Genomic DNA, 57,450 nt, shown 5'->3' with positions numbered 1-57,450 from the left:
TGATGCCGGGTACGTGGAAATCCGGATTCCCGAGGGAACCATCAAGCCGCATTTTTATCGAACAGGCGTGTCGCACGCTTGATCTTCGACGCAAGAACGCGGAAGCAACAGGACGGATATATACGCATGAACAGGGTGGACAGGCGCAGCGACTGCAGTGACCGGCGAATCGAAGACATTGGCCCGCCCAGTGGATGGAAGGACCGGCGCCGGCATGTCGAACGGCGCATCCCGGAAACGCTCGAGATCGAAGTCACCGAAGCCGAATGGGTCCTGTTTTTCGAAAGCCGCACGACGGCGGAAGCGCCGCCTGAAACGACGGCACAACAGGAAGTCGCCGCCGACATTTTCGACCGGGCACGCAGCTGACGGCCCGACCCGGCGTACGGGCAGACGATCCTGCCGCCCGCAAGGCAGTGACAAAAAAGGCCGGGGGTTCCCCGGCCTTTCCCGTTCACACCTGAACGCTCACTCGTCCTCGTCGCGCAGCTGGAACTTGCTCGCCATCTGCTGCTGGACGTTCGGCGGCACCGCCGCGTAGCGTGCGAACTCGATGGTATAGCTGCCCTGCCCGCCGGTAAGCGATTTCAGCCGCGACTGGTAATCGTTGAGTTCGGCCAGCGGCACCTCGCCGCTGATCGCCGCCATGCCGTGGCCGCGTCCGTCGGTGCCGGTGATATGCCCGCGACGGCTGGAAAGATCGCCGGTCAGGTCGCCGATCGCCGCTTCCGGCACGAGGATCTCGATATTGACGATGGGCTCCAGCACGATCGGCCGGGCGCCGCGGATCGCCTCGATCACCGCCTTGCGGCCGGCGGTGACGAAAGCCACTTCCTTGCCGTCGACCGGATGGGTCTTGCCGTCGAAAACCGTCACTTTCAGGTCGTCGACCGCATAACCCGCGACGACGCCGCCCTCCAGTGCCTGGCGCACGCCCTTCTCGACCGCCGGCATGAAGACGCCGGGAATCACGCCGCCCTTGACGGCATCGACGAACTCGAAGCCCTCGCCGCGGCCCTTCGGCTCGATGCGCAGATGCACCTCGCCGAACTGGCCGGCGCCGCCGCTCTGCTTCTTGTGGCGATGCATCGCTTCGGCCGAACCGGTGATCGTCTCGCGATAGGGAATGCGCGGCGGCTTGGTGTCGACTTCCAGCTTGTACTGGCCGGCCATCTTTTCCAGCTTGGCCTTGAGATGGATCTCGCCGAGGCCGCGGATCACCGTTTCGTTGCTGGTCGGATGACGCTCGACGATGAAGGTCGGATCCTCCATCGCCAGCTTGCCGAGGATGTCGAACAGCCGCTGCTCGTCACCCTTCTTCTTCGTCTCGACGGCCAGCCCGGCCATCGGCCTGGGAAATTCGAGCGGCAGCAGGTGGATGTGGTCCTCGTCGTGCGAATCGTGCAGCACGCTGTCGAACTCGATTTCATCGACCTTGGCGACGGCACCGATGTCGCCGGGCAGCAGTTCGTCGACCTCGATGCTGTCCTTGCCCTGCAACTGATACAGGTGCGCCACCTTGAACGGCCGCTTGCCGTCGCCGACGAAGAGCTGCATGTCCTTCCGGACCGTGCCCTGATGCACCCGGAAGATGCCGATCTTGCCCATGTAGGGATCGGCGACGACCTTGAAGACATGCGCCAGGACGTGCCGGCCGGCATCCGGCTCGGCGTGGAAGGCTTCCGTCCGGCCACCCGGCTCGCCGCGATGGAAGGGCGGCGGGTTGCCCTCCGCCGGATTCGGCGCCAGCGAGGCGAGGACATGCAGCAGTTCCCGGATCCCGGCCCCGGTCTTCGCCGAGGTGAACAGGATGGGGATCAGGTGGCCTTCGCGCAGCGCTTTCTCGAACGGCGCATGCAGGTCGGCGATGGTCGGGTCGGCGCCGTCTTCCAGATACCGGGCGAGCAGGTTCTCGTCCTCCTCGACGATCTGGTCGATCAGCGCGCGATGGGCGGCGGCGACCGACGCGAAATCGGCATCGCCGGCGTCGTGCTCAAGCACCTCGACGACATCGGCCGCGCCGTGCGCCGGCAGGTCGAGCAGCATGCACTGCTTGCCGAAGCGCTCGCGGATGTCGGCAACGAGGCCGGGCAGGTCGAGGTTGTCGGCGTCGATCTTGTTGATGACGATCATCCGGCACAGCTTGCGCTCGGCAGCGTGGCGCATCATGCGCTCGGTCATCAGCTCGACACCGGTCTGGGCGTTGATGACGACCAGCGCCGTGTCGACCCCGGCCAGGGCAGCGATCGACTGGCCGGCGAAGTCCGGGTAGCCCGGTGTGTCGATCAGGTGGACATGAGTGTCTTCATAGCCGAAATTGACGATCGCCGAATTCAGGGAGTGCCCGGCTTCCTTTTCCTGGGCATCGCTGTCGCAGACGGTGCTGCCCTTCTCGACGCTACCCCTGGCATTGATGGCACCGGTGGCATGGAGCAGCGCCTCGGCCAGCGTCGTCTTGCCGGCGGCGCCGTGGCCTACCAGCGCGACGGAACGGATAGCCTCGGTGGTGTACTTGGACATCTTGTTCTCCCTGAGCTTGTAAGAAACTGATAGCGGATCATTTTACGCCGGCGGCGAGACGGTCGACGAAATGCGGTCCGGCCCCGTAGAGCAGGGCAACTGCGGCGGCGACCAGCAATATGCCGAAGATCAGCTGCCGGCCGGGCTGGGCAAAATCCTTCCAGTGCCGTGCGGCGAACCAGAGCGGTCCGACGACCGGCAACAGCAAGGTCGGTAGCCAGTTGCGCCAGCCGAAGGCGAACGCCGCCGGCAGGGTTCCGACGTAGCCGACCAGCAGCAGCGATGCACCGACGGCGACGAGGAGCGCGACCGAGAAAAGGAAGGCGACGAACCAGAAATCCATTACTTCTTCGGTTTCTGCGGCCGCACCCAGCCGGTCAGCGTCACCTGCTTGGCGCGCGACACGGTCAGGGCGTCGGGCGGCGCATCCTTGGTCAGCGTCGTGCCGGCCCCCAGCGTCGCCCCCCTGCCGACCGTCACCGGCGCCACCAGCTGGCTGTCCGAACCGATGAAGACGTCGTCCTCGATGACCGTCCGATGCTTGAAGGCGCCGTCGTAGTTGCAGACGATGGTACCGGCGCCGATATTCACGCGCTGGCCGACCTCGGCATCGCCGATGTAGGCCAGGTGGTTGGCCTTGGACTGGGCGGCGATCCTGCTCTTCTTGACCTCGACGAAATTGCCGATGTGCACTTCGGGACCGAGCTCGGCGCCACGCCGCAGGCGGGCAAAGGGACCGACCACGCCGTCGGGACCGATCAGCGCATCCTCGAAATGGCAGAAGGCGGCGATCTGGGCGCCGGCGCCGACCTTGACGTTCTTGAGCACGCAGTAGGGGCCGATTTCGACGGCGTCGGCCAGCTCGACCCGGCCCTCGAAGACGCAACCGACGTCGATGAAGACATCGCGCCCATAGGTAAGCTCGCCGCGCACGTCGATGCGTGCCGGGTCGGCCAGCCGCACGCCGCCGACCAGCATGGCCTCGGCGATGTTGCGCTGATAGACGCGCTCGAGCCTGGCCAGCTGCACCTTGCTGTTGACGCCGAGCACTTCCCATTCGTCATCAGCCTGCGCGGTGCGCACCGGCAGGCCTTCGGCGACGGCCAGCGCGACGATGTCGGTCAGGTAGTACTCGCCCTGGGCGTTGTCGTTGGACAGGCGCCCCAGCCAATCGGCCAGCCGGGCGCTCGGGATGGCCATGATGCCGGTATTGACCTCGCGGATCGTCTTTTCCTGCGGCGTGGCATCCTTTTCCTCGACGATGCGCTGCACGTTGCCCGCCGCGTCGCGCACGATGCGGCCATAGCCGGTCGGGTTGGGCAAATCGACGGTCAGGATGGACAGGCCGTCATGTCCAGCCTGCAGCAGTCGCTTCAGGCTGGACGCACGGGTCAGCGGCACGTCGCCGTAGAGCACCAGCGTCTGCCCTTCGCGGGAGATCAACGGCAGTGCCTGGGCGACCGCGTGGCCGGTGCCCAGTTGCGGTTCCTGCAGGGCCCAGGAAATATCGCCCGCGTCGAGGGTCGACCGCACCATCTCGCCTCCGTGGCCGAAAACGACGACCAGTTTTTCCGGCTGCAGCGAACGGGCGGTGTCGATGACGTGCCGGGCCAGCGGCTTGCCGGCGAGCGGGTGGAGCACCTTGGGCAGATTGGAATGCATGCGCTTGCCCTGGCCGGCGGCGAGGATGACGACGTTCATGGTGTGATCTGCGGTTTCAGTTAGGCAACCCGCATTTTCCCACGATCGCCGCACGCTGTCGAAGTCGGCACCGGGAATTCGGAATCAGTCCGGCCGGCGTTTTTCGGTCTTGCACTCGGCGAGCAGGGCGACTTCGCCGTCGGCCGCCTGCTGCTCGAGGCGCACCGTGAAGCCCCACAGGTAGGCGAGATGGCGCAGTGCCGCGTTGGATTGCTCCGCCAGGGGCCGTCGGCGATGGACGAAATGGCGCAGCGTCAGCGAGCGGTCGCCGCGCAGATCGACGTTCCAGACCTGGAGATTGGGGTCGCTGCTGCCCAGGTTGTACTGCTCGGCCAGGATCATGCGCAATGTGCGGTAGCCCTGCTCGTTGTGGATGGCATCGACCTGCAGCTTGGCCCTGCTGTCGTCGTCGAGTACGGCGAACAGGCGGAACTCGCGCATCAGGCGCGGCGACAGAAATTGCGCGATGAAACTCTCGTCCTTGAAGTTGCGCATCGCGAAGTCGAAGGTTTCCCGCCAGTTGGAACCGGCGATATCGGGAAACCACTGGCGGTCCTCGTCGGTCGGTGTTTCGCAGATACGCCGGATGTCGCGCCACATGGCGAAACCCAGGGCATAGGGGTTGATCCCGGAATACCACTTGCTGCTGTAGGGCGGCTGGTACACCACGTTGGTATGCGATTGCAGGAATTCGAACATGAAGCCTTCGTTGACCCGCCCTTCGTCGTACAGCGTGTTGAGCAGCGTGTAGTGCCAGAAGCAGGCCCAGCCCTCGTTCATCACTTGGGTCTGGCGCTGCGGATAGAAATACTGGCCGATCTTGCGGACGATGCGCACGATCTCGCGTTGCCAGGGTTCGAGTAGCGGCGCATTCTTTTCGATGAAATAGAGCAGGTTCTCCTCGGGCTCCTCGGGAAAGCGTCGTTCTTCCACATCGGCGACCGCTGTCTCGTGACGTGGCAGGGTGCGCCACAGATCGTTGACCTGGGCCTGCAGGTAGGCCTCGCGCTCGCGCTGGCGCATCTTCTCCTTTTCCAGCGACAGCGGTGGCGAACGCTTGTAGCGGTCGACGCCGAGATTGGACAGTGCATGGCAGGCGTCGAGCAGTTGCTCGACCGTCTCGAGACCGTGGCGCTCCTCGCATTCGGCGATGTAGTTCCGGGCGAAGACCAGGTAATCGATGATCGCGTCGGCGCTGGTCCACTGCTTGAACAGGTGGTTGCCCTTGAAGAAGGAGTTGTGGCCGTAGGCGGCGTGGGCGATGACCAGCGCCTGCATGGTCAGCGTGTTCTCCTCCATGAGATAGGCGATGCAGGGATCGGAATTGATGACGATCTCGTAGGCCAGCCCCATGTGGCCCCGCTTGTAGCGGTTTTCGGTTTCCAGGAAGTGCTTGCCGAAGGACCAGTGGTGGTAATAGACCGGCATGCCGATGGCGGCGTAGGCGTCCATCATCTGCTCGGCAGTGATGATCTCGAGCTGGTGGCGATAGGTATCGAGGCCGTAGTTCCTGGCGATGCGGCCGATTTCACTGTCGTACTGGGCGATCGCCTCGATGGTCCAGTCCGAACCCTCGGCGATCAGACGCGAGCGTTTTTTGGTCATGCCAGCCGCTTCCTGAAAAGTTCGCGGAACACCGGGTAGATGTCGCTGGCTGCCGCGATGCGCTGCAGGGCGAACAGGCCGGCGTGGGTGACAGCCAGCCGCTCGTATTCCTGCCAGAGATTCTGCGGTTCGCCGTCGGTGATCTCGATGTAGGCGAAATACTGCACCAGCGGCAGGATGGAATCGGCCAGCAGTTCGCGGCAGCGCGGCGAGTCGTCGTTCCAGTTGTCGCCGTCGGAGGCCTGCGCCCCGTAGATGTTCCATGTGCTGCTGGCGTAGCGCTCGCCGATGATCTGCCGCATCAGCTTCAGGGCGCTGGAAACGATGGTGCCGCCGGTTTCGCGCGAGTGGAAGAAGTTGTCCTCGTCGACCTCCTCGGCCGTCGTGTGGTGGCGGATGAAGACCACTTCGATGTGCTCGTAATTGCGATTCAGGAACAGGTAGAGAAGCATGAAGAAGCGCTTGGCCATCTGCTTCTTCGCCTCGTCCATCGATCCGGAAACGTCCATCAGGCAGAACATCACGGCCTGCGTCGACGGTTCGGGAATGCGGATGCGATTGCTGTAGCGCAGGTCGAAGGGGTCGATGAACGGGACCGCTTCGCGACGCGCCTTGAGGCAGGCGATTTCACGCTGCAGGCGCTCGACCTCGGCCGCGTCCGGCGGCACCTCGTCCAGCGCTTCTTCGAGTTCGGCCTGCAGGCCGCGCAGCCGCGTCGCATACGGCCCGGCCACCGCGACCCGCCGCCCCGCCGCGCCGCGCATGGTGCGCACCAGGTTGATGTTGGTCGGCACCCCGCTCTGCGTGTAGCCGGCGCGGACCCGCCGGTATTCGTCGATGCGCGCCAGTTGCCGCTTGACGAGGTTGGGCAGCGCCAGTTCGTCGAAGAAGATGTCGAGAAACTCGTCGCGGGTCAGGGTAAAGACGAAATCGTCCAGCCCTTCGCCATCCGGACTGGCCTTGCCGCCCTGGCCCGAACCGCCGGGCGGTGGCCGATCCATTTCGTCACCGGTCTGGAAACGGTCATTGCCCGGGTGCACCGATTCCCGCACGCCACCGCGGCCGTGGTGGAAATGCGGCTCGGAAATGTCCTTGCCGGGAATGCCGATCTTCTCGCCGCTCTCCAGGTCGCGGATGCCGCGCTTGGCGATGGCGTCGGCCACCGCCTTGCGAATCTGCCCCTTGAAGCGGCGGATGAAGCGGCTCCGGTTGACCGAGCTCTTGTTCCTGCTGTCCTGTCGGCGGTCGACGATGCGTACCGTCATGCTGAACCTCCCGTGGCGGACGGGCCGGCACGCCCCGTCCGCGGCCTCTCACGAAGACTTGCGTACTCGCAGGTACCACTCGCAGAGCAGACGCACCTGCTTCTCGGTGTAGCCCTTGGTGATCATGCGGTTGACGAAGTCCTGATGCTTTTTCTGTTCGTCGGCACTGGCCTTGGTATTGAAGGAGATGACCGGCAGCAGTTCCTCGGTGTTGGAGAACATCTTCTTCTCGATGACCGCCCGCAGCTTCTCGTACGAGATCCAGGCCGGATTCTTGCCGTCGTGCTTGGCGCGGGCACGCAGCACGAAGTTGACCACCTCGTTGCGGAAGTCCTTCGGATTGCTGATCCCGGCCGGCTTCTCGATCTTGTCCAGTTCGTCGTTGAGGGCGGCGCGATCGAGCATTTCACCGGTATTCGGGTCGCGGAACTCCTGGTCCTGGATCCAGAAGTCGGCGTAGGTGACGTAGCGGTCGAAGATGTTCTGGCCGTACTCGGAATAGCTTTCGAGGTAGGCGGTCTGGATTTCCTTGCCGATGAATTCGGCGTAGCGCGGGCTGAGGAATTCCTTCAGGTAGCGCAGGTAACGCTCCTCGACTTCCGGCGGAAACTGTTCCTGCTCGATCTGCTGTTCGAGCACGTACATCAGGTGCACCGGGTTGGCCGCCACTTCGCGGTGGTCGAAATTGAACACCTTGGACAGGATCTTGAAGGCGAAGCGGGTGGACAGCCCGGTCATCCCCTCGTCGACCCCGGCAAAATCGCGGTACTCCTGGAAGCTTTTGGCCTTGGGGTCGGTATCCTTGAGGTTCTCGCCGTCATACACCCGCATCTTGCTGTAGATGCTCGAATTTTCCGGCTCCTTGAGGCGCGAGAGCACCGAGAACTGCGCCATCATCTGCAGGGTATCCGGCGCGCACGGCGCTTTGGACAACGAGGAATTGACCAGCAGTTTCTCGTAGATGCGCATCTCGTCGGTGACCCGCAGGCAATATGGCACCTTGACGATGTAGATGCGGTCGAGAAACGCCTCGTTGTTGCGGTTGTTCTTGAAGGTGAGCCACTCCGCCTCGTTGGAGTGCGCCAGCACCATGCCGTCGAAGGGAATCGCCCCGAAGCCCTCGGTACCCTTGTAGTTCTGCTCCTGGGTCGCGGTCAGCAGGGGATGCAGCACCTTGATCGGTGCCTTGAACATCTCGACGAACTCGAGCAGCCCCCGGTTGGCCAGGCACAGGCCGCCGGAGTAGGAGTAGGCATCGGGGTCGTTCTGCGAATAGCTTTCGAGCTTGCGGATGTCGATCTTGCCGACCAGCGAGGAGATGTCCTGGTTGTTCTCGTCCCCTGGCTCGGTTTTCGACACGGCGATCTGCGACAGCACCGACGGCCGCAGCTTGACCACCCGGAAGCGGCTGATGTCGCCGCCGAATTCGTGCAGCCGCTTGACCGCCCACGGACTCATGATGGTCCCCAGGTAGCGGCGTGGAATGCCGTAATCCTCCTCGAGGATCGGCCCGTCCTCGAGGACGTTGAACAGGCTGAGCGGCGATTCGTGGACCGGCGACCCCTTGATCGCATAGAACGGCACCTTCTCGATCAGATACTTCAGCCGTTCGGCCAGCGAGGACTTGCCGCCGCCGACCGGACCGAGCAGGTAGAGGATCTGCTTCTTTTCCTCCAGGCCCTGCGCCGCATGGCGGAAATAGGAGACGATGTGCTCGATCACCTCTTCCATGCCGTAGAACTCGCGAAAGGCGGGATAGAGCTTGAGCATCTTGTTGGCGAAGATGCGCGAGAGGCGCGAGTCGGTCCGGGTGTCGACCAGTTCCGGCTCGCCGATCGCCAGCAGCATGCGCTCGGCGACGGTAGCGTAGGCCTTGGGGTCGCCCCTGCAGATATCCAGATATTCCTGGATCGACATTTCCTCTTCCTGCTGGGCCTCGTATCGGCTCTGGTAGCGGGTGAGTATTGACATGGCTGCCTCCTCTTTCAGATATGCACGACTGCCGGACTGCCTGAATCTCCCTTGCTCGTATAACGGCTCTCCCGGCCGTTTGGTTTATGCCGCCAGACGCGGGCGGCGTTGGAATTCGTTCAACGCCTCGGCAATCCGGCCGAGGCCCCATTCCAGTTCTGCGCGTCCGATGATCAGCGGTGGCGCCAGACGTAGCACGGTACCGTGCGTATCCTTGGTCAGCACCCCGTAATCGAGCAGGGCTTCGGCCAGGGCACGGGCGTCGGCTTGCCGCGGATCGAGTTCGATGCCGGCGAACAGGCCGCGGCCGCGCACATCCACGATCATCGGCGACTTCTCCTTCAGTTGGTGTAGCCGGGCGAGCAAAAGTTCGCCCAAGACAGCGGAATTTTCGGTGAGCCCTTCTTCCTCCAGCACGTCAAGGGCGGTCAACGCCACGTGGCAGGCCAGCGGGTTGCCGCCGAAAGTCGAGCCATGATCGCCGGGCGAAAACACCTGCATGACCGCTTCGTCGGCAAGGAAGGCAGAAACCGGCAACAGGCCTCCGCCCAGTGCCTTGCCGAGGATGAGGCCGTCCGGACGCACGCCTTCGTGCTGGCAGGCGAGCAGCCGGCCGGTCCGCCCCAGGCCGGTCTGCACCTCGTCGGCGATGAGCAGGACGTCGTTCTGCCGGCAGATCGCCGCACAGGCGGCCAGGTAACCGGCCGGCGGAAGAATGATGCCGCCCTCGCCCTGGATCGGTTCGACCAGGAAGGCCGCGGTGTTCGGCGTGATGGCCGCGGCCAGCGCCGCCGCATCGCCGTAGGGAATCCGCTTGAGACCGGGCGGGAACGGCCCGAAGCCGTCGCGGTACTGCCGATCCGAGGACAGGCCGACGATGGTGATCGAGCGGCCGTGGAAGTTGCCGGCGCAGGCGATGATCTCGGCGCGCTCGCGGGGTACGCCCTTGACCTCGTAGGCCCATTTACGGGCCGCCTTGAGGGCGGTCTCGACCGCCTCGAGACCGGTGTTGACCGGTAACACGCGATCGTACCCGGTCAGCAAGGCGAGGCGCCGCAGCAGTTGGGGCAGGCGGTCGTTGGCATAGGCCCGCGAGGTGACCGCCAGGCGCGACGCCTGGGCCGCCAGCGCGCCCACCAGGCGCGGATGCGCATGGCCGAAACTGGTCGCCGAGTAGGCCGACATCAGGTCGAGGTAACGGTGCCCGTCGACATCGGTCGCCCAGCAACCCTGCGCTTCGTGCAGCACGACCGGCAGCGGCTCGTAGTTGCGGGCGCTGAATCCGGCTTCCCAGCGCCGTAGCGTGCCGCTGTCGGGCGCCGAGGCGGCATCCAGCAGGTCGCTGACCAGCGCCGCCGTGCGCCGGTCCGGGTCGGATGCCGGGTCGTATTCGGCAATTTCCAGCCCGACGCAGTTGCGCTGACGCAGGACGCCGCGCATCTCGTGCCTGAGCGATGCCGGCAGCAGCCCCCCGGCGACCGCGGTCGACACGCCGGGCGCAAACTCGGGATCGATCGCGTCGAGATCGAGGCTGATTCCCCAGGGCCCGTTGCCGACGATGCGCAGGGCCTCGGCGAACACCTCGGCCAGCCCGCGCCCGGCGATCTCGTCCATGGCGAAAATCCGCACCCCCGACGCCGCCAGGCGCGTCGCCTCCGCCGGTTCGCAACTGCGCATGCCGATGACGACGGTGCGCGCCGGGTCGAGCGGCGGTCCGGGGATATCGACCATGGCCGGATCGCCCTCGCCGAGCAGCGCCGCCAGCGGCATGCCGTGCGCGTTGCCCGAGGGCGTGCTGGCCGGGGTATGGGCATCGAGGTGAGCGTCGATCCAGATCAGGCCCGGCGCCTGACCGAGGGCACGGCCGATGCCGCGCCAGGTGCCGGCCGCCGTCGAGTGATCGCCACCGATGACCAGCGGGCGTTCGCCGGCCAGGATGACCGCCGCCGTCGTATCGGCGAGTTCGCGCAGCAGAATGCCGATTGCTGCGGTCGACGGCTCCGGAATGGCCATTTCCAGCCACTCGGCAGCCAGGCCGTTATGACGAAGGACGGCTGCCAGTCCCGCCTGGCGCAGAACTTCGGGAGCGCGCTCGCAGCCGGAGAACGGAGCGCCGAAACGACTGGCTACCCCGATGCAACGCACCGTCGGGTTCATCGGGACGAACCTGCGCATGCCGCGACTCCTTTCCGCTGAGCTGACTTTCACGCTTCGCCCGTTTGACTGCCGCGATGTCATCTGGTTCGCGCAACCACCCCGCTGCCGGTGAATCCGGCGCCAAAGAAAAACCCCGCCGACATCGCTGTTCGGCGGGGTTCTTGCGGGCGCCCTTGTGGCGTTTCAGCGCGGCAGCGTCGTGCTGCCCATCAGGAAGTTGTCGACTTCGCGCGCGCACTGCCGGCCTTCGCGAATCGCCCAGACTACCAGCGACTGGCCGCGGCGCACGTCGCCGGCGGCGAACACCTTGGCGACGTTGGTCGCATAGCAACCTTCGCCGTCCGTCGTCGCCCTGGCATTGCCGCGACCGTCCTTATCGACGCCGAAGGCTTCGAGCAGGCTGCCGACCGGATTGGTGAAACCCATGGCCAGGAAGACGAGATCGGCCGGCAGCTCGAACTCCGAGCCGGCAACTTCGCTCATCCTGCCGTCCTTCCATTCGACGCGCACGGCTTTCAGCGCCCTCACGTTGCCCTTGCCGTCATCGACCAGCGCCTTGGTGGCAACCGCAAAATCGCGCTCGCAACCTTCATCGTGCGAGGAGGAGGTGCGCAGCTTGTACGGCCAGTACGGCCAGGTCAACGCCTTGTTCTCCTCTGCCGGCGGCATCGGCATCAGTTCGAACTGCGTCACCGAGGCCGCGCCGTGGCGATTCGAGGTGCCGACACAGTCGGAGCCGGTATCGCCGCCGCCGATGACGATGACGTGCTTGCCCCTGGCGTTGATCGGGTTGGCCTTGCCGAACTGCACTTCCTTGTTCTGCGGAATCAGGAATTCCAGCGCCGCGTAGATGCCCTTCAGTTCGCGGCCTGGCACCGGCAGGTCGCGCGGCACCTCGGAGCCCGCCGCGAGAATGACCGCATCGAATTCCTTGGCCAGTTGTTCGGCCGGGATGAAAGTCGTCGCGTCGTTGTTGATACCGGCGGGAACTTCCTTGCTGCCGACGACGACCTTGGTCTTGAAGGTCACCCCTTCCGCTTCCATCTGGGCGATGCGGCGGTCGACCACGACCTTTTCCATCTTGAAATCCGGAATGCCATAGGCGAGCAGACCGCCGAGGCGATCGCTCTTTTCGAACACGGTCACGGCATGGCCGACGCGCGCCAGCTGCTGCGCCGCCGCCAGGCCGGCCGGGCCGGAACCGACGATGGCGACCTTCTTGCCGGTCTTGTTCTGCGGCGGCTGCGGCACAACCCAGCCGGATTCCCAACCCTTGTCGATGATGAAATGCTCGATCGACTTGATGCCGACCGGCGCCGCATTGATGCCCAGCGTACAGGCCGCTTCACACGGGGCCGGACAGATGCGGCCGGTGAAATCCGGGAAGTTGTTGGTGGAGTGCAGCACCTCCAGTGCCTGCTTCCAGTTGCCGCGGTAAACCAGGTCGTTCCAGTCCGGAATGATGTTGTTCACCGGGCAGCCGTTGTTGCAGAACGGGATGCCGCAGTCCATGCAGCGCGCGCCCTGAACCTTGGCGTCGTCATCCGACAGCGTCTGGACGAACTCCTTGTAATGCTTCAGGCGTTGCTCAACCGGCTCGTAAGCTTCGGAAAGACGCTCGAATTCCATGAATCCAGTCGGCTTGCCCATTATGCGGCCTCCTTCTGCGCAGCGGCGGCCATCTCGGTGAGGGCGCGCTTGTACTCGTGCGGATAGACTTTGACGAACTTCTCGCGATAGGCATCCCAATTGGCGAGAATCTTCCTGGCGATGGCACTGCCGGTATATTCGGCATGGTGGGTCACCAGATCCTTCAGCTGACTTTCGTCGGCCAGACCGCGATGCAGCGGTTCGCCGGCGGCGTGGCGGTTGGCCGGCAGCACCTTCTCCAGCGCCACCTGAGCCAAGTTGCAGCGCTGCTTGAAGCTGCCATCCTCGTCCAGCACGTAGGCGATGCCGCCCGACATGCCGGCCGCGAAGTTGCGGCCGGTCATGCCCAGCACCACGACCGTTCCACCGGTCATGTATTCGCAGCCGTGATCGCCGACCCCCTCGACCACCGCCGTACCGCCGGAGTTACGCACGCAGAAGCGCTCACCGCCAACGCCGGCGAAGAAGGCATCGCCATCCGTGGCGCCGTACATGACGGTGTTGCCGACGATGATGTTTTCCTGCGTGTTGCCACGGAAATCCGGACTCGGCTTGATGATGATGCGACCACCCGACAGGCCCTTGCCGACGTAGTCGTTGCCTTCGCCAATCAGTTCGAGCGTCACGCCCTTGGCCAGGAAGGCGCCGAAGGCCTGGCCGGCCGTGCCGGTCAGCTTGACGTGAATGGTGTCGTCCGGCAGGCCGGCATTGCCGTAGCGCTTGGCGACCTCGCCCGACAGCATGGTGCCGCAGGTGCGGTTGACGTTGATGATCCTGGTCTCGATCTGGACCTTCTGGCCTTTTTCCAAGGCCGGCCTGGCCTGTTCGATCAGCTTGTGATCGAGCGCCTTTTCCAGGCCGTGGTCCTGGATCTCGGTCTGGCGACGCGGCACCTCGGCCGGCACCGGCGGTTGATAGAACACTTTGGAGAAGTCCAGACCCCTGGCCTTCCAGTGTTCGACACCGGCGCGCATGTCGAGCAGGTCGACACGGCCGACCAGATCGTCGAACTTGCGGATGCCGAGCTGGGCCATGAGTTCGCGCACTTCTTCGGCAACGAAGAAGAAGTAGTTGACGACATGCTCCGGCTGCCCGGTGAAGCGCTTGCGCAACTCCGGATCCTGCGTGGCGACACCGACCGGACAAGTGTTCAGGTGACACTTGCGCATCATGATGCAGCCTTCGACGACCAGCGGCGCCGTGGCGAAGCCGAATTCGTCGGCCCCAAGCAGGGCGCCGACCACGACGTCGCGGCCGGTCTTGATCTGGCCATCGACCTGCACCCGGATGCGCGAACGCAGGCGGTTCAGGACCAGGGTCTGCTGGGTTTCGGCCAGACCGAGCTCCCACGGTGTACCGGCGTGCTTGATCGAGGATTGCGGCGAAGCGCCGGTACCGCCGTCGAATCCGGCGATCACGACGTGATCGGCCTTGGCCTTGGCAACACCGGCCGCCACGGTACCGACACCGACCTCGGACACCAGCTTGACCGAGATGGAGGCCTTGCTGTTGGCGTTCTTGAGGTCATGGATGAGCTGTGCCAGATCCTCGATCGAATAGATGTCGTGGTGCGGCGGTGGCGAAATCAGGCCGACGCCCGGCACCGAGTGGCGCAGGAAGCCGATGTATTCGGACACCTTGTGGCCCGGCAGCTGGCCGCCTTCACCCGGCTTGGCGCCTTGTGCCATCTTGATCTGGATCTGGTCGGCATTGACCAGGTATTCGGTCGTGACGCCGAAACGGCCGGAAGCGACCTGCTTGATGGCGGAACGCAGCGAGTCGCCATCCTTGAGTTCGATGTCGCGCTCGATGCGGCTCTTGCCGATGATGTCGGAGAGCATGGCGCCGCCCTTGACGGGGGCAAAGCGCCGGGCATCCTCACCACCCTCGCCGGTGTTCGACTTGCCACCGATGCGGTTCATCGCGATGGCCAGCGTGGTGTGGGCTTCGGTGGAAATGGAACCGAGCGACATCGCGCCGGTCGCGAAGCGCTTGACGATTTCCTTGGCCGGCTCGACTTCGTCGAGGGGGATGGCAGCGCCGGTCGGCTTGAACTCGAACAGGCCGCGCAGTGTCAGGTGACGCCTGGTCTGGTCGTTGATCAGCTTGGCGTATTCCTTGTAGGTTTCAGCCTTGCCGGAACGCGTCGCATGTTGCAGCTTGGCGATCGAATCCGGCGTCCACATGTGCTCTTCGCCACGGATGCGGAAGGCGTATTCGCCGCCGGCATCGAGCATGTTGGCAAGCACCGGGTCGGCCGAGAAGGCCTCCTCGTGCAGGCGAATCGCCTCCTCGGCGACCTCGAAGACGCCGATGCCCTCGACGTTGGACGGGGTGCCGGTGAAATACTTCTCGACGAATTCCTTCTGCAGGCCGATCGCCTCAAAAATCTGGGCGCCGGTGTAGGACATGTAGGTCGAGATGCCCATCTTCGACATGACCTTGTTCAGTCCCTTGCCGATGGCCTTGACGAAATTCTTGACGAATTTCTCGGCCTTTTCGGCATCGCCCTTGGCCAGCGCCTCCACGGTCTCCAGCGCAAGGTAGGGGTGCACCGCCTCGGCGCCATAGCCACCGAGCAGGGCGAAATGATGAACCTCGCGGGCGGAACCGGTTTCGACCACCAGACCGGTGCTCGTGCGCAAGCCCTTCTTGACGAGGTGCTGGTGGATCGCCGACGTGGCCAGCAACGCCGGAATCGCGACGTGTTCCTTGTCCACCTTGCGGTCGGAAACGATCAGGATGTTGGCCCCCGAGCGCACTGCATCCTCGGCGTCCGCCGCCAGCGAGGCCAGGCGCGCCTCGACGCCGGCCTGACCCCAGGCAACCGGATAGCAGATATCCAGTTCGAAGGAACGGAACTTGCCGGAGGTGTATTTCTGGATATGACGCAGTTTCTCCATGTCGGTGCTGGTCAGCACCGGCTGGGAGACTTCCAGTCGGATCGGCGGGTTGATGTCGATCGTGTTCAGCAGGTTCGGCTTCGGACCAACGAAGGAAACCAGCGACATGACCAGTTCTTCGCGGATCGGGTCGATCGGCGGGTTGGTCACCTGGGCGAACAACTGCTTGAAGTAGGCGTACAGGGTCTTGGACTTGCTCGAGAGAACCGGCAAGGCCGAGTCGGTGCCCATCGAGCCGGTCGCTTCCTCGCCGTTCTGGACCATCGGCTCGAGGATGACCTTGATGTCTTCCTGCGTGTAGCCGAAGGCCTGCTGGCGATCGAGCAGCGAAGCCGGCGCGACATCGGTCTTTTCTTCCGGTGCCGGAACGGCATCCAGCTTGATGCGAATCTTCTCGATCCACTCGCGATAGGGCTTGGCCTTGGCCAGCGAGTCCTTCAGTTCCTTGTCATCAATGATGCGGCCCTGCTCCATGTCGATCAGGAACATCTTTCCCGGCTGCAGGCGCCACTTCTTGACGATCTTCTTTTCCGGGATCGGCAGTACACCGGATTCGGAAGCCATGACCACGAGGTCGTCGTCGGTGACGAGGTAGCGGGCCGGTCGCAGGCCGTTGCGGTCGAGGGTGGCGCCGATCTGGCGGCCGTCGGTGAACGCCACGGCGGCGGGGCCGTCCCACGGCTCCATCATCGCGGCGTGGTATTCGTAGAAGGCGCGCCGGTTCTCGTCCATCAGGGTGTGCTTTTCCCAGGCTTCCGGGATCATCAGCATGACGGCCTGGGCAAGTGAGTAACCGCCGCCCATGACCAGAAGCTCCAGCGCGTTGTCGAACGAGGCGGAATCGGATTGGCCGGGGTAGTGCAACGGCCAGACCTTCTGCAGATCGTCGCCGAGAATGGGCGAGGAGATCGCCTGCTCGCGCGCCTTGAACCAGTTGACGTTGCCGCGCACGGTGTTGATTTCTCCGTTATGGGCGATGTAGCGGAATGGGTGGGCGAGGTCCCAGGTCGGGAAGGTGTTGGTCGAGAAACGCTGGTGGACAAGGGCGAGCGCCGACACGGTGCGCTTGTCCTGCAGGTCGAGATAATAGACGCCGACCTGGTCGGCCAGCAGCAGCCCCTTGTAGTTGACGGTGCGTGCCGAGAACGACGGCACGTAGAATTCCTGGCCGTGCTTGAGCTTGAGCGACTTGATGGCGTTGGCGGCACGGCGGCGGATGATGTAGAGCTTGCGCTCGAGCGCGTCGGTGACGAAGACATCCGGGCCGCGCCCGACAAAGATCTGGCGGATGACCGGCTCCTTGGCGCGCACCGTTGGCGACATCGGCATGTCATGGTTGACCGGCACCTCCCGCCAGCCGAGGACCACCTGACCTTCGGCTTTCACGGAGCGCTCGATCTCCTCGACGCAGGCGTGGCGGGAAGCGGCTTCCTGCGGCAGGAAGACCATGCCGACACCGTATTCGCCGGCCGGCGGCAGATCGACGCCCTGCTTCGCCATTTCTTCGCGATAGAACTGGTCAGGAATCTGGATCAGGATACCGGCACCATCGCCCTGCAGGGGATCGGCGCCCACGGCACCACGGTGATCCAGATTTTTCAGGATCAACAAGCCCTGCTCGACGATGCCATGACTTTTCTGGCCCTTGAAATGGGCAACGAAGCCCACGCCGCAAGCATCGTGCTCGTTCGCGGGGTCGTACAAACCCTGCCGCTCAGGTAGTGCCGATTCCATCACACTCGTTCCTTCAAAAAACTCGGCCGCTGAAATCATGGGCCAAAGGTAGAAAAAACCGGCTTCCCGATACCTTAGCCGGCTTGTACGAAAATTCGGGGCGACCGCAGAATATACCGTCAAACCCCTGCCTATTCAAGATGCTGCGATGCACCAACGCGGTTCTTCCAGATCCCTATCAATCCCCGTTCAGGTGCATCTCGCTTCGATGGATGCCGCAATCATCGCTTCGCCGGCCACATCGGAAACCACCGCACTGCCGATTCCCTTCAGCAACACCAGGCGCAGCTTGCCGTCCTGAACCTTCTTGTCGTGGCGCATCAGTTCCATATAGCGCGCAGCCCCCATTGGTGCACCATGAACCGGCAAGTCGCAACGCACGAAGAGGTTTTCGATCCGCTCCACCGCGTCGACGTCAAGCCAGCCCAGGCGCCACGACAACTCGGCAGCAATTAGCGTGCCGGCAGCAATCGCCTCGCCATGCAACCATTCTCCGTAACCAAGGCCGGTTTCGATGGCATGACCGAAGGTGTGGCCGAGATTGAGCAAGGCGCGCTCGCCGGTTTCGCGCTCGTCCGCCGCGACCACGTCCGCCTTGTTGGCGCATGACCGATGGACGGCATAGGCCAGCACCTCCTTGTCGCGCGCCAGCAGTTTTTCGACATTCGCTTCCAGCCAGGCAAAGAATGCGGGGTCGCGTATCAACCCGTACTTGATTACTTCTGCGACCCCGGCCCTTAGTTCACGGTCCGGCAAGGTATCGAGAGTGTCGATGTCGGCGAGGACCACTTGCGGCTGGTAGAACGCCCCGATCATGTTCTTGCCCAGCGGATGATTGATTGCCGTCTTGCCGCCGACCGAAGAATCGACTTGGGAAAGCAGCGTGGTTGGCACCTGGATGAAAGGCATCCCGCGCTGGTAGCAGGCGGCCGCGAAGCCACCCATGTCGCCGATGACGCCACCACCCAAGGCGATCAGCGTCGTGCTGCGTTCGCAATGCGTGCCGAGCAGTGCATCGAAAACCAGGTTCAGGGTTTCCCAATTTTTGTATTGCTCACCGTCCGGGAGGATGATCGGCAACGTCGAAATTCCGGCTTTTTCGAGGGTCGACCGCAACCGGTCGAGATAAAGGGGGGCCACCGTCGTATTGCTGACGATCACGGCCTTTTTCTGCTTCAAATGCGGCAGCAGCAGATCGGCGCGCGCCAACAAAGCGCTGCCGATATGAATGGGATACGAACGCTCGGCCAGCGAGACGGTCAGTGTCTGAGTCAGATTTTGCATAGGCGGTTGAATTCCCGCAACAGATGTTGAACGATGCCGGCGGCGACGAGATGCGATCCATCGACAACCAGATGGGCGGCCTCGCGATACAACGGGTCGCGCTGCCGGTGCAGTTCCTCAAGTTTCGCCAGCGGGTCGGGAACCCGCAGCAGCGGGCGATTCCGATCATGGCGTGTGCGCTCGAAGAGCATGGCCGGCGGCACGTTCAGATAGACCACCCAACCGGTTTCACGCAGCCGGGCGCGATTGTCCGGATTGATCACCACTCCGCCGCCGGTCGCCAGCACGATATCCGTTCCGGACGTCAGATCGACAATCGTCTGCGCCTCGCGACGACGAAAGCCCTCTTCCCCCTCGATCTCGAAGATGGTCGGGATGGGCACCCCGGTGCGTTCGACAATTTCATGGTCGGAGTCGTAGAACGTGCGCCCCAGGCGCTTCGCCAGTTGCCGGCCAACGGTGGTTTTTCCTGCACCCATCAGGCCGACGAGATAAATATTGCTGCGATTATTCACGCCGGGATTCTATCCGACTCTGGAGATTCGCCAAAAGACAAGGGCCGGCAATGCCGGCCCTTGGCGAGCGGGGTTTCGAAGATCAGTTGACCTGCAACTTGTCCGAAACGATGCGCGGCGTGATGAAGAACAGCAGTTCGCGCCGCTGGCCGGTATCGTTCTGATACTTGAACAGATAACCGAAGAACGGAATATCGCCAAGGAGCGGGACCTTCTCGGTCACATTTTCCTTCTTGGTGATATATACGCCACCGATAACCACGGTTCCGCCATTCTCGACCACCACACTGGTTTCAACCGTAGCCGTCTTGATCGGCGGGTTGCCCAGCACCGCGCGCGTCCAGTCCGGCTCTTCCTTCTTGACCACGAGCAGCATGCGCACAGTTCCCTCGGGCGTAATCTGCGGCGTCGCCTCGAGAGAGAGCGCAGCGGTCTTGAACGATACGTTCTGGGTCGCCACGCCACCGCCGGCCACAGTCGTCACATAAGGAATTTCCGTGCCATCCTGGATCTTCGCCTTGACGTTGTTCGCGGTAATGACGCGCGGACTCGAAACGATCTTACCGATACCATCCGTTTCCAAGGCTGCCAGCTCGAGATTCAGGATTCGCGTCAGCGAGGCATTGAACAAGGAGAAGGCCAGCGTACCACCGACATTGGTGAAAGATGGCAGATTGACGCCGATCGTGTTGTTCGACACCTGGCCCGCGGGAGAATACGAACCGCCACCACTATAGATACCGCTGCCGCCGACCTGGGTACCACCCGCCCGCGCGCTCAGGAAATTCATTCGGACGCCGAGATCGCGGTTGAAGGTGTCGCTCGCCTCGACCACGCGTGCCTCGATCAGAACCTGACGCGCACCGATGTCGATGGCCCGGATGAAGCGGCGGATTTCTTCAAGCTTGCTCGGGATATCATTGACAAACAGGATATTGGTCTGCGGGTCGGCAACCGCATTGCCGCGCTTGCTCAGGATTCTCTGAGCAGACCCGGGAATGGCCTGCTGTCCCGCCGGTGCCAAACCAGCCAGAAGACGCGCCACATCAACGGCCTTCTGATAGTTCAGCTGGAATTGCTCGGCCTGGATCGGCTCCAGTTCACTGATCTGCTGGCGCGCCTCGAAATCGAGCTTCTCGCGTGTCGCAATTTCGTCGCGCGGGGCAATCATCATGATGTTGCCCTTCTTGCGCATGTCCAGCCCCTTCTGCTGGAAGATGATGTCGATCACCTGGTCGGCCGGGACGTCCTTCAGCACTAGGGTCGTCGTACCGGTCACCGTTTCGCTGATCACTGCGTTCAGACCCAGTTCCTCGGCCATCAGGCGCAACAGGGCGCGCACATCGCCGTTCTGGTAATTGATGCTGACCCGCGGCCCCTGGTAACCCGTCTTGGTTCCCTGAACCAGTTTGTTCGGATCCTCGACGATGCGCTTGACCTCGACTACGAACTGGTTTTCGCTCTGATAGGCATTGTGCTCCCACAGACCGTGCGGCGTGATGGTCATTCGCGCGTTCTCGCCGAAAGCTTTGGTTTCGATCGAGGTCACCGGCGTTCCGAAATCCGTGACATCTAGCCGGCGACGCAGGTTGTCGGGAACACTGGTCTTGACGAAATCGACGATCAGATTCTTGCCCTGCTGACGGATGTCGATGCCAGTGCCGGCATCGCTCAGATCGACAATGATCCGGCCTTCGCCATCCTTGCCACGGCGGAAGGCAACGTCCTGAAGGGCGTGGCGCTTGCCGATCGCGGTTTCTTCGGTGAACCGGGTGGCGCGCTGCGCCAGCGAATCGGAAACCACCGGAATCGGCGCCAGCACGACGTAAAGCGCCTTGCCGTCCAGGCGCGTGGTGTAGTTCATGCTGCGCGTAAGATTGAGAACGACACGTGTGCGACCACCGACTTCGACGACATTGACGCTCTGCAGGTCTCCTTCCTTGAGCACAAGGCTGTTCTTGCCCAGCCCGTTTGCGGTCGACGGAAAGTCGAAGGCTATTTTTGCCGGCTTGGCTACGCTGAACCCGGTTGGAGGGGTCGCAAGCGGTTCCTTCAAGTCGATCCGAATGGCAATGTCCGTTCCCTGGGGAGCGGCGTTGATCGCCTCGATCGAATTTGCGGCAACCGTCTGCGCTGAAAGCGGACCGGCCAAGGCAAGGCAGGTCGCCGCAAGAGCGGCCATCGCGTAGTTGATGAATTTCATTTCTTGCTTCCCTCCTTGCCCTGCAGATACAAGGAACTGGTACGTTCGCTCCAGTCACCCGCAGAATCCTGAATCAATTCGCGCAACACCACTTCTTTGTCTGTGATTTGCGTCACCATGCCGAAATCAAGCCCGACGTATTCCCCAACCTTGACCTGCTTGACCTTGTCTTCAACCTGAATCACGGCAATCGGACGCCGATTGACGTTCAGATAGCCGATCATCTTCAACGACTCGATCGGATATTTTTCGAGCAGGCTGTTACGCAGTTCGCGCGCCTCGAAATCGGGCTGGAAGGCGCCACCGTTGCTCGCCCCCTGCTTGGTCTTCGACTCCGGCTCGATCTTGCCCGGCTTGAACGGATCCAGCAACGCCTCGACATCATAGGGAACAGGCTGATAGGGCTTCACCTCGGGCAGCTTGGGAATATTCCCCCGCATGTCCTTGGTGCTATCGACCATCCATTGCCTGAGGTCTTCGTGGTCGCCACCCAAACAGGCCCCCAGGGCGCCACAGAGTGCGACAAGGATTAATCGCTTCACTTCTTCGCTCCTTGCTTCGCGACTTGCGCTGCCTTCTTCTGCCTAGCCACCTCTTCCTCGTCCAGATAACGGAAGGTCTTTGTGGTTGCATCGAGAGACAGAACGCCATCCTTGCCGGGAACTATCGCGATATTGTTCAGCGTCACGATGCGTGGCAACTTCGCGATGTCGGCGGCGAAGGCGCCAAAATCATGGTACCCGCCGTTGATCTTCACCGCGATCGGCAACTCGGCATAGAAGTCCTTGATCTGCTCGGCACCCGGACGGAAGAGATCGAACTGCAGTCCACGCCCAAGGCCCGCCTGGTTGACTTCGATAAGCAACGCCTCGATTTCCGACTTGTTCGGCAACTGTTTCAGCAAGGCGCCAAAGGAACGGTCGATTTCCGCCAGTTGCTCGATATACAAATCGAGATTGACCGCCTGCCGCTTCTTGTCGAGATATTGCTGCTTGAGGGTTTCCTCTTCCTTCTGCTTGCTTTCCAGTTCGGCCAGCTGGTCGCTCCACAGGAACCACCACCCGGCGACGAGCAGGGCCACGAAGAGACCCAGCAGCATGGTCAGCTTCGGAATCAGCGGCCAGGAACCCGGATCGTTCGGATTCAGGAAGCGAAAGTCGTCGGCGATCGCCTGAAAATCGATTCTTGGGGTTGAAATGGTCTTGGCTTTCATTTCTTGGCCTTCCCATCATCAGGCTTGGTACGCGTCAGCGTGAAATTCATGGCGAACTCGTTGCTGCGGCGCCCGTTCAGAACTACCGCCTTGACCTCGACCAGTTGCGGATTCTCCAGCCAGGGAGAGGCTTCAAGATTGCGCATCAGGGCAGAGACACGGGCATTCGACTGGGCGTAGCCGGTGATATTGACCTTGGCGCCGTCCTGCTTGAGCGACTTGAGGTAAACTCCCTCGGGCACCTGCCTGACAAGTTCGGTCAGCAGATAGACGGTTTCGCCACGATCGCGCTGAAGATCCTCAATGATCTGCTTGCGGGCCAGCAGTGCCTGGGTCTGTTCCTTGAGCCGCTTGATCTGATCGATCTGTTTGTCGAGAACGGCAATTTCGCGCTTCAGGAAATCATTGGCGTCAGCCTGGTTGCTGATGTAACCATTGATGATTGTATACCCGAGGAAAATAACCAAGGCGGCCAGCGCGGCGACCGCACCGAGCATGCCATAGAACTGCTGACGCCTTGCCTTTCGCGCTTCTTCGCGGTGAGGCAGGAGGTTAATGCGAATCATGATGGATCAAACCTCCGCAAGGCGAGGCCGCAAGCCACCATCAGGGACGAGGCGTCGGCCAGCAGGTTCTTCGCCCGCACACGGTCGGAGAGCACCATGTTGGCAAACGGGTTGGCGATCAGGGTGCTGACTTGGGTACGCGTCGCCACGACTTCGTCGACGCCGGGAATCACGGCACAGCCGCCGGCCAGTACGATGTGATCGACCTGGTTGTATTGGGTCGAGGTGAAGAAGAACTGCAGGGCGCGCGAAATTTCGAGCGCCAGATTTTCCATGAACGGGGCCAGCAACTCGGTTTCGTAACCCTCCGGCAGGCTGCCGGCGCGCTTGGCGCCTTCGGCCTCTTCGTAGGTCATTCCGTAATGCCGAGCGATATCCTGGGTCAACTGTCCGCCACCGAAAGCCTGCTCGCGCGCATAGACCTGCTGCCCGTTGCGCAGGACCGTCAGGCTCATCACATTGGAGCCGGCGTCGATCAGCGCCACCGTCTGATTCTTGCCCCCTTCGGGCAACTGGCGCTCGATCAACTCGAACGCGGCCAGTGCCGCCAGCGACTCGACGTCTACGACCACTGCGCTGAGTCCCGCCGCATCCGCCACCGCGACACGGTCTTCGACCCGCTCCTTCTTGGAGGCGGCAATCAGCACCTCCAGTTCGTCAGGCAGCGATGGCGCCGGACCGATCACCTGAAAGTCGAGATTGACCTCGTCGATCGCGAACGGAATATATTGGTTCGCCTCCGACTCGACCTGGATTTCGAGCTGGTCGTCACGCAAACCCGCGGGCACGATGATTTTCTTCGTGATCACTGCGGAGCCGGGCAGCGCCATCGCAACGTTGCGCGTCGACGTACCCAGCCGTTTCCAGGCTCGCTTGACGGCATCGACGACGCCATCGAGGTTGGCAATATTGCCATCGGACACCGCATCCTTCGGCAACACCTCGATGGTGTAGCGCTCGACACGGTAACCCTCCTTCCCGTTGGCGGTCAGCTCGACCAGCTTGACGGCCGAGGAGCTGATGTCCAGCCCCAACAATGGACGCGCCTTGGGATTAAACAACGCTGAGATATCGAAGCCCACCAGACCCCCAAAAAGCCCTTAAAAAATGCGATGTTAGGCAAAACAACCAATAATTTGGTTTAGATGCTAGCAACAACCACACGGCATGTAAAGCGTTTTCACGGGGCGTTTACGCATAAGCGTATAATCCGCGCAACGCCAATCCGACCCCACTTTACAACCTTGTCCTCCCTCCCTCTGGCCGCCCGTATCGTTCTCTCCCCGCTGGTCGTTTTGCTCGGCCTCGTCGCCATTGGCATCGCCTTGGCGATGATCGTTCTCGCGCTCGCCTATCCCAATCTGCCATCGCTCGAAGTCCTCACAGATTATCGCCCCAAGATTCCGCTGCGCGTATACACCAGCGACGGCTTCCTGATCGGCGAATTCGGCGAAGAACGGCGCGCCGTCGTCAGCATACAGGATGTTCCGCCGGTCATGAAGCACGCCATTCTGGCCGCCGAGGATGATCGCTTCTACCAGCATGGCGGCATCGACTACATGGGGATCATGCGTGCCGCCGGCGCCAACCTGATCGGGGGCGGCAAGCGCCAGGGCGCCTCGACGATCACCCAGCAGGTCGCCCGCAATTTCTTCCTGTCGAGCGAAAAGACCTACACGCGCAAACTCTACGAGGCGCTGCTGTCGTTCAAGATCGAGAGCAACCTGAGCAAGGACCAGATCCTTGAGCTCTACATCAACCAGATCTTCCTCGGCCAGCGCGCCTACGGCTTCGCCGCCGCCGCCCAGATCTACTTCGGCAAGCCGCTGCAGGACATCACCGTCGCCGAGGCCGCCATGCTCGCCGGTCTGCCCAAGGCGCCGTCGGCCTACAATCCGATCGCCAACCCGAAGCGAGCCAGGATCCGTCAGCAATATGTATTGCGCCGCATGCACGACCTTGGCTACATCACAGACGTCCAGTACGAATCGGCGCTCAAGGAACCGCTGGTGATCAAGCGCGAGCTGGCGGAATACGCCGTCCACGCCGAACACGCGGCCGAGATGGCCCGCCAGATCGCCGCCGAGCGCTTTCCGGAAGACGTCTATTCGCGCGGATTCAAGGTCTACACGACCCTGGTCAAGGCCGAACAGGAGGCCGCCTACCACAGCCTGCGCCGTGGCGTCATGGACTACGACCGGCGCCACGGCTACCGGGGCGCCGAGTCCTATCTCGACATGAAGGACATCTCCTCCGATCAGGACGAAGCCATCGACGAGGCGTTGCAGGACATCGCCGACACCGGCGACCTGATCCCCGCCCTCGTGCTGGCGGCCGAACCAAAGCAGATTCGCGCCTACCGCAAGGGTGGCGAGATCGTCACACTGAGCGGCGACGCGATCAAGTTCGCAACCAAGATGCTCGACGGCAACGCGCCGCCCAACAAGCGCATCAAGCGCGGCGCAATCATCCGCCTGCAAAAGGACGACAAGGGCAACTGGCAGATCAGCCAGTTGCCCGACGTCGAGTCCGCGTTCGTCGCGGTCGACCCGCGGGACGGGGCGATTCGCGCGCTGGTCGGCGGCTTCGACTTCAACCGCAACAAGTTCAATCACGTGACGCAGGCCTGGCGACAGCCCGGATCGAGCTTCAAGCCCTTCATCTACTCGGCGGCGCTCGAGAAGGGCTTTCATCCGGGCAGCATCATCAACGACGAGCCGATCGTGATCTCGGCCAGCCAGACCGGTTCGCAAGCCTGGGAGCCGCACAACTACGACGGCAAGTACGAAGGCCCGATGAAGATGCGGACGGCGCTGGCCAAGTCGAAGAACATGGTGTCGATCCGCATCCTGCAGGCCATCGGCACGCATTACGCGCAGGACTACGCCGGCCGCTTCGGCTTCGATCCCGAGAAACATCCGCCCTACCTGACCATGGCCCTCGGTGCCGGTTCGGTGACGCCGTGGCAGATGGTGACCGCTTACTCCGTGTTCGCCAACGGCGGTTACCGGATCAGGCCCTTCGTCGTCCGCGAAATCCGCGACGAGAACAGCAACGTGCTCGCCCGCTCGGCGGAAGTGCCGGCCGGCGAGGAATCCATCCGCGTCATCGACCCGCGCAATGCCTTCATGATGGACAGCATGCTGCGCGACGTGACCATCTACGGCACCGCGGCCAAGGCCTCGGTCGCCCTCAAGCGGCAGGATCTCGCCGGCAAGACGGGCACCACCAACGAATATGTGGATGCCTGGTTCTGTGGCTACCAGATGACGATCAGCGCCTGTGCCTGGGTCGGCTTCGACCAGCCGCGCAAGCTCGGCGACAAGGAAACCGGCGGCGCCGCGGCGCTGCCGATCTGGATCGGCTACATGGGCCGCGCCCTCAAGGACGTCGCCATGCAGACGCCGGCCATGCCGGACGGCATCACCGCCTTCGGCAGCGGCCGCGAGCGAACCTACATGTACAACGAGAACGTGGTCAGGGACGCATCGCCGGACGAAGGGCAGGAGGAAACGACACCCTCATCGGTGGTCGATCCCAGCCACCTGCCGCCGAGCGACTGATCAGGCCAGGCGCACCGGCTCGCCGGCCTGTTGGCTGGCGAGCGCCGAAAGCTTTTCCAGCAGTTCGGCGCCATCGCGCGTGTCGCGCCAGGCCGCGCCGTCCCAGCGAAAATGAAAGCCGCCGGCGCGGGCGGCCACCCAGATTTCGCGCGCCACGCCGTGGCGATTGACGACGATCCGGCTGCCGTCGGCAAACTCAATCTCCAGCACGCCGCCGGCCGCCAGTTCGAAGTCGATATCGGCACCACTGGCTTCCAGCGCCGCCTCGATGCGGGCCAGAATGCCGTCTGCCAGCGCATTGAATTCCTTGTCATCCATGGTGTGCTACCATCCCGCTCTTTACTGACCGGTCCGTCATTAATGCTCCGAATCTTCGCCGCGCTCCTGACGCTCTGCCTCGCCGCCTGCGGCTTGAAAGCCCCGCTCGTCATGCCCTCCGGCCCGCCGCCCGAACCCCTGTTCGGCAACCCGAAACCTGCCCCGGCGCCGGCGCCGGCACCCCAGAATCCGCCAGCTGCCGGCGATGTTAGCACGGACCAAAAGAACAGCACCCAATGAGCCACTTCACCCTCAAGCAAGGCGTCCTGCACGCCGAATCCGTCGCCCTGCCCGCCATCGCCGAGCGCTTCGGCACACCGGCCTACGTTTACTCCCGCGCGGCGCTGCAGGGCGCACTGCAGGAGTTTCTCGACGTTCTCGCCGCCCACCCGGCCGGCGACGGCGCGCTGGTCTGCTACGCTGTCAAGGCCAACTCCAACCTCGCCATCCTCAACCTCTTCGCGCGCATGGGCGCCGGCTTCGACATCGTTTCCGGCGGCGAACTGCAACGTGTCCTGGCCGCCGGTGCCGACCCGCGCAAAGTCGTCTTCTCGGGCGTCGGCAAGACCGCCAATGAAATGAAGCAGGCGCTCGACGCCGACATCCTCTGCTTCAACATCGAATCGCCGGCCGAACTGGAACGCCTGAATGAAGTCGCCGGCCAGTGCGGCAGGCAGGCGCCGGTCAGCCTGCGCGTCAATCCGAACGTCGACCCGAAGACCCATCCCTACATTTCGACCGGCCTCAAGGAAGCCAAGTTCGGCGTCGCCTACGACGACGCACTGGCCCTCTACCGCCGTGCCGCCGCGCTGCCCCATATCGAGGTCGCCGGCATCGACTGCCACATCGGTTCGCAACTGCTCGACCCTTCGCCCTTCGTCGAGGCGCTCGATCGCATTCTGGCGCTGATAGACCAGTTGACCGCGGAAGGCATCCGCATTCACCACATCGACCTCGGCGGCGGCCTCGGCATCAAGTACAAGGACGACCAGGTGGAACCCACCGTGGCGTCCTACCTCAATCCGCTGCTCGACCGGCTGGCCGGGCGCGGCCTCAAGGTCGTCCTCGAACCCGGCCGCCGCCTGGTCGGCAATGCCGGCCTGCTACTGACGCGCGTCGAGTTCCTCAAGCCGGGCGAGGGCAAGAATTTCGCCATCGTCGACGCGGCGATGAACGACCTCAAGCGGCCGGCGCTCTACGAGGCCTGGCACGACATCCTGCCAGTGGCACCGCATGCCGGCGAAACCCGCGTCTACGACGTGGTCGGCCCGGTCTGCGAGACCGGCGACTTCCTCGGTCTGGCGCGGCCGCTCGCCATCGCCGCCGGCGACCTGCTCGCCGTCATGTCGGCCGGCGCCTACGGCATGGCGATGGCCTCCAACTACAACACCCGGCCGCGTGCCGTCGAGGTGATGGTCGATGGCGCGCAGGCGCATGTGATCCGCCGCCGCGAAACTGTCGACGAACTCTACGCCGGCGAACAGATCCTGCCGGCATGAGGCACGGCGCCGGCGCCCTGCTGCTGGCAGCCGCGCTGCTGCTCGCGGCCTGCGGCGAAAAACCGGCCGAGAAGAAGGGCGCGCCGCCGGCCCTGATCACGACCACGCAGGCGCAGGTCGTGGCGCTGGAGATCGCCGAGCGCACGCTGGGCACGCTGGAAGCGGTCAAGGATCCGAAAATCGGCGCCGAAATCGCCGGCAAGGTCGTCGAGGTGGCCGCGCGCAGCGGCCAGGAGGTCGGCAAGGGACAGTTGCTGGCGCGCATCGACCCCACCGATGCCGGCTACCAGGCCGCCGCCGACAGCGCCGAGATCGCCCGGCTGGAGGCGCTGCTGGCGCAGCAGGAAAGAGTCGTCGCGCGGCAGTCCGAGCTGGTGCAGCGGAGCTTCATTTCGAAAAATGCGCTCGACGACGTGACCGCCCAGCGTGACGCCCTGAAGAGCCAGCTGGCGACGGCACAGGCACGCGCCAGCCTGTCGCGCAACGCGCTCGGGAAAACCCGCGTCGTCGCCCCCTTCGCCGGCATCGTCGAAACGCAGATCGTCGCCGTCGGCGACTACGTCAAGGTCGGCGATCCCCTCTTCCGACTGGTCTCCAACGAGCGCCTGCGTGCCAACCTGCCCTTCCCGGAGTCCGCCGCCGCGCGCCTCAGGATCGGCCAGCCGGTGCGCCTTGTCAGCCCGCTGGCACCGGAAACGATCATCGCGGCCGTCGTCGAGGACATCCGCCCGACCGTCGGCGAGAGCAACCGCGCCCTCGAGGTCATCGCCCGCCTCGACAACCCCGGCCTGCTGAAGGGGGGCGGCTCGGTCGACGCCGCCGTCGTCACCGGCCAGCGCGAGCGCGCCGTGGTGGTGCCGGAGCAGGCGGTCGTCCTGCGCCCGGCAGGTAAGGTCGTCTACCTGATCGCCGACGGCAAGGCCCGGCAGCAGATCGTCGAGGTCGGCAGCAAGCAGCGCGGCCTGATCGAGATCACCAGCGGCCTGCACGGTGGTGAAACGGTCGCCCTCGACGGCGCCGGCTTCCTGAGCAACGGTGCTGCGGTCAACGTCAAGGAACTGCCGAAAACCGCCGCCGCTCCAGCGGCCGCCGCGAAGCCTCAATGACCCTGCCCGAGCTGTCGATCAAGCGCCACGTGCTGGCGTGGATGCTGAGCGCGGTACTGGTCCTGTTCGGCGTCATCAGCTTCGACCGGATCGGCATGGACCGCTATCCGTACATCGAATTCCCGGTCGTCTCGATCACGACGACGCTCAAGGGTGCCAACCCGGACATCGTCGACGCCTCGGTGACCAACATCATCGAAAGCTCCGTCAATTCGACGCCTGGCATCGAGCACATCCAGTCCACGTCGTCGCCCGGCGTCTCGGTGATCGCCATCACCTTCAACCTCGAAAAGAAGATCGACGTCGCCTTCAACGAGGTCCAGGCCAAGGTCAACCAAGTGCTGCGCCGCCTGCCCAAGGACGCCGATCCGCCGGTCGTCGCCAAGGTCGAAACCAACGCCCAGCCAATCATGTGGCTGGCCCTGCAGGGCGACCGCACGCAGCAGCAGTTGAACCAGTACGCCATCAACGTGCTGAAGAAGCGCCTGGAAACCATCGACGGCGTAGGCGAAGTGCGCCTCGGCGGACGCCGCGACCGGACCATCCGCGCTGAGCTGTGGCCGGCGCGGATGGCGGCGTTCGGCGTCACCGCGCAGGACATCAACGACGCCTTTGCGCGCGAGCACGTGCAGATGGCCGGAGGTTTCGTGGTCGGCGAAAAGACCGAAAGCCTGGTCAAGCTCGACCTCGAATTCCATTCGATCGATGCGCTCAAGCAGATGGTGATCGGCTGGAAAGCCGGCGCACCGATCCGCCTGCAGGATGTCGCCGAGGTCATCGACGGCCTCACCGACAACCGTCAGCTTGCCCGCTTCAACGGCGAGACGACGATCGGCCTCGGCATCGTCAAGGTCACCAATACCAACACAGTCGCCATCGTCGACAAGGTCAAGGCAAAGCTGGAAAACGAGCTGCGCCCGCAACTTCCGCCCGGCCTGCAACTGCATGTCGTGTCGAACGACGCGGTGTTCATCCTCGAGATCGTCAATGCGCTGAAGGAGCACCTGGTCGAGGGCACCCTGCTCGCGGCACTGGTCGTCTGGCTCTTCCTGCAGTCGGTGCGGGCGACCATCATCGTCGCGCTGGCCATCCCGGTGTCGCTGATGGGCGCCATCGCGGTCATCTACTTCTTCGGCTACACGCTCAATTCGCTGACCCTGCTCGGCTTGCTGCTGCTGATCGGCGTCGTCGTCGATGACGCCATCGTCGTCCTCGAGAACATCTTCCGCCACCGCGAGGAACTCGATGCCGACCCGGTGACGGCTGCGGTCAACGGCGCCAACGAGGTCGTTTTCGCGGTCATCGCCGCGACCCTGGCGCTGGTCTCGATCTTCGCCCCGGTCATTTTCATGAGCGGCATCATCGGCCAGTTCTTCCGCTCCTTCGCCGTCGTCGTCACCTTCGGCGTGCTGGTTTCGCTGTTCGTCTCGCTGACCTTGACGCCGATGCTCTGCTCGCGCTTCCTGACCGTGCGCGAAAAGGGCCACCAGCACGGCCGCTTCCTCGCCGCCATCGAGCGCCGCTTCCAGCGCCTCGACGCCTTCTACCGCCGCCTGCTCGCCCGCGCCCTGGCGCGTCGGTGGACCGTGGTGCTGCTGACCCTGCTCACCGTCGCTTCCAGCGCCTTCTTCTTCGCCAACGTCGGCAAGACCTTCGCGCCGGAACAGGACGAGGGCCGCTTCCTGGTCTATCTGCGCGCCCCGCTCGGTTCGTCGATCGACTACACCGACTCGCGCCTGCGGATGGTCGAGGCGGTGCTCAACGAACATGACGAAATCGTCACCGAATTCGCCCTGATCGGTCTCGGCAGCGCCGGCCAGGTCAACCAGGGCACCGTCGTCGCCCGCATGGCTCCGCGCAACGAGCGGCGCATCAGCCAGCAGGAACTGCTGCCCATCCTGCGCGAGAAGCTGGCGCAGATTCCCGGTGCCCGCGTCTTCGCCGCACCGTATCCGATGGTCCAGGGCCAGCGCGGCGAACCGCTGCAGTTCGTACTGAGCGGCGAGAACCTGGCCGAAGTCGGCCGCCTCGGCCGCGAACTTCAGGGCAAGCTGGCCGCCGAACCCGGCCTTGGCGGGCGCATCGACACCGACCTCCAGCTCGACCTGCCGCAACTCGTCTTCCAGCCCGACCGCCTGCGCATCGCTTCCGCCGGCCTGACCACCGCCGATGTCGCGGCCGCCATCAACATGCTCACCGGCGGCGTCGACATCGCCAAATACAACGACGAGCCGGGCGACGGCCAGCGCTACGACATCCGCGTCAAGGGCCGCGAGGGCGAATTCACGCAACCGGCCGACCTCGCGAAAATCTATCTGCGCAACAAGGAAGGCAAGCTGGTGCGCCTCGATTCGGTCGCCAGTTTCACGGAAACGCTCGGGCCGGCGGTCATCGGCCGCTTCGACCTGCAATACGCCGCCACCTTCTTCGCCACGCCGACCATCCCGCTCGGCGAGGCGGTACAGAAAGTGCGGTCGTTCGCCGACGACCTGCCGCCCGGCTACCAGATCAAGCTGATCGGCCAGGCCGAGGAATTCGCCAAGACCACCAAGTACATGACCTTCGCCTTCGTGCTGGCGATGGTGTTGCTCTACATGGTGCTGGCCAGCCAGTTCGACTCCTTCCTGCAGCCCTTCATCGTCATGCTGGCGCAACCGCTCGCCATCATCGGCGGCGTAGCGGCACTGTGGGCGACCGGCCAGACCCTCAACATCTACTCGATGATCGGCCTCGTCCTGCTCATCGGCCTCGTCGCCAAGAACTCGATCCTGCTCGTCGACCTGACCAACCAGCGCCGTGCCGGCGGCATGGGCATCGACGACGCCCTGAACGACGCCTGCCCGATCCGCATGCGGCCGGTGCTGATGACCTCGGCCACCGTCGTCCTCGCCCTGGCGCCCGCCGCGCTCGGTTTCGGCGCCGGCTCGGAAACCAACCAGCCGCTGTCGATCGCCGTCATCGGCGGCATGATCTCGTCGACGCTGCTGACGCTGGTCGTCGTGCCGGCAGTCTACTCGCTGGTCGAGAACTATCTGGCGCTGCGCCAGGAAACGCCGGAAGGTCGCCGCCAGGTAGTCTAAAATTAAAAGGTTGGTGACAGACCGCAGCCTGTTGCGGTCGACCGCATTTTTTTCGGCAAAAACCATGGATTTCAACAGTCTCACCGAAGTGCTGGGTGACAAGACGACGATCGCGCTCGCCGGCCTGATCGTCGGCCTGCTGTTCGGCGTCTGCGCCCAGCGCTCGCGTTTCTGCCTGCGTTCGGCAGTCGTCGAATTCTGGAACCGGCAAGGCACCGCCAAGCTGGCCATCTGGCTCTTCGCCTTCTCCTCGGCCATCGTCGCCACCCAGTTGTTCATCACCCAGGGCTGGCTCGACGTCGGCCAGGCGCGCCAGCTTTCCGCCGCCGGCAGCCTCTCCGGCGCCCTCGTCGGCGGCCTGCTGTTCGGCATCGGCATGATCCTGGCACGTGGCTGCTCGTCGCGCATGTTGGTCCTCGCCGCCAACGGCAACCTGCGTGCGCTGCTCACCGGGCTGATCTTCGCCGTCGCCGCCCAGGCCTCGCTGAACGGCGTGCTATCGCCGGCCCGCACCTGGATTTCCGGATTGTGGACCATCGAGGGCGGCGCCGCGCGCGACCTGCTCGCCACCTTCCACCTCGGCCATTACGGCGGGCTTGTCTTCGGCCTCGTCTGGCTCGCCACCGCCATCCATTTCGCGCAGCGCGCCCATCTCAGCCGGCGCGAGTGGCTGGGCGCCATCGGCGTCGGGGTCATGATCGCCCTCGCCTGGCTGCTGACTTACCGGATCGGTTCGCAGTCCTTCGAAATCGTCCCGGTGCAAAGCCTCAGCTTCACCGGCCCCTCGGCCGACATGCTGATGCTCGTGCTGTCGCCGCCAGGCCAGCCGTGGGATTTCGACATCGGCCTGGTGCCCGGCGTCGTTCTCGGTTCCTTCCTCGCCGGGCTGTGGGGCAAGGAACTCAAACTGGAAGGCTTCAAGGATGGCCACAGCATGCGTCGCTACATCGCCGGCGCCCTGTGCATGGGCTTCGGCGGCATGCTGGCCGGCGGTTGTGCGGTCGGCGCCGGCGTCTCCGGCGCCGCCATCTTCGCCCTCACCGCCTGGCTAGCGCTGATCGGCATGTGGCTCGGCGCCGGGCTCACCGACCGCTTGGCAGATCGGCCACAGAAACTCGAAGAGCGCCCGGCCTTGCTGGCCTGAGCATGTCCGTTTAGCTATCTGCAGCCATTTCGGACGATATCGGTTGAAAAATACTATTCAAGAAAACGCACCAATCCTGATTCGAGATCGTAGACCGCGCCGACCAAGATGATGTTGCTGCCCGGCAGATTGGCCTTTACCTCCGGTGTTTCCATAAGCTCACGTATCGTATGCCGTACGTTGGCTTCTACACCCTTGCTTACCAGAGCATCCAGCGGTTGATTGTCGTCAAGACCATCGAGGGCAGGCAGGATGTTCTCCAGCAGAACCTCAATTCGGCTCTTGTGCCTGGCGCCTTCGAACTTCGCTGAAATGGCCGCCTTGACGGCACCGCACCCCTCATGCCCGAGGACGACGAACAGCGGGGTTTTCAGGTGGGCGGCAGCATACTGCAGGGTGCCCAGAATCGATGGGCCGAGGACGTTGCCAGCCACACGAATCACGAAGAGTTCGCCGAAACCGGCATCGAAAACCAGTTCCGGTGGCACCCTGCTATCGCTGCAACCGAGAATCGTGGCGTAGGGTTGCTGTCCCTTGGCCAGTTCCGCAAGCACTTCCTTTTGCAGGGTCGGAAAACGTGCCAGTCCTGCGACAAAGCGCTCGTTGCCTTCCTTCAGGCGGTCAAGCGCCTCTTGGGCCGAGTACGCTGATGGGACAGTTGTAGGCATGGCGGCTAAATTGGTATGAAAGGATGGACACTCCAACGCATGATCATAATACCTTCATGATTGTGATTGGCCTCTCAATACGCCGGAACCCTCATACAACCGGGGCGAGGCAAAATGTCCGCTGCGGCCCGAACGCAGGCTTTCACCCGGTCACATCCCGCCCCCAAAACTCAACAAAAAAACCGCCGAGACGCTTTGGCGAGTTTTCTGATTTTCCCGGCAATCAGTGCGGAAAATACATCTTCGCCTTGTCCAGCTTGTAGGTCCACGGCAAACCGGCATTCTTCCAGCCGTTGACCGTGCGCTGGCCGGACTTCGCGCCATCTTTCGCGGTATCGCCCTCGAAGCCTTCGGCGATGCTGTAGACGCGCGTGAAACCGGCAGCCTGCAGGCGATCCTGCGCCTTGGAGCTGCGGTCGCCGGAGCGGCAAATCAGGATCACCGGCGCGTCCTTGCCGAGACCCATTTCCTTCATGCGGCGCTCGATTTCCGGCACGAAATCCTGGTTCGGTTCAAGCTTGTACATGAATCGCTTTTCATCCCAGTCGCTCATGATTTCCGGATGTTCGACGAAAGGTACGAGGGCGTCGGCATCGCCCGGCCAGCCGACGTACATGGCTTCGGCCCGGGTACGGACGTCGAAGAAGGCGACGCCTTTCGGGTCTTTTTTCTTCATCTCGTAGGCCTGCTGCGGCGTCAGGTAAAGCGCCACCTTGCTGCGTTTGACTTCCGGCAGGCTAGCCCAGTCGGTGCTGCCCGGCGCCCAGTCGGCAGCGTTGGCGAAGGTGGTGGCGGCCAGCAGGCCGGCGGCGAGGATTACCTTGATCGACGGCCGGCGCATCATGCCATCCCCGGGTTGTTGTCGACGCCCTTGAGCTTCGGCAGGTTGAGATTGACCGGCTTGACCGTCTTGAGGTCGCGCAGGTACTTGGCGACGACGTCCCAGATCGGCTCGCCAACGCCCTTGGCCTCTTCCGACACCGGCGCCCAGCCGGCGACCTTGTAGGTCTTCGCCGGGTCGATCGGCTGCCCCTTGAGCATCATGTTCTGGATGCGACTGCCCATCTTGGCGGTCGGGTCGCAGGTATATTGCAGGCCGCCGACGCGCACCATGTCGCCACCCTGCTGGTAGTAGGGGTCGGGGTTGAACAGGTTGTCGCAGACGTCTTCGAGCACTGTCTTGATCGTCTCGCCGCTCATATTGGTCACCGTCGTCCACGGGTAGGTGATCGCCGTCTGGTCGAGCACGTGCTCCATCAGGATCGGCTGCCCGGGCAGCAGCGAAGTGCCCCAGCGGAAGCCTGGCGAGAAGGCGATCTCGGCGTCCTTGACCTTCATCAGCGCATCGAGAATGACCTGGTCGAAGGTGCCGTTGAAGTTGCCGCGGCGGAACAGCGTACCCTCGGTGACCGCCAGTTTCTCGTTGAGTTTGGAAAGGTAGGGCGCACGCGCCTTGTCGATCAGCGCCTGCATCGCCTTGTCGGCCGGCAGCAGGTTGGCGAAGACGGGCAGCAGCTTGTAGCGGAAATCGGCGACCTTGCCGTTCTTCACATCGAAATCGAGGACGCCGAGGAACTTGCCGTTGGAACCTGCGTTGGTCACCAGCGTCTGGCCGCCGGGGTTCTTGACGACCACCGGCGCCGGCACGCCGTCGTGCGTGTGGCCGCCCATGATCGCGTCGATGCCGCGCACGCGCGAGGCCATCTTGAGATCGACGTCCATGCCGTTGTGCGAGAGGACGACGACGACCTGGGCGCCGGCGCCGCGCGCTTCGTCGACGGTCTTCTGCATGTTGTCTTCCTGGATGCCGAAGCTCCAGTTCGGCGTCTGCCAGCGCGGGTTGGCAATCGGCGTGTAGGGAAAGGCCTGGCCGATGATGGCCACCGGCACGCCGTTGATCTTCTTCATGACGAAGGGCTTGAAGACGGCATCGCCGAAATCGGTGGTCTTGACGTTCTGGGCGACGATGTCGATCTGGCCGGCGAAATCCTTTTCTTCGATTTCCTTGACCCGCGCCTCGCCGTAGGTCGATTCCCAGTGCAGGGTCATGACATTGACGCCAAGCGCCTTGCAGGCGTCGACCATGTCCTGCGCGTTGCTCCACAGCGCCGTGCCGGAACCCTGCCAGGTGTCGCCGCCGTCGAGCAACAGTGCGCCCGGGCGGTTGGCCTTCATGCGCTTGACCAGCGTCGCCAGATGGGCGAAACCACCGACCTTGCCGTAGGTTTCGGCCGCCTTCTCGAAATTGAGGAAGGTGAAGGCGTGCGCGTCGATGGTGTCGGGCTTGATGCCGAAGCGCTTGAGGAAGGCATTGCCGACCAGGTGCGGCACCTGGCCGAACTGGTCGCCGAAGCCGAGATTGACGTTCGGCTCGCGGAAGTAGATGGGCAGCAGCTGGGCATGGCAGTCGGTAATGTGCAGCAGGCTGACGTTGCCGAATTTCGGCAGGTCGTACATCTTTGCCGCGCCTTTTTCGGCCAGCGCGAAATCACTGTGCAGCGACATGCCGCCGGCAGCGGCGACGGCCATGACCTGGAGAAACTCCCGACGATTCATGCTCATGTGTGTTCCTTGAAATTTGAGATTCGGCGATGCCAAAAAATGCCCGGCCGGTTTCCCGGCCGGGCCAAGCACGCAAGTTCAGTCCTTGTTCACCGGCGATTCGGGGTCCATCAGGAAGGCCACGACGTGGGTGATCTCCTCCGGGGTCAGCCAGTTGTGCAGGCCGAAACGCGGCATGTTGGTGCACGCGTTGAAGGCGTTGGAGTTGTAGATCTTGTCGTAGGCGTACTTGACGATATCGTCGGAATTGCCGCGCAGCTTGCCGAAATGGTGCAGGCTGGGGCCGATGGTGCCGTAGGCGACTTCCTTTGCGGCCAGTTGATGGCAAGCGTAGCAGTTGCCGCCGCGCGGGGTCATCGGCGCATCCGGCTGGATGAAGCCGATATGGCCGCCGCGACCGTGGGCGGCGATCTTTTCGCCTTCCTGCCACTTGCCCATCAGCTTGCCGTCGACCGGATATCGGATCGTCGCCTTCTGCGCCAGCTCGATCTTCTGGCGCACGGCCGCCGGCGGGTTGTCCTTGTACTGGCCGCACAGCTTCATTGCGTCGTCCTGCTCGAGGCGGCTCATCCAGTATTTCGGATTGTCCGGGCGGAACGAGTTACGGAACACCTGTTCCGCCTCGGCGGAAACGGGGTTCTTGGCAACCGCCTTGCCCGACGGCGTCCTTTCCTGGGCCAGCGCAGTCTGGGCCAGGGCAGCGCACAGGGCTGCAAACATCAGTTTTTTCATCGTCGTCCCCTCAGCGCTTGATGCCCGGCGTTTCCATCACGGTGCCCGTCGCGTTCTTCTGCAGATAGACCTGCAGCGCGATGATGGAATCGGAGAGATATTTCGGTTCGGGGAAGCGGGCTTGGCGCATGCAGTCGATCAGGCGGCGCTCCATGGTCCACACCGCGCCTTGCGAAACGCGGTAGGACGGCCAGGTCTTCATCGCCGTTCCGGCCCCTTCCTTGGTCGTCAGGTTGCCGAGTTCCTGCAGGCGGATGCGCTTGCCATCCTGACCGTGGCAGATGGCGCAGGAGAAATCCTGCGGGCCGGAGCGACGGTAGAAGACGTATTCGCCGATCTGGTACATCTTCTTCTCTTCCGGATGGGTGGCCGGGACGTTGATCGGCATGCCGTTCGACTTGGCGCCGATGAAGGTGACCAGCGCCTCGATGTCGGATTCGGTGCCCGGCTTCGAGAACCACTGCTTGGTCACGTCTTCCTGCTTGAAGCCCTGCAGGGTGACCATGCAATGGACGAGACGGGACTCGACGTCCATCACCTTGCCGGTGTCCTTGAAGTAGCGCGGCAACTGGGCGTAGGCGCCGTCCAGCTTGCCGGGTCCGAGGCCGAAGTCGCACTGTTCGAGCGAGGCATTCTTCGGGCCGCGCTTTTCGGCCCACAATGCGGCGCCCTTGACTTCGAGCAGGTCCGCCGGGTTGCCGTCGGCCAGCGCCTCGCGGTATTTCGCCAGTTCGTCGGCGACCTTGCTGTCCTGCGCCGCTGCGCTGCCGGCAAACGCCGCAACCACAGCCGCGCCGACCAGCGTTCTGATAAAACGTTGGATCATTTCAACTCCTCCGGGGAATGCGAGCGGCGGCTGCGGTCGACGCCGCCTTGCCGCCGTTTTTCATTCAATCAGGCAATGGCTGCTTCGTCGGTGCGGGTTTCACCCTTGTTGTCCTTCCAGCTGACAACGATCTTGTCGCCCTTGGCGCCGCCCTTGAAGCGGAAGGCCAGGTAGGGGTTCTTCGAAACCGCGGTGCCGAACTCGGCGCCGAGCACCAGGCGGTCGTTGTGCTTGGCCGTCAGGTCGGTGATGAACCAGGCCGGCACGATGGCGCCGGAAGCGTCCTTGCGCTGGCCGGTTTCCATCTCGTGGCTGATCAGGACTTTCACTTCGGTCACGCCATCCTTGTTGTTGGCGCGGATCTTCATCGGGTTTGCTGCCATGTAAATCTCCTTGAATTCTCTGAAAGTCGTGGGTGCTTAACCGCCGCAGCCGCCGAGGGTGACCTTGATTTCCTTGGTCGCCATGAAGAACTTGCCGTCCGACTTGACCAGCGCGTAGACGTTGGAGGTCTGGCCCATCTTGACGCGCGTCTGGACGTTGGCCTCGGTACCTTCCGGCAGCGTGAAGCTGGCGGCCAGCGCGTTCGGGTTCTTCTCGATCAGGATGGCGACCATCGTGACATTGGGCAGCGTCGAGCTGACGCCGACCGGCACCACGGCGCCGTTTTCGGCGATGTCCGGGCCGGTGACCTGGACATCCTTGCTGTCGGCCGGGCTGCCGGCACCCAGGGCCTTTAGCGTATCGGCCATGCTCTTGGCCTCGAAGGCCGCCTTGTTCCATTCGGCCAGGGCCATGCCCGGCTTGATGATGCCGGCGGCGGCGAGAATGCCCAGGAGCGCAGCCCCGGAGCCCGATTTCAGTACGGTACGACGTTGATTGTTCATGACTTCTCCTCTCAAAAATCGATTACTTGGCACCGGCCATGATCCACTGCACCAGTGTCTTGATGTCTGCATCCTGCAAATGCGCGTTCGGCGGCATCGGTACCGAACCCCAAACGCCCTGGCCACCGTTCTTGACCTTGGCCACGAGGCGGGTTTCCGCATCCGGCTGGTCCTTGTAGCGGGCCTGAACCTCGTTGTAGCCGGGGCCGACGATCTTGTTGTTGACGCCGTGACAGGCCATGCAGCCGTTCTTGGTCGCCAGTTCCATGGCCGGCGACACCGCGGCCGGCGCCGCGGCGGCGGCCGCGGTCCCCAGCGTTTTCGTGCCGCGAACCGGGCCGTAGCTGCGGTTCTGGTCGGCCAGTTCGCCGTGCGCCGTGCGCGCGTAGTCGGGCAGGGTCGAGCCGATCTGGACTTCGCTCTTGCAGTTCTTCATGCACGCCTTGTTGCTGGTGTCCGGCTTGCCGCCGTTGCCGATGCCACCCTTGGCAGCCGAGGCGCCCGGCCACATGCCGTGGTCGGTCGTCATGCCGTCGCGGTTGGGCAGCATTTTCTGGACGTCGGCGATGTTCTTGTCGGACAGCACGAAATCGCTTGGCACCATTTCCGACAGGTTCAGCATGTAGGCCAGGATGGCGTAGACGTCGTCCGGCTTGAGCGACTTCGGCGCCGTCCACGGCATGGCGCGCTGGATGTAGTCGAAGACGGTCGAGATCGTCGCCACCTTGGTGAAGGTCGTGCGCTGCGGCAGTTCGCCGGAGGACAGGCCCTTGACGCGGCCCGCCTTGATGTCGTCCTTGGTGGTGCCGCCGACCAGCGGCGTGAACACTTCGTTCGACTCGCCGAAGGTGCCGTGGCAGGACGCGCACTTTTCCTCGAACAGTTCCTGGCCGCGATCGACCGAACCCGACCCCTTTGGCAGGCCCTTGAAATCGGGACGTACGTCGATGTCCCAGGCCTTCACTTCGGCCGGCGTCGCCTGGCGGCCGACGCCCTTGAAGTTGTCGAAGGCGACTGCTGCGGTCGACGCCCCGAACAGGGCCAAAACCAGAACCGATTTAGAGAACCTGGACATTGCTGACCTCCCCGCTTTCGACCACTTTCCAGGACTGGATGGCGTTGTTGTGATAGATGGACTTGGTGCCGCGCACCTTGCGCAACTGGCCGTAGGTCGGCTGCACGAAACCGGTTTCGTCCATCGCCCGCGATTGCAGGATGGCCGGTTTGCCGTCCCACACCCAGTTGATGTTGAAGCGGGTCAGCGCCTTGTTCTGGATCGGGCCTTCGATGCGGGCGGTCTGCCAGTTGATGCCGCCGTCGAACGAGACATCGACCTGCTTGATCCTGCCGCGGCCGGACCAGGCGATGCCGGAGACGTTGTAGAAGCCCTTGTCGAGCAGCGTCTGGCCGCCCGACGGGGTGGTGATGACCGACTTGCATTCCTGGATCGAGCTGTACTGGCGATGCAGGCCGTTGGGCAGCAGGTCGATGTAATGCACGGCCTCGTCCTTGGTCGCCCAGGGCTTGTCGCCGACCTCGATGCGGCGCAGCCACTTGACCCAGGACACGCCCTGCACGCCCGGCACCACCAGGCGCAGCGGGTAGCCGTTTTCCGGGCGCAGCATTTCGCCGTTCTGGCCGTAGGCGACCATCACTTCGCCGGACTCCACCATTTCCATCGGGATGGTGCGCGTCATCGACGAGCCGTCGGCGCCTTCGGCCAGCACGTAGCGGGCCTTCTTGTAATCGACGCCACAGTCATCCAGCAGTGTCTTCAGCGGCACGCCGGTGAATTCGGAGCAGGACAACATGCCGTGCGTGTACTGGACGGTCGGCACCGCGACGTTGCCCCATTCGAGGCCGGTATTGGCGCCGCACTCGATGAAGTGGATGCGCGACACCGGCGGCAGGCGCATCAGTTCGTCCATGGTGTAGACCTTGGGCTTCTTGAGCAGCGAATCGTCGGAACCGTTCACCATCAGCCGGTGGCGCGACGGATCGATGTCGTGCCAGCCCTGGTGGTGGCGTTCGAAATGCAGGCCGGACGGCGTGATGATGCCGAACATGCCCTGCAGCGGCGCGAAGGAGACCGAGGCCCCGCCGACACGCGCGAGGCCGGGCGATTCGCGGCGCACCAGCTGGCTCTCGTATTTCGACGGCGAGCCATAGGGGCGCAGCGCCACCGGCTGGCCGAGGGTCGTCGTCCATTCCGGGTTCTGCAGGATGTTGGGATCGCCGTCGGCGGCACGTGCCGCCAGCGGGGCCGCCAGCGCGGCGCCGGCGGCGAGGAAGCTCTTCCTCAGGAAATCGCGCCGCCCTGCGCCAACGGCCTTGATCTGCTCTTCCGACAGGAAGTTTTCCGGAGCGGGCCGCAAACGCCCCGGCTTGTTGACGCTATCCACCATCGAGATGACTCCCCTCTGACTTGATTGACTGATTTACCGCGAAGTGCTGCCGACGATCCCCATCTGCTCGCCCAGGTCACGGCTCGCCACCGTAATGCTGACCGTTCGGCAGATATCGACGAAATTCGGATCAACGACGCGGTAGTAGACCGAACTCCCCTCGCGCCGCCGGTCGACCACCCCGGCCCGGTAGAGGATGTTCAAGTGGCGGGAAATGTTGGCCTGCGTCAGGCCGACGGTTTCCACCACTTCATGCACCGGGCGCTCCTCGCCGCACAGGCAGGAGAGAATGCGCAAACGCGTCGGATCGGCCAGCAATCCAAAGTAATGCGCCACTTGTTCGAACACCTGGTTTGTCTCGTCCATCGCGTTTTTGATCTGTATTAAGAAATAATGTATAACTGCGTACTTATATAGTCAACTACTTATATTGTTGCAATGCAGCATGCAATTTGGACCAAAGGCCTATACCCTTTGCTCTACGCTGATAAGCACAACGCACAAGAATCGGCTATATGGCGTGCCCACATCACTCTGAGGAGATGTCTCGATGAAACTGCTACCCACTGTCGCAGCGCTCGGCCTGCTCGCTGCAACCGGTGCCGCGCACGCGGCCGATCCCAACCTGGCCCGCAACCTCGCGGCGACCTGCGCCAACTGCCACGGCACCAACGGCCATGCCGTTCCCGGTTCCGGCATCGACGCGCTGGCCGGCGTCGACAAGGCCAAGATCCTGCAGAAGCTGGCCGACTTCAAGAGCGGCGTCAAACCCGCCTCGATCATGCATCAGATCTCGAAGGGCTACACCGACGAGCAACTCGATCTGATCGCCGGCTATTTCGCCGCACAAAAATAAGGGGAGACAACCATGATGCTGATGAAAAGACGCGATTTCCTCAAGGTCGGCGCGGCAGCCGGCGCGATGGCCTCCCTCTACGGCTGTGCCGGCGGCGGCAAGGCCAGCGGCCATGTCGTCGTTGTCGGCGGCGGCTACGGCGGCGCCACGGTCGCCAAGTACCTGCGCATGTGGAGCGAAGGCAGTGTCCAGGTGACGCTGATCGAGCGCAACCCGACCTTCATCTCCTGCCCGATCTCCAACCTGGTGATCGGCGGCACCAAGACGATGGAAGACATCACGGTCAGCTACGACGGCCTGAAGAACAAGTGGGGCGTACGCATCGTCCAGGACGAAGTGGTTGCGGTCGACGCCGCCAAACGCTCGATTTCGCTCGCCAAGGGCGGCGCCATGTCCTACGATCGGCTGGTGCTGTCGCCCGGCGTCGATTTCATGTGGGACCAGATTCCCGGCCTCAACAACGCCGACGCCCAGGCGAAGGTCCTGCACGCCTGGAAGGCCGGCCCGCAGACCGTCGCCCTGCGCAAGCAGCTGGAAGGCATGAAGGACGGCGGCACCTACGCCATCGCCATCCCCAAGGCCCCCTACCGCTGCCCGCCCGGACCCTACGAGCGCGCCTGCCTGGTGGCCAACTACTTCAAGCAGAACAAGCCGAAATCGAAGGTCATCATCCTCGACGCCAACGAGGACGTGGTCTCCAAGAAGGGGCTGTTCGTCAAGGCCTGGGAAGACCTCTACAAGGGCACGCTGGAATACCGCAACAACAGCGAGTTGAAGGATGTCGACGTCAAGACCAACACCGCCATCCTCGAATTCGACAAGTTCAAGGCCGACGTGCTCAACGTGATTCCGCCGCACCGCGCCGGCGACATCGCCGCCAAGTCGGGGCTCAAGCTGATCAACAACCGCTGGGTGGACATCAACTGGCTGTCGATGGAGGTCAACAGCACGCCGGGCGTCCATGTCATCGGCGACGCCATCTTCCCGGCGCCGACCATGCCGAAGTCCGGCCACATGGCCAACCAGCATGGCAAGCTGGCTGCCGCCGCCATCCTCAACCTGCTCTCCGGCCAGGAGCCGAGCCCGACGCCGGTGGTCATGAACACCTGCTACAGCTTCGTCGATGCCAAGCAGGCGATCCACGTCACCTCGGTGCACCAGTACGACCCGGCGACCAAGGTCGTCCAGCCGGTCAAGGGTGCCGGCGGCGTGTCGGCGGCGCGCAACGAGATCGAAGGCAAGGTCGCGCTCGGCTGGGCGAAGAACATCTGGGCCGACATGCTGGCCTGAGATTTCTCGTCGCCAACGAAAAAAGGCCGCATCCGCGGCCTTTTTTCATGGACGTCCGGAAAGCTATTCGAGCGTCGCGATGTACTCGGCGACAGCGTGCGTTTCCAGCTCGCTGAGCTTCGAGGCGACGGTGTGCATGACCGCGTTGTCGTTGGTCCGCTCGCGCTTGTTGAACTGCTTCAGCTGGTCCTCGATGTAGCGCGGGTGCTGGCCGGCCAGGCGCGGCAGCTGCGGGGTGCCCAGCCCCTTGGCGCCGTGGCAGCTGGCGCAGGCCGGCAGGCCGGAGAAGGAATTGCCCTTGCTGAAGATGTACTTGCCGACTGCCAGGATCTCGACGTCGGTCGGCGCGTTGGTCGCCGCCTTCTTCTTCTCGAAGAACGCCCCCAGTGCCTTCATCTCGGCCGGCGTCAGCTCTTCCGCCTGCGGCTTCATGGTGTCGCTCTTGCGCTTGCCGCTCTTGAAATCGGCGAGCTGGCGCGCGACATATTCCGAATGCTGGCCGGCCAGGCGCGGAAAGACCGGGCTTGCCGACTCGCCTTCCATGCCGTGGCACAGGAAGCAGCGCCCGGAAACGATCTCCTCGGCGCGCAACTGATCGGCCTTGGAGTCGGCCAGCGCCGACAGGCTGGCCAGCCCGGCGACGAGCGCCGCGCCCGTCAAAAACACATGCTTGTAACCCACTTGAACCCTCCTCCAGCAAACAATATCAAATATTAATTCGCTTACACCGTGCTTTCAAACGGCGAAAATTCGGCCGCCCGACGGCTGGAGCAAAAACAGTAGACGGCGGCCGGCGATGGCGCGAAGATTAGCATTTAACCGTTTCAGGAGATGCTGATGAAGCGTCGCAATTTCCTGCGCACCGCCGCCGGCCTGTTCGCCCTGGGCCTCGCCGAGTTCGCCCCGTGGCGGGCGATGAGCGCCTTCGCCAAGGAGGTGGAGGATTTCGTGCGCGGGCCGCGGGTCAAGGACCATCCGCTGCGCCAGATCTCGAAACACGTGTGGATCATCTTCTCGCCCGACGGTTTCCCGACCCCCGAAAACCAGGGAATGATGTGCAACGTCACCTTCGTCAATACCGCCCGAGGGTTGGTCGTCGTCGATTCCGGCGCCTCGGTGCAGATCGGTGAAATGGCCATCCGCCAGGCGCAGAAGGCCTTCAACAAGCCGGTCGTGGCGATCGTCAATACGCACTACCACGGCGACCACTGGCTGGGGAACGATGCCTTCGCCACCGCCTTCAAGGGCGTGCCGATGTACGCCCACGCGGGAACGATCAGGGAGATCAACGGCGTCCAAGGCAACATGTGGCGCACGCTGATGGAGCAATGGACCAACCAGGCCACCCTCGGCACCCGCGTCGTGCCGCCGACGCTGCCGATCGACCATGGCAGCGAGCTGAAATTCGGCGACGTCACCCTGCGCATGCACCACTACGGCAAGGCGCACACGCCGTCCGACATCTGCATCGAGGTGGTTGAGGACCGGCTGACCTGCGTCGGCGACGTCGCCATGGACCGGCGCATCGCCAACATGGACGACGGCTCCTACCTCGGCACCTTCAAGACCTACGACGCGCTGGAAAAGAACGCCAACAGCACGATCTGGCTGCCCGGCCACGGCGAACCCGGCCCCAACGTGCTCAAATGGAACCGCGAGCTGTTCGAAGGCATCTACCGGACGTGCGAACAGGCGGTCAGGGACGGCCTGCCGATGGAGGAAGCCAAGGCGCTGGTGCTGAAGGACCCGCGCGTCGCCAGCCGGGCCCGCGACACCAAGGGCTTCGAGAGCAACATCGGCAAGTACGTCAGCCTCGCCTACCTGGAAGCTGAAGCCGCCGGCTTCTGATGCCGACGCCGGCCATACGTCAACAATCGCCCCACCGGAGATCCCATGCGCCTGCCCCTCGTTGCCCTGCTCTCCCTGCTGCCGCTTGCCGCCCACGCCGAGGAACCGTGGGGCAAGGTCGACCTGCAGGCGGCCAAGGCACTACATGACAAGGCCTGCCTGAGCTGCCACGTCCGCATGTACGGCGGCGACGGCAGCAAGATGTATACCCGCGACGGCCGCATGCTTTCCAACCGGCTGGAGCTCCTGCAGCGGGTCGCCGCCTGCAACGCCCAGGTCAATTCGGGCTGGTTCCCGGAGGAGGAGGGCGCCGTGGCCGCCTGGCTGAACCAGCATTACTACCATTTCGACAAGTGAGATGAAGCGGATGCGTTCGCGCCGCCGCGCCCTGCTCGCCGGCCTACTGGCCCTGCCCGCCCTCAATGCGCTGGCGGCCGGCACCGACCTGCCGGCCGCCGTCGACCTGCGCGCCGACGCCGACCGCGCGGCGCGCGCCGGCGCCCCGCTCGTTGTCGTCTTCAGCCGCCACGACTGCAAGTACTGCGAAACGGTCAAGCGCGACTACCTGAAGCCGCTGGCCACCCAGGCGCGCTACCGCGACCGGGTGGTCGTCCGCCAGATCAACCAGGACAGCGACGCGCCGCTCGTCGATTTTCGCGGCGAAACGACGACCCATGCGCGCTTCGCCGCCAGCGAGAAGATCCGGCTGGTGCCGGTCGTCGCCTTCTACGGCCCGCAGGGCCGGCGCCTCGCCGAGCCGATCGTCGGCGCCCGACTGCCCGATTTCTACCCGAGCTACCTCGAGGAGGCCGTCGAGAAATCGGCGCTGGCGCTCACGGCGCGCTGAAAATCGGCCGTTCCGGGCCGTCGACCGCAACCGGCGGTCAGCGCAGCACCAGCGCCAGGGCCAGCGGCAGGAAGAACAGCGCCGCCAGGTTGCCGATCAGGACGATCGACGCCACGCGCTGCGGTTCCTGCTTGTAGCGTTCGGCGAACAGGAAGTTGAGCACCGCCGGCGGCAGCGCGCCGAAGACCAGCAGCATCGCCGCCTCGCGTCCCTGCAGGCCGAGCAGCTCGATGATGCCGGCGGCGACCGCCATGCCGGCGAGCGGGCGCAGCACGGCGCTACCGGTCGCCACCTTCCATTCGCGGAACGACACGTCGGTCATCCGCACGCCGAGCGAGAACAGCAGCAGCGGCACCGAGACGTCGCCGAGCATCTTGATGGCGATGACTAGCGGCTGCCAGACGGGAATCTTCAGCAACGCCACCGCCAAGCCGGCGATCGCGGCGGCCACCACCGGCACCCGCCACAGCGTCAGCAGGCGCGCGTGCGGGTCGAGCAGGCGGGCGCCGAAGGAGAAATGCAGCGTGTTCTCGACCATGAACAGGATCACCGCCGCCGGCAACGCCTCCTCGCCCCAGGCCAGGACTGCGAGCGGCAGGCCGATATTACCGGAGTTGTTGAACATCATCGGCGGCGCCAGCGTTTTCGGCTGGATGCCGATCAGCTTCGCCAATGGCCAGGCAAGCAGGCCGCAGGTCGCCAGCACGATGAAACCGCCGAGGGCGAGCGGCGCGTAGGCGGTGAGGTCGAAGGACTTGCCGGCCATCGCCGCGAAGACCAGCGCCGGGACGAAGACGTCCATGTTCAGCCGGTTGGCTACCGCCATTTCCGGCTTGTGGTGGCGGGCGTAGAAATAGCCGGCGGCGACGATCCCGAAGATCGGGAAGAGGATGGCGACGAGCCGGAACGCCAGGCTGTCCGGCGTCACAGCACGTAGCGCGAAAGGTCTTCGTCGGCGGCGAGCACGCCGAGGCGGTCGTTGACGTAGGCAGCGTCGACGACGAGCCGTTCCTGCCCGGCCTTGCCGGCGGTGAAGGAGATTTCCTCGAGCAGCTTTTCCATGACCGTGTGCAGGCGGCGGGCGCCGATGTTCTCGGTCTTCTCGTTCACCTGGAAGGCGATCTCGGCCAGGCGCTTGATGCCGTCCTCGGCGAAGTCGAGCGCCACGCCCTCGGTTTCGAGCAGCGCCTGGTACTGGCGGGTCAGGCAGGCGTCGGTCTGGGTCAGGATGCACTCGAAATCGGCGACCGACAGCGAATCGAGCTCGACGCGGATCGGGAAACGGCCCTGCAACTCGGGGATCAGGTCGGACGGCTTGGACAGGTGGAAGGCGCCGGAAGCGATGAACAGGATGTGGTCGGTCTTGATCATGCCGTACTTGGTCGACACCGTCGTCCCCTCGACCAGCGGCAGCAGGTCGCGCTGCACGCCCTGGCGCGAGACGTCGGCGCCCTGCATCTCGGAACGGCTGGCGATCTTGTCCAGCTCGTCGAGGAAGACGATGCCGTTCTGCTCGACCGCCCTGACCGCCTCGGTCTTGACGTCCTCGTCGTTGACCAGCCGGGCCGCCTCCTCGTCGGTCAGCAGCTTCAGCGCCTCGCGGATCTTCAGCTTGCGCGACTTCTTCTTGCCGCCGCCGAGGTTCTGGAACATGCCCTGAATCTGCTGCGTCAGCTCCTCCATGCCGGGCGGCGCGAAGATCTCGGCCTGCATGGACGGCGCGGCGACCTCGATGTCGATTTCCTTGTCGTCCAGCTCGCCCTCGCGCAGCTTCTTGCGGAATTTCTGGCGCGTCGAACCGTCTGTTGCGGTCGACTCGGAATTTTCGGCAAAAAAGCCCGGGCTGCGCGCCGGCGGCAGCAGGGCGTCGAGCACGCGCTCCTCGGCCGCGTCCTCGGCGCGCCCGCGCATCGCCTTCATGGCGCGCTCGCGGTGCGACTTGATCGCCATCTCGACCAGATCGCGGATGATCGTTTCGACATCGCGCCCGACATAGCCCACTTCGGTGAACTTGGTCGCCTCGATCTTGATGAACGGCGCATTGGCCAGGCGCGCCAGGCGGCGGGCGATCTCGGTCTTGCCGACGCCGGTCGGGCCGATCATCAGGATATTCTTGGGCGTGATTTCCTGGCGCAGCGGCTCGGCGACCTGGGCGCGGCGCCAGCGGTTGCGCAGGGCGATGGCGACCGATTTCTTGGCGTTGTTCTGGCCGACGATGTGCTTGTCCAGCTCGTGGACGATCTCCTGCGGGGTCATCGCGGTCATTCGAGGGCCTCGATCGTGAAATTGCGGTTGGTGTAGATGCAGATGTCGCCGGCGATTTCCAGTGACTTGGTGACGATGTCGCGCGGGCTCAGCTCGGTGTTTTCCAGCAAGGCCCGCGCCGCGCTCTGGGCGTAGGAACCGCCCGAGCCGATGGCGACGATGCCCTGCTCGGGCTCCAGCACATCACCGTTGCCGGTGATGATCAGCGACACCTCGCGGTCGGCGACCGACAGCATCGCCTCCAGCCGGCGCAGGGCGCGGTCGGAACGCCAGTCCTTGGCCAGTTCGACCGCCGAGCGCAGCAGGTTGCCCTGGTGCTTCTCGAGCTTGGCCTCGAAGCGCTCGAACAGCGTGAAGGCGTCGGCCGTGCCGCCCGCGAAGCCGGCCAGGATGCGCCCCTGGTAAAGACGGCGCACTTTGCGCGCGGTCGCCTTGATGACGATGTTGCCGAGCGTGACCTGGCCGTCGCCGCCCATGGCGACGGAATTGCCGCGGCGCACCGACAGAATCGTCGTGCCGTGATATTGCTCCATGATTCTTCCTGACGTTAAGACTTGGGAACGATGATGCGGGCAAACTTGTTGAGGCCGACGACGGCCATAAGTTCCGCCACCAGGTGATTCGGGCTACGGATGACGACGTCCCGCCCGCTCTCCTTGACCGGCACCAGACGATTGACCAGTTGCCCGGCCGAGCTGAAGTCGAGGCGGCGCACCGCCGCGAAATCGAGGATGACATGGTCTTCCCCGTTCAGCACCGCCGCCAGTTCCTCGAAACGGCTGTTCCTGATCTCGCCGCTCAGGTAGTGCGCGCTGTCTGCCGGCTTGGCCGGCTTGGTGCCGACCGGCAGCTTCGGCGCCGGAACGGCTTCCCAGGAAGGCGGCGAACGCTCGAAGGTCACCGCGAAGTCGATCGCGCACTGCTCGAATTCATCTTGGGTGCCGTGGCGCTGCAACAGTTCCAGCAGCAGCAGCCAGGAGCGGGTGTTCTTCGCCTCGCCGACCGCCAGGCGGCCGCGCAGACGGGGAATGAAGCCCTCGATCTGCTCGAGGACGATCACCGCGCCCTGGCGCCGGGCGCCCATCAGCAGTTCGGCCAGGCGGCCGGCGATCTCGTCGTCGCAGCCGAGCAGGCGGCTGCAATCGACGCGCAGCGGCCGCTTGCTCTTCAGCGCGTCGGCCAGCGGGAGCAGCGCCGCCGCATCGTCCATGGTCATGATCCCCTGCAGCGAACAGGCGCCCACCCCGGTCCCGGCCCCGGCCCCGGCGGCGGCCGCCGGCGGCGGGGTCAGCTCGCGCCAGGCGGGCGGCGACATCTCGCAGGTCTGGACGAATTCGCTGCCGAGCCTGTCGAAAGCGGCGCGATCGCCGGTCAGCTGCAGGAAATCGAAGAGCATCAGCCACAGGCGCAGCCCTTCGGCGCCCGGATAGGCCCCGAGCAACGATTCCAGCAGCGGGCGGACGACCGCGTCCTGGCCGTTGGCGTAGAGGACGGCCACCTGCTCGACGTCGGACTGGATCGAATCGGCGCCATGGTCGACGTTGATCGCCATGACGTCCGACTCGGTGTATTCGCGCTCGAATTCGGAGATCGCCAGCTCCATTTCCGCCTTGGTCTTCGGCGCCGCCGGCTTGGTCTCGGCCTTGGCGGCCGTGGGGGGCACGCCGCCCGGCGTGAACTCAAGGTCGGGCAAGGGCTCGGCGGGCTTTCTCGTCTCCTCCTCGGCGACCGGGGGCGATGAGGATTTCAAGGGGGCCGGCGCGGCCGGCGGCTTCGGGCGCACAACCTCGCGCTCCGGCATTTTCTCTGCCTTCTTCTTGAAAAACGAAAAAACCATGCTGTCCTCGAATAGAGAGCTATTCTTTTAGCACGCTCCCCGCCGTCATGCAATGACCAGCCCGAGAGCGATCAGCAATAGGGCCAGCACCGGCCCGAACGGCTGATCCAGCCAGAGGGCCAGGGCGAAGGCGGCAACATAGCCGACGACGCCGGTCGCCACCGCCAGCAGAAGGCCGCGGCGCCAGCCGGCGGCCCGCCGGAAGGCGATCCACGCCGGCACGAAGATCAGCGCGAAGCCGCCCATGACGCCCATCGTCATCGTCGCCAGCGCCAGGGTCAGCGCGGCAATCAGGTCGAAGCCGAGCACCACCGGCCAGGCACGCAGATGGCGCGCACGGAAATAATCGGGATAAACGCGCGCCAGCAGCAGGTGGCGCGACAGGACGAGCAGCACCGCCCCGGCGAACGCGGTCCACGGCGCCACCAGCGCCAGTTGCGCGCCGCCGGAGAAATACAGCTGGCCGTCGAACAGCGCATGTCCGAGGCGTTCGGCCAGCGGCTGGTTAGCGGCGAGCAGGACGGCGACCGCCCAGCCGGCCAGCAGCAGCACCGCGAAGGCCGCGCCGCCGGCCAGCCGGCGCGCGAACAGGCGCTTGCCGGCACCGGCCAGGGCGGCGGCGGCCATCCCGCCGAGCGCCGGCATCAGGCCGCCGACCAGGGCGAGCAGCGCACCGGCGGCGGCCACGTGGGCATAGGCCAGCGCCGCCAGCCACTCGTCGCGCAGGCGCAGGAAGCAGCCGAGCACCGGCAGGACGAGGGCCAGGCAGAGGCCGGTCAGGAAGGGCAGCAGGAAAAGTTCAGACCACATCCGCCACCTCCTGCAGGACCATGACCTGATCGCAGACCTGGTCCACGAAATCGTGATCGTGGCTGACCAGCACCACGCCGCAGCCGGATTCCGCCCGCTTCCGCAAGACCGTTGCCAGGTGGGCGACGCCGGCGGCATCGAGGTTGTTGGTTGGCTCGTCGAGCAGGACGAGGTCGGCCGGCGCCTGCAGAATCGTCCACAGCGTCAGGTAATGCCGCTGCCCGCCGGACAGGCGGTCGAGCCGGTGGTCGAGGCGCCCGACCAGCCACGGCGGCAGCCCGTCCGGACTGGCGGCGGTGAGCGCCAGCAGTTCGCGCCCGCTCAGCGGCACGCCATCCACCGGCGGCACGCCCTGCGTCTGCAGCGCCAGGCGCAGGCCTGGGCGCATTTCCAGCGCCCCCGAGAAGACCCGCGCGCTGCCCGCCAGCGCCGACAGCACCGTCGTCTTGCCGACCCCGTTGGCGCCGGTGAGACCGAGTATGCGGCCCGCCTCCAGCATGAAATCGAGGGGCGCTGTGGCCGGCCGTTGCCAGCCCGCCACCAGGCCCTGGGCGCGGATCAGGGGAGCGCTCACGACAGCCCTTTCAGCAGGCGCCGGATGGTGTCGTCGAAGAGGCCGGTCAGGTCGCCGGCCTCCGGCGTGCCGCCGACGGTAAACGGCAGCATCACTGCCGGGATGCCGGTCTTGCCGGCGATCCACTGGCTGGGGCCGTCGCTCTGGTAGGCGGTGCGCAGCACCATCTTCGCCGGCGCGTTCTGCTGGCGCGCGACGAGGCCGGAAAGCTGGCCGCTGGTCGGCTCGATGCCCGGCTTCGGTTCGAGCGTTCCGCTGACCTTGAAGCCGAGCCAGTGCGCCAGGTAGACGAAGGAGTCGTGATGCGCGAGCACCGGCACGCCGCGCAGCGGCGCCGCCTCCTTTTCCCAGCGCGCGACGGCGATCTGCCACCTGCCGGCGAAGGCCCGGTAGCCGGCCTCGTAGGCCTTGGCATTGGGCGGGTCGAGTTCACCGAGGCGGGCGGCAAGCGCTTCGCCGATGCGGAACAGGTTGCGCGGATCGAGCTGGATGTGTGGATTGCCGGCTGCATGGACGTCGCCGTGCGTGCGGTCGAGCACCGCCGGCACGTCGAGCAGCGTGACGTAGCGCGCCGCCTCGAAGTAGCCCGGGCGCCCGGGCTGGATGGCAGCATTCCCGGAATCGCGCACGACCAGCGGCAGCCAGCCGGCCTCGAGTTCGGCGCCGGTCGCCACCACCAGCTGGGCGCGCCGCGCCTGGGCCAGCAGCGATGGCCGCGCCTCGATGCGGTGCGGGTCCTGCAATGCGGTCGTGGCGGTGAACACGCTTACCTTGTCGCCGCCGATTTCGCGCGCCAGCGCCGCCCATTCCGGCACCGTGGCGAAGACCTGCAGCGCCGCGCCGGCCGGCAGGCTGGCAGCCGCCAGCCACAGGATCGTCAATAATCTGATCATCGTCATTCTCCTCAGAACTTGTGAGCGCCGTGCGCGCCGAGGCTCATGATGTACTGGACGATCCACTGATTGTCGGTGATCCCGGCCATGGATTTGTCCTGGGCGTACTGCAGGCGCATCCGCGAGAACTCGCTCCAGCTGTAGTCCACCATCGCCGTTGCGCGTTTCGGCCGGTAGTCCTCGACGACGAGGTTGGCCGCATTGACGCCGAGGTTCTGGCGCCCGCTGTCGAGCTGGTCGTAGCGCAGGCCGGCCCGCCAGTTCGGCGTGAACTGGAAGACACCCTGCGCGTACCAGCCGCGCTGGCGCGTGTCATAGTCGCCGGTGACCGGCGTCGCGCAGGCATTGCCGACCCCGGCTTCGTCGGTGCAGGTCAGTTCGCCCTTGTCCTTGCGCACGAAGTATTCGCTCTGGAACTTGAAGTTCTGGTACTTCGGGTTGCCGTTGGGCGCCCATTTCCAGACGAAATCGGCCAGCCAGGTGTCGGTATCGCCGGTGAACAGCCCCTGCGCGGCGAGGCCGTTGACGTCGAGGAAATCGGCTTCGCGGTCGCCGGATGTGGTCTTCAGGTAGGAAACCCCGGCCCGCCAGCTGTTGGAAACGCCCAGATCATCGCCGAGATGGGCGTAGAGGGCCCAGGCGCCAGCACCGTTCTTGTTGCTGTCGGTGCCCGGGAAATTGGCGCCACGTCCGATTTCGCTCCCGAATTCGAGGAAGATCGGCGTCGGCGCCAGCCACTTGAGCTGCAGGCCGTCCTGGCGATAACTCGCCTCCTCGCCGAACAGCGCGTTGTACATCAGCGGCGCATTGGCGAAATCCCACTGGTGCGGATGCTGTTCGTTGAGGTAGCCGATGCCCGAGCGGTAACGCCCGCCCTTGAGGCCGACGCCGTGGCCGATGGCCAGCGACTGGAACCACGCCTCCTCGACGTCCACCGCCTCGTCCTGAACCGCGAGCACCGCCTGGCCGCGCCAATAGGGGTCGATGCCGGCGCTGAAGATCAACTCGGTGTGGTTGAGGGAAAAGCCGCGCGTGCTGATGCCCTTGCCGTGGTCGGCATGGCCGTCGGCCGGCCAGAAGCCGGTAATGGTGCGGTCGGGCACGTTTTTCATCTGCGCGTACTGGCCCTGCAGGATCAGTGACACCTCGGGGTTGAAGGCGCTGGCGGCAGCGAGAGCGCCGCCCGCCGCGGTGGGGGGGTTCGCGGCCACCGGTGCGCCCCCCGGCGCCACCGCCGGGGCGACCGGCGCCGGCCGAGCCCGGGCGTCGGCTTCGGCCTGGGCCAGCCGCTGTTCGAGCGCCGCGATGCGCTGCTCGTAGGTCTTCTTCATTTCGTCGATCTGGGCACGGATGGCGGCGAGATCGGCATCGCCGGCCGCCTGCGCGCCGCACGAGGCGGCGAGCAGCGCAGCCACGGCAAATGGCTTGTGCAACATGGAATTCTCCTGAAAACGCGATGGGTGCGACCGCGGCTTCGGCTACTGCGGTCGACGGCAAAAAATGGGGCGTTTTCAGGCGGCGGGCGGGCCGCGCTGCACGGCGGCAGGCGGCGGGAAGGCACTGCGGGCATGGCAGCGCAGCGCTTCGGTAAGGAGTTGCGGCGCGACGACCGGCGGCGGCAGCGCCAGCGCCGGCAGGGCGGCCCCCAGGTCGTGCGCCGCCAGGCACAGCTCGCAGACATGCGTCGGCAAGCCGCTGTCGTCGTCCGCCGCATGCGTGACGGCATGCGCCCCCGCCGCCAGTTGGGCGAAGAGGAGGACGGCGACGAGCAGGAGATGACGCAGCGGATTCACGGTGCCAGTTTAGTCGACCTGGACGAGCAGGCCCTTGAGATATTCGCCTTCCGGGAAATTCAGCGCCACCGGGTGGTCGGCCGCGCCGGCCAGGCGGCGCACGATGCGCGCGTCACGCCCGGCGTCGTGCGCCGCCCCGGCGACGATCTTCTGGAACAGTTCCAGCCCGATGCCGCCGGAACACGAATAGGTCATCAGCAGGCCACCCGGGCGCAGCAGGCGGAAGCCGAGCAGGTTGATGTCCTTGTAGGCACGCGCCGCGCGCTCGGCATGGGCGGCGGAAGGCGCGAACTTGGGCGGATCGAGGACGATCAGGTCGAACAGCCGGCCGTCCTTGCGGAAATCGCGCAGGGCCTGGAAAACGTCGGCCTCCTGCCATTCGGCGCGCGCAGCCGGCAGCTGGGGATTGAGCGCCAGGTTGGCACGGGCCTGGGCGAGCGCCGGGCCGGAGGAGTCGATGGACAGGACATGCGCCGCACCGCCGGCCAGCGCCTGCAGCGAGAAGCCGCCGGTGTAGCTGAAGCAGTTGAGGACCTCCTTGCCGGCCGCCAGTTGGCCGAGCAAGGCGCGGTTGTCGCGCTGGTCGAGGTAGAAACCGGTTTTGTGGCCGCCGGCGATGTCGACCGCCAGCCTCACGCCATTTTCATCGATCGCCAGCGGCATCGACGGCGCTTCGCCATGCAGCCAGCCTGTCGTCGGTTCCAGGCCTTCGAGGCCGCGCACGTCGGAGTCGGAACGCTCATAGATGCGGGCGCAGCCGGTCGCCTTGACGAGACCGGCGACGATCGCCTTGCGCCACTTGTCGGCACCCGCCGAGGTCAGTTGGACGACGACGGTGTCGCCATACTGGTCGGCGATGACACCGGGCAGGCCGTCCGATTCGGCGTGGATCAGGCGCAGGCCCGGCTGGCCGCGCAGCTCCGGCAACGCCTGGCGGCGCGCCACGGCGGCGGCGATGCGGCGCTTGAAGAAGGCGTCATCGACCGATTCCTCAGGATCGAAAGTCCAGAAGCGGGCGCGGATCTGCGATTGCGGGCTGTAGGCGGCGCGGCCCAGCGGGCGCAGGTTGTCGGCCAGCACCTCGACCGTGTCGCCCGGCCGCGCGCGCCCTTCCAGGCGCCCGACCGAGCCGGCGAAGAGCCAGGGATGGCGCTGCTTGAGGGCGGAACGCTCCTTGCCGGGCAGCAGGATCAGCTGGGCCATGGTTTTCCCGATCTCAAAATGAAGAAGCCCCGGTCACCTTGCGGCAACCGGGGCCTGAAATACCGGCAACGGCTTAGGCGCCCAGACCCTTGCGGTTGCGAGCGTGGCATTCGGCGGCGTAGATGACCTTGAACATGGTCTTGCCGGTGCCCTTGAACAGGCGCTTGCTGGACTTGGAAACGCAGCGGCGCTCCAGGGAAGAACGGCGGGTACGGTTGATGGCCATGACTAACTCCTTGATTCCGGCGATTTTTCGAAACCGCGAATCATAGTGGCTGGCGGCGGAAACGTCAATTGAAGCCCGACTTTCGGGCAATTTGGGTGGTCGACCGCAGCGATGACGCTCAGGAGCGGCGCCTGGCGCGCGGGTGGGCGGCGTCGTAAACCTTGGCCAGATGCTGAAAATCCAGGTGCGTATACACCTGTGTCGAGGCGATGCTGGCATGGCCGAGCATCTCCTGTACCGCCCGCAGGTCGCCCGACGACTGCAGGACATGCGAGGCGAAGGAATGGCGCAGCATGTGCGGATGGACGTGGCGCGGCAGCCCGGCGCGCAACGCCTGGTGCCCGAGCCGCGCCTGGATCGCCCGGTGGCTCAAGCGCGTGCCGCGGCGACCGACGAACAGCGCCGGCTCGCCGGCCGCCGCCAGCTGCTCGCGCAACGGCCGCCAGGCCGCCAGGGCTTCCCGTGCCCGGGCGCCAACCGGCACGATGCGCGCCTTGCTGCGCTTGCCGAGCACGCGGACCTCGCCTTCGAGCAGCACGCTCTCCAGCGCATCAACGTCGAGCGCGGCCAGTTCGGCGAGGCGCAGGCCGGATGAATAGAGCAGTTCGAACATCGCCGCATCGCGCGCGGCGAGCGCCGGATCGTCGTCGCCCTCGCTTTCCAGCAGGGCCGCCGCCTCGTCCACCGACAGCGCGTTGGGCAGCCGCCTGGGCGACTTCGGCGGGCGCACGCCGTCGCAGGGATTGGCGGCCAGTGTGCCGCGCTGCCCGAGCCAGGCGAAGAAGCCGCGCCACGCCGAGAGCAGGCGGGCGAGCGAGCGGCCCGCCAGGCCACGGGCGTGGAGCTGGGCGACGAAGCGCCGGATCTGGTGCACCTGCAGGTCGGCGAGCCGGGTTTCCCCGGCCAGTTCGAGCAGGCGCGTCAGGTCGCG

52 protein-coding genes (2 of these 52 only partly in view) are annotated in these 57,450 nt (G+C 64.5%); 12 read left to right on the top strand and 40 right to left on the bottom strand.

What is annotated here, in order from left to right; genetic code table 11:
- Positions 1-3 carry the final stretch of an AraC family transcriptional regulator gene (locus GH660_RS10820; RefSeq protein WP_194266296.1) on the top strand. 1,011 nt of this gene lie to the left of the window's left edge, so only the last 3 of its 1,014 coding nucleotides appear in the window; its start codon lies off the left edge, out of view; the stop codon is at positions 1-3.
- Between the two features lie 75 nt (positions 4-78).
- Entirely contained in the window at positions 79-369 is a 291-nt protein-coding gene (locus tag GH660_RS10815; RefSeq protein ID WP_153146680.1) for a hypothetical protein, read from the top strand.
- Positions 370-468: 99 nt separating this feature from the next.
- Here the strand turns inward: GH660_RS10815 and fusA are convergent, their stop codons facing one another.
- The 16 genes from fusA to GH660_RS10735 form a co-directional block, all read right to left on the bottom strand.
- Entirely contained in the window at positions 469-2,520 is a 2,052-nt protein-coding gene (gene fusA, locus GH660_RS10810) for an elongation factor G (protein ID WP_153146679.1), read from the bottom strand.
- 37 nt (positions 2,521-2,557) lie between these two features.
- On the bottom strand, positions 2,558-2,863 hold the full coding sequence (locus tag GH660_RS10805) for a hypothetical protein (protein WP_153146678.1): 306 nt from the start codon (positions 2,861-2,863) through the stop codon (positions 2,558-2,560).
- Positions 2,863-4,221 carry a bifunctional UDP-N-acetylglucosamine diphosphorylase/glucosamine-1-phosphate N-acetyltransferase GlmU gene (gene glmU, locus GH660_RS10800; RefSeq protein WP_153146677.1) on the bottom strand — a complete coding sequence of 453 codons (1,359 nt, stop codon included), beginning with the start codon at positions 4,219-4,221 and terminating at the stop codon, positions 2,863-2,865. Before glmU ends, GH660_RS10805 begins: the two co-directional genes overlap by 1 nt.
- An 84-nt stretch (positions 4,222-4,305) precedes the next feature.
- Positions 4,306-5,826 carry a SpoVR family protein gene (locus tag GH660_RS10795; protein WP_153146676.1) on the bottom strand — a complete coding sequence of 507 codons (1,521 nt, stop codon included), beginning with the start codon at positions 5,824-5,826 and terminating at the stop codon, positions 4,306-4,308.
- Positions 5,823-7,091, bottom strand: coding sequence for a YeaH/YhbH family protein (locus GH660_RS10790; protein WP_153146675.1), 1,269 nt, complete (start codon positions 7,089-7,091; stop codon positions 5,823-5,825). Before GH660_RS10790 ends, GH660_RS10795 begins: the two co-directional genes overlap by 4 nt.
- Before the next feature lie 48 nt (positions 7,092-7,139).
- The gene (locus GH660_RS10785) at positions 7,140-9,062 is read right to left on the bottom strand and encodes a PrkA family serine protein kinase (RefSeq protein ID WP_153146674.1); all 1,923 of its coding nucleotides are present in this window, start codon (positions 9,060-9,062) and stop codon (positions 7,140-7,142) included.
- An 84-nt stretch (positions 9,063-9,146) separates the two neighbouring features.
- Entirely contained in the window at positions 9,147-11,237 is a 2,091-nt protein-coding gene (gene rocD / locus GH660_RS18155; RefSeq protein WP_153146673.1) for an ornithine--oxo-acid transaminase, read from the bottom strand.
- 165 nt (positions 11,238-11,402) lie between these two features.
- Positions 11,403-12,869, bottom strand: a complete 1,467-nt coding sequence (locus tag GH660_RS10775; RefSeq protein ID WP_153146672.1) for a glutamate synthase subunit beta — start codon at positions 12,867-12,869, stop codon at positions 11,403-11,405.
- Positions 12,869-17,506 carry a glutamate synthase-related protein gene (locus tag GH660_RS10770; protein WP_153146671.1) on the bottom strand — a complete coding sequence of 1,546 codons (4,638 nt, stop codon included), beginning with the start codon at positions 17,504-17,506 and terminating at the stop codon, positions 12,869-12,871. The genes GH660_RS10775 and GH660_RS10770 overlap by 1 nt, the downstream gene beginning before the upstream one ends.
- Positions 17,507-17,695: 189 nt before the next feature.
- Positions 17,696-18,790: a 3-dehydroquinate synthase gene (gene aroB / locus GH660_RS10765; RefSeq protein ID WP_153146670.1), complete on the bottom strand. Its 1,095-nt coding sequence runs from the start codon at positions 18,788-18,790 to the stop codon at positions 17,696-17,698.
- Entirely contained in the window at positions 18,778-19,305 is a 528-nt protein-coding gene (locus tag GH660_RS10760; RefSeq protein ID WP_153146669.1) for a shikimate kinase, read from the bottom strand. Before GH660_RS10760 ends, aroB begins: the two co-directional genes overlap by 13 nt.
- An 82-nt stretch (positions 19,306-19,387) precedes the next feature.
- Positions 19,388-21,508 carry a type IV pilus secretin PilQ gene (gene pilQ / locus GH660_RS10755; protein WP_153146668.1) on the bottom strand — a complete coding sequence of 707 codons (2,121 nt, stop codon included), beginning with the start codon at positions 21,506-21,508 and terminating at the stop codon, positions 19,388-19,390.
- Positions 21,505-22,050 (bottom strand): pilus assembly protein PilP, encoded by a 546-nt coding sequence (locus GH660_RS10750; RefSeq protein WP_228276463.1) that lies wholly within the window; start codon positions 22,048-22,050, stop codon positions 21,505-21,507. Before GH660_RS10750 ends, pilQ begins: the two co-directional genes overlap by 4 nt.
- Positions 22,047-22,721, bottom strand: a complete 675-nt coding sequence (locus GH660_RS10745; RefSeq protein ID WP_153146667.1) for a type 4a pilus biogenesis protein PilO — start codon at positions 22,719-22,721, stop codon at positions 22,047-22,049. Before GH660_RS10745 ends, GH660_RS10750 begins: the two co-directional genes overlap by 4 nt.
- The gene (locus tag GH660_RS10740; RefSeq protein WP_153146666.1) at positions 22,718-23,287 is read right to left on the bottom strand and encodes a PilN domain-containing protein; all 570 of its coding nucleotides are present in this window, start codon (positions 23,285-23,287) and stop codon (positions 22,718-22,720) included. The genes GH660_RS10745 and GH660_RS10740 overlap by 4 nt, the downstream gene beginning before the upstream one ends.
- Positions 23,284-24,369 carry a pilus assembly protein PilM gene (locus GH660_RS10735; protein ID WP_194266294.1) on the bottom strand — a complete coding sequence of 362 codons (1,086 nt, stop codon included), beginning with the start codon at positions 24,367-24,369 and terminating at the stop codon, positions 23,284-23,286. Before GH660_RS10735 ends, GH660_RS10740 begins: the two co-directional genes overlap by 4 nt.
- Positions 24,370-24,531: 162 nt before the next feature.
- Here GH660_RS10735 and GH660_RS10730 point away from each other — a divergent pair, with 162 nt between their 5' ends.
- Complete coding sequence (locus GH660_RS10730; RefSeq protein ID WP_228276462.1) at positions 24,532-26,850, top strand: penicillin-binding protein 1A; 2,319 nt, start codon at positions 24,532-24,534, stop codon at positions 26,848-26,850.
- Here GH660_RS10730 and cyaY read toward each other — a convergent pair whose 3' ends face one another.
- Complete coding sequence (cyaY, locus tag GH660_RS10725; protein WP_153146663.1) at positions 26,851-27,168, bottom strand: iron donor protein CyaY; 318 nt, start codon at positions 27,166-27,168, stop codon at positions 26,851-26,853.
- A gap of 236 nt (positions 27,169-27,404) precedes the next feature.
- Between cyaY and lysA the strand changes: the two genes are divergently transcribed.
- The 4 genes from lysA to GH660_RS10705 all read left to right on the top strand — a co-directional run bounded on the left by lysA (position 27,405) and on the right by GH660_RS10705 (position 33,997).
- On the top strand, positions 27,405-28,667 hold the full coding sequence (gene lysA, locus GH660_RS10720) for a diaminopimelate decarboxylase (protein WP_153146662.1): 1,263 nt from the start codon (positions 27,405-27,407) through the stop codon (positions 28,665-28,667).
- Complete coding sequence (locus GH660_RS10715) at positions 28,664-29,773, top strand: efflux RND transporter periplasmic adaptor subunit (protein ID WP_153146661.1); 1,110 nt, start codon at positions 28,664-28,666, stop codon at positions 29,771-29,773. Before lysA ends, GH660_RS10715 begins: the two co-directional genes overlap by 4 nt.
- On the top strand, positions 29,770-32,853 hold the full coding sequence (locus GH660_RS10710; protein ID WP_153146660.1) for an efflux RND transporter permease subunit: 3,084 nt from the start codon (positions 29,770-29,772) through the stop codon (positions 32,851-32,853). The genes GH660_RS10715 and GH660_RS10710 overlap by 4 nt, the downstream gene beginning before the upstream one ends.
- A 64-nt stretch (positions 32,854-32,917) precedes the next feature.
- Complete coding sequence (locus GH660_RS10705; protein WP_153146659.1) at positions 32,918-33,997, top strand: YeeE/YedE family protein; 1,080 nt, start codon at positions 32,918-32,920, stop codon at positions 33,995-33,997.
- 53 nt (positions 33,998-34,050) lie between these two features.
- Here GH660_RS10705 and GH660_RS10700 read toward each other — a convergent pair whose 3' ends face one another.
- The 10 genes from GH660_RS10700 to GH660_RS10655 form a co-directional block, all read right to left on the bottom strand.
- Positions 34,051-34,665 carry a carbonic anhydrase gene (locus GH660_RS10700; RefSeq protein ID WP_153146658.1) on the bottom strand — a complete coding sequence of 205 codons (615 nt, stop codon included), beginning with the start codon at positions 34,663-34,665 and terminating at the stop codon, positions 34,051-34,053.
- A 223-nt stretch (positions 34,666-34,888) separates the two neighbouring features.
- Complete coding sequence (locus tag GH660_RS10695; protein WP_153146657.1) at positions 34,889-35,509, bottom strand: rhodanese-like domain-containing protein; 621 nt, start codon at positions 35,507-35,509, stop codon at positions 34,889-34,891.
- The gene (gene soxB / locus GH660_RS10690; RefSeq protein WP_153146656.1) at positions 35,506-37,227 is read right to left on the bottom strand and encodes a thiosulfohydrolase SoxB; all 1,722 of its coding nucleotides are present in this window, start codon (positions 37,225-37,227) and stop codon (positions 35,506-35,508) included. The genes GH660_RS10695 and soxB overlap by 4 nt, the downstream gene beginning before the upstream one ends.
- A gap of 78 nt (positions 37,228-37,305) precedes the next feature.
- Positions 37,306-37,959 carry a sulfur oxidation c-type cytochrome SoxX gene (soxX, locus tag GH660_RS10685; RefSeq protein WP_228276461.1) on the bottom strand — a complete coding sequence of 218 codons (654 nt, stop codon included), beginning with the start codon at positions 37,957-37,959 and terminating at the stop codon, positions 37,306-37,308.
- A gap of 10 nt (positions 37,960-37,969) precedes the next feature.
- Positions 37,970-38,785 (bottom strand): sulfur oxidation c-type cytochrome SoxA, encoded by an 816-nt coding sequence (gene soxA, locus GH660_RS10680; RefSeq protein WP_153146655.1) that lies wholly within the window; start codon positions 38,783-38,785, stop codon positions 37,970-37,972.
- 68 nt (positions 38,786-38,853) lie between these two features.
- Complete coding sequence (soxZ, locus tag GH660_RS10675) at positions 38,854-39,168, bottom strand: thiosulfate oxidation carrier complex protein SoxZ (protein WP_228276460.1); 315 nt, start codon at positions 39,166-39,168, stop codon at positions 38,854-38,856.
- A 36-nt stretch (positions 39,169-39,204) separates the two neighbouring features.
- Positions 39,205-39,672, bottom strand: a complete 468-nt coding sequence (gene soxY, locus GH660_RS10670) for a thiosulfate oxidation carrier protein SoxY (protein WP_153146654.1) — start codon at positions 39,670-39,672, stop codon at positions 39,205-39,207.
- Between the two features lie 22 nt (positions 39,673-39,694).
- A complete protein-coding gene (locus tag GH660_RS10665) occupies positions 39,695-40,747 on the bottom strand; it encodes a c-type cytochrome (protein WP_153146653.1) in 1,053 nt (350 codons plus the stop codon).
- On the bottom strand, positions 40,731-42,077 hold the full coding sequence (soxC, locus tag GH660_RS10660) for a sulfite dehydrogenase (protein WP_153146652.1): 1,347 nt from the start codon (positions 42,075-42,077) through the stop codon (positions 40,731-40,733). The genes GH660_RS10665 and soxC overlap by 17 nt, the downstream gene beginning before the upstream one ends.
- Positions 42,078-42,110: 33 nt before the next feature.
- On the bottom strand, positions 42,111-42,443 hold the full coding sequence (locus GH660_RS10655) for a helix-turn-helix transcriptional regulator (protein ID WP_153146651.1): 333 nt from the start codon (positions 42,441-42,443) through the stop codon (positions 42,111-42,113).
- Between the two features lie 184 nt (positions 42,444-42,627).
- Here GH660_RS10655 and GH660_RS10650 point away from each other — a divergent pair, with 184 nt between their 5' ends.
- Together GH660_RS10650 and GH660_RS10645 are read left to right on the top strand one after the other, a co-directional pair.
- Positions 42,628-42,933, top strand: a complete 306-nt coding sequence (locus GH660_RS10650; RefSeq protein ID WP_153146650.1) for a cytochrome C — start codon at positions 42,628-42,630, stop codon at positions 42,931-42,933.
- 12 nt (positions 42,934-42,945) lie between these two features.
- Positions 42,946-44,223 carry an FCSD flavin-binding domain-containing protein gene (locus GH660_RS10645; RefSeq protein ID WP_153146649.1) on the top strand — a complete coding sequence of 426 codons (1,278 nt, stop codon included), beginning with the start codon at positions 42,946-42,948 and terminating at the stop codon, positions 44,221-44,223.
- A gap of 63 nt (positions 44,224-44,286) precedes the next feature.
- Here GH660_RS10645 and GH660_RS10640 read toward each other — a convergent pair whose 3' ends face one another.
- A complete protein-coding gene (locus GH660_RS10640) occupies positions 44,287-44,904 on the bottom strand; it encodes a cytochrome c (protein WP_153146648.1) in 618 nt (205 codons plus the stop codon).
- 156 nt (positions 44,905-45,060) lie between these two features.
- Here GH660_RS10640 and GH660_RS10635 point away from each other — a divergent pair, with 156 nt between their 5' ends.
- The 3 genes from GH660_RS10635 to GH660_RS10625 are packed head-to-tail and all read left to right on the top strand — an operon-like array spanning position 45,061 to position 46,918.
- Positions 45,061-46,071 carry an MBL fold metallo-hydrolase gene (locus GH660_RS10635; protein WP_153146647.1) on the top strand — a complete coding sequence of 337 codons (1,011 nt, stop codon included), beginning with the start codon at positions 45,061-45,063 and terminating at the stop codon, positions 46,069-46,071.
- A 45-nt stretch (positions 46,072-46,116) separates the two neighbouring features.
- A complete protein-coding gene (locus GH660_RS10630) occupies positions 46,117-46,428 on the top strand; it encodes a cytochrome c (protein WP_153146646.1) in 312 nt (103 codons plus the stop codon).
- Position 46,429: 1 nt separating this feature from the next.
- Complete coding sequence (locus tag GH660_RS10625) at positions 46,430-46,918, top strand: thioredoxin family protein (protein ID WP_153146645.1); 489 nt, start codon at positions 46,430-46,432, stop codon at positions 46,916-46,918.
- A gap of 37 nt (positions 46,919-46,955) precedes the next feature.
- Here the strand turns inward: GH660_RS10625 and GH660_RS10620 are convergent, their stop codons facing one another.
- The 12 genes from GH660_RS10620 to xerC all read right to left on the bottom strand — a co-directional run.
- Entirely contained in the window at positions 46,956-47,846 is an 891-nt protein-coding gene (locus tag GH660_RS10620) for an AEC family transporter (RefSeq protein WP_228276459.1), read from the bottom strand.
- Positions 47,843-49,183 (bottom strand): ATP-dependent protease ATPase subunit HslU, encoded by a 1,341-nt coding sequence (hslU, locus tag GH660_RS10615; protein WP_153146644.1) that lies wholly within the window; start codon positions 49,181-49,183, stop codon positions 47,843-47,845. Before hslU ends, GH660_RS10620 begins: the two co-directional genes overlap by 4 nt.
- On the bottom strand, positions 49,180-49,716 hold the full coding sequence (hslV, locus tag GH660_RS10610) for an ATP-dependent protease subunit HslV (RefSeq protein WP_153146643.1): 537 nt from the start codon (positions 49,714-49,716) through the stop codon (positions 49,180-49,182). The genes hslU and hslV overlap by 4 nt, the downstream gene beginning before the upstream one ends.
- Positions 49,717-49,730: 14 nt before the next feature.
- Positions 49,731-51,020, bottom strand: a complete 1,290-nt coding sequence (locus GH660_RS10605; protein WP_153146642.1) for an STAS domain-containing protein — start codon at positions 51,018-51,020, stop codon at positions 49,731-49,733.
- A gap of 45 nt (positions 51,021-51,065) precedes the next feature.
- The gene (locus GH660_RS10600) at positions 51,066-51,830 is read right to left on the bottom strand and encodes a metal ABC transporter permease (protein ID WP_153146641.1); all 765 of its coding nucleotides are present in this window, start codon (positions 51,828-51,830) and stop codon (positions 51,066-51,068) included.
- Entirely contained in the window at positions 51,820-52,404 is a 585-nt protein-coding gene (locus GH660_RS10595) for an ATP-binding cassette domain-containing protein (protein WP_228276458.1), read from the bottom strand. The genes GH660_RS10600 and GH660_RS10595 overlap by 11 nt, the downstream gene beginning before the upstream one ends.
- Positions 52,401-53,297, bottom strand: a complete 897-nt coding sequence (locus GH660_RS10590; protein ID WP_153146640.1) for a metal ABC transporter solute-binding protein, Zn/Mn family — start codon at positions 53,295-53,297, stop codon at positions 52,401-52,403. The genes GH660_RS10595 and GH660_RS10590 overlap by 4 nt, the downstream gene beginning before the upstream one ends.
- An 11-nt stretch (positions 53,298-53,308) precedes the next feature.
- On the bottom strand, positions 53,309-54,733 hold the full coding sequence (locus GH660_RS10585; protein ID WP_228276457.1) for a TonB-dependent receptor: 1,425 nt from the start codon (positions 54,731-54,733) through the stop codon (positions 53,309-53,311).
- Positions 54,734-54,808: 75 nt separating this feature from the next.
- Positions 54,809-55,090 carry a hypothetical protein gene (locus tag GH660_RS10580; protein ID WP_153146639.1) on the bottom strand — a complete coding sequence of 94 codons (282 nt, stop codon included), beginning with the start codon at positions 55,088-55,090 and terminating at the stop codon, positions 54,809-54,811.
- A 9-nt stretch (positions 55,091-55,099) separates the two neighbouring features.
- The gene (locus GH660_RS10575; RefSeq protein WP_153146638.1) at positions 55,100-56,293 is read right to left on the bottom strand and encodes a class I SAM-dependent rRNA methyltransferase; all 1,194 of its coding nucleotides are present in this window, start codon (positions 56,291-56,293) and stop codon (positions 55,100-55,102) included.
- 73 nt (positions 56,294-56,366) lie between these two features.
- Positions 56,367-56,519, bottom strand: a complete 153-nt coding sequence (locus GH660_RS17905) for a hypothetical protein (RefSeq protein ID WP_194266293.1) — start codon at positions 56,517-56,519, stop codon at positions 56,367-56,369.
- 118 nt (positions 56,520-56,637) lie between these two features.
- Positions 56,638-57,450, bottom strand: partial view of a tyrosine recombinase XerC gene (xerC, locus tag GH660_RS10570; protein WP_153146637.1) — the 3' portion only. It continues 84 nt past the right edge of the window; the window shows 813 of its 897 coding nt (coding positions 85-897); the start codon falls outside the window, past its right edge — the gene reads right to left on this strand; its stop codon occupies positions 56,638-56,640.

This window comes from Dechloromonas sp. H13 (genome assembly GCF_009469615.1).
GTDB lineage: Bacteria > Pseudomonadota > Gammaproteobacteria > Burkholderiales > Rhodocyclaceae > Azonexus.
Note: the sequence above shows the minus strand (reverse complement) of the source record. Positions and strands in the feature narration are given on the sequence as shown.

Bases quoted from the DNA above. Each gene is read 5' to 3' on its own strand.
- fusA (WP_153146679.1), bottom strand. From the start codon at position 2,520: ATGTCCAAGTACACCACCGAGGCTATCCGTTCCGTCGCGCTGGTAGGC.
- GH660_RS10805 (WP_153146678.1), bottom strand. From the start codon at position 2,863: ATGGATTTCTGGTTCGTCGCCTTCCTTTTCTCGGTCGCGCTCCTCGTC.
- glmU (WP_153146677.1), bottom strand. From the start codon at position 4,221: ATGAACGTCGTCATCCTCGCCGCCGGCCAGGGCAAGCGCATGCATTCC.
- GH660_RS10795 (WP_153146676.1), bottom strand. From the start codon at position 5,826: ATGACCAAAAAACGCTCGCGTCTGATCGCCGAGGGTTCGGACTGGACC.
- GH660_RS10790 (WP_153146675.1), bottom strand. From the start codon at position 7,091: ATGACGGTACGCATCGTCGACCGCCGACAGGACAGCAGGAACAAGAGC.
- GH660_RS10785 (WP_153146674.1), bottom strand. From the start codon at position 9,062: ATGTCAATACTCACCCGCTACCAGAGCCGATACGAGGCCCAGCAGGAA.
- rocD (WP_153146673.1), bottom strand. From the start codon at position 11,237: ATGCGCAGGTTCGTCCCGATGAACCCGACGGTGCGTTGCATCGGGGTA.
- GH660_RS10775 (WP_153146672.1), bottom strand. From the start codon at position 12,869: ATGGGCAAGCCGACTGGATTCATGGAATTCGAGCGTCTTTCCGAAGCT.
- GH660_RS10770 (WP_153146671.1), bottom strand. From the start codon at position 17,506: ATGGAATCGGCACTACCTGAGCGGCAGGGTTTGTACGACCCCGCGAAC.
- aroB (WP_153146670.1), bottom strand. From the start codon at position 18,790: ATGCAAAATCTGACTCAGACACTGACCGTCTCGCTGGCCGAGCGTTCG.
- pilQ (WP_153146668.1), bottom strand. From the start codon at position 21,508: ATGAAATTCATCAACTACGCGATGGCCGCTCTTGCGGCGACCTGCCTT.
- GH660_RS10745 (WP_153146667.1), bottom strand. From the start codon at position 22,721: ATGAAAGCCAAGACCATTTCAACCCCAAGAATCGATTTTCAGGCGATC.
- GH660_RS10740 (WP_153146666.1), bottom strand. From the start codon at position 23,287: ATGATTCGCATTAACCTCCTGCCTCACCGCGAAGAAGCGCGAAAGGCA.
- cyaY (WP_153146663.1), bottom strand. From the start codon at position 27,168: ATGGATGACAAGGAATTCAATGCGCTGGCAGACGGCATTCTGGCCCGC.
- lysA (WP_153146662.1), top strand. From the start codon at position 27,405: ATGAGCCACTTCACCCTCAAGCAAGGCGTCCTGCACGCCGAATCCGTC.
- GH660_RS10715 (WP_153146661.1), top strand. From the start codon at position 28,664: ATGAGGCACGGCGCCGGCGCCCTGCTGCTGGCAGCCGCGCTGCTGCTC.
- GH660_RS10710 (WP_153146660.1), top strand. From the start codon at position 29,770: ATGACCCTGCCCGAGCTGTCGATCAAGCGCCACGTGCTGGCGTGGATG.
- GH660_RS10705 (WP_153146659.1), top strand. From the start codon at position 32,918: ATGGATTTCAACAGTCTCACCGAAGTGCTGGGTGACAAGACGACGATC.
- GH660_RS10700 (WP_153146658.1), bottom strand. From the start codon at position 34,665: ATGCCTACAACTGTCCCATCAGCGTACTCGGCCCAAGAGGCGCTTGAC.
- GH660_RS10695 (WP_153146657.1), bottom strand. From the start codon at position 35,509: ATGATGCGCCGGCCGTCGATCAAGGTAATCCTCGCCGCCGGCCTGCTG.
- soxB (WP_153146656.1), bottom strand. From the start codon at position 37,227: ATGAGCATGAATCGTCGGGAGTTTCTCCAGGTCATGGCCGTCGCCGCT.
- soxX (WP_228276461.1), bottom strand. From the start codon at position 37,959: ATGAAAAAACTGATGTTTGCAGCCCTGTGCGCTGCCCTGGCCCAGACT.
- soxA (WP_153146655.1), bottom strand. From the start codon at position 38,785: ATGATCCAACGTTTTATCAGAACGCTGGTCGGCGCGGCTGTGGTTGCG.
- soxZ (WP_228276460.1), bottom strand. From the start codon at position 39,168: ATGGCAGCAAACCCGATGAAGATCCGCGCCAACAACAAGGATGGCGTG.
- soxY (WP_153146654.1), bottom strand. From the start codon at position 39,672: ATGAACAATCAACGTCGTACCGTACTGAAATCGGGCTCCGGGGCTGCG.
- GH660_RS10665 (WP_153146653.1), bottom strand. From the start codon at position 40,747: ATGTCCAGGTTCTCTAAATCGGTTCTGGTTTTGGCCCTGTTCGGGGCG.
- soxC (WP_153146652.1), bottom strand. From the start codon at position 42,077: ATGGTGGATAGCGTCAACAAGCCGGGGCGTTTGCGGCCCGCTCCGGAA.
- GH660_RS10655 (WP_153146651.1), bottom strand. From the start codon at position 42,443: ATGGACGAGACAAACCAGGTGTTCGAACAAGTGGCGCATTACTTTGGA.
- GH660_RS10650 (WP_153146650.1), top strand. From the start codon at position 42,628: ATGAAACTGCTACCCACTGTCGCAGCGCTCGGCCTGCTCGCTGCAACC.
- GH660_RS10645 (WP_153146649.1), top strand. From the start codon at position 42,946: ATGATGCTGATGAAAAGACGCGATTTCCTCAAGGTCGGCGCGGCAGCC.
- GH660_RS10635 (WP_153146647.1), top strand. From the start codon at position 45,061: ATGAAGCGTCGCAATTTCCTGCGCACCGCCGCCGGCCTGTTCGCCCTG.
- GH660_RS10630 (WP_153146646.1), top strand. From the start codon at position 46,117: ATGCGCCTGCCCCTCGTTGCCCTGCTCTCCCTGCTGCCGCTTGCCGCC.
- GH660_RS10625 (WP_153146645.1), top strand. From the start codon at position 46,430: ATGAAGCGGATGCGTTCGCGCCGCCGCGCCCTGCTCGCCGGCCTACTG.
- hslU (WP_153146644.1), bottom strand. From the start codon at position 49,183: ATGACCGCGATGACCCCGCAGGAGATCGTCCACGAGCTGGACAAGCAC.
- hslV (WP_153146643.1), bottom strand. From the start codon at position 49,716: ATGGAGCAATATCACGGCACGACGATTCTGTCGGTGCGCCGCGGCAAT.
- GH660_RS10605 (WP_153146642.1), bottom strand. From the start codon at position 51,020: ATGGTTTTTTCGTTTTTCAAGAAGAAGGCAGAGAAAATGCCGGAGCGC.
- GH660_RS10600 (WP_153146641.1), bottom strand. From the start codon at position 51,830: ATGTGGTCTGAACTTTTCCTGCTGCCCTTCCTGACCGGCCTCTGCCTG.
- GH660_RS10590 (WP_153146640.1), bottom strand. From the start codon at position 53,297: ATGATCAGATTATTGACGATCCTGTGGCTGGCGGCTGCCAGCCTGCCG.
- GH660_RS10585 (WP_228276457.1), bottom strand. From the start codon at position 54,733: ATGTTGCACAAGCCATTTGCCGTGGCTGCGCTGCTCGCCGCCTCGTGC.
- GH660_RS10575 (WP_153146638.1), bottom strand. From the start codon at position 56,293: ATGGCCCAGCTGATCCTGCTGCCCGGCAAGGAGCGTTCCGCCCTCAAG.
- GH660_RS17905 (WP_194266293.1), bottom strand. From the start codon at position 56,519: ATGGCCATCAACCGTACCCGCCGTTCTTCCCTGGAGCGCCGCTGCGTT.